Origin of the sequence: Gluconobacter cadivus, assembly GCF_015244745.1 — a bacterium.
GTDB classification, from domain to species: Bacteria; Pseudomonadota; Alphaproteobacteria; order Acetobacterales; family Acetobacteraceae; genus Gluconobacter; species Gluconobacter cadivus.
The window spans coordinates 1-56,773 of the sequence record NZ_JABCQI010000005.1 but is presented as its reverse complement, the minus strand read 5'-3'; the positions used below and the strand labels follow the sequence as shown (position 1 = coordinate 56,773).

Below are 56,773 nucleotides of genomic sequence, written 5' to 3'. Positions count from 1 at the left end.
CCGGCGGCAGTACAAACCCCATATCACTAGCAATTGTTCTGCGTAGCACTTTAATTTTTTCAGTCAGACGAGCAGCATCTCCATTTGCTACGGCCAACAAGTTAAATCCTAATTCTAGTCTCAACAAGTCAACCTTAAGACTATCCGAAATTGGCGCATCAGTGGGAATATTATTTTCAGGGACCGCGATTGAATCACCTTCATCATCTTTATTAGAAATTGGTGCATAATGCCTGAAACAAGCTGCCGCAGCAGATAAAACAGCTAGAAAAAAAAACGGGAAAGTTGGCAGTCCGGGCATCATACCTAAAACCAAAGAACAACCGGCCGCTAAAGCAAGTGGCTTAGGATTTCCTCCCAGTTGCCTCACTAACGCAACATCTGCCCCTCCTTCAGTTCCTCCTTTTGTAACAACAATACCCGAAGCTGTAGAGACTAAAAGGGCTGGTATCTGAGAGACAAGCCCATCACCTATCGTTAGTGTTGTAAACGCTGTCGCCGCATCTGAGATCGACATCCCATGACGAACAATACCTATTGTTAACCCGCCAATGATATTAATTGCTGTTATTATTAAGCTAGCGATCGCATCTCCACGTACGAACTTTGCTGCTCCATCCATTGCACCATAAAATCCACTTTCTTCTTCAAGTTCTTTTCGTTTTTTTCTAGCAATAACATCGTTAATTGTCCCAGAAGATAATTCTGCGTCAATAGCCATTTGTTTGCCGGGCATTGAATCCAAAGAAAACCTAGCCGCAACTTCAGCAATTCTCCCAGATCCTTTAGTAATAACCATAAAATTAACAACTAAAAGTATGGAAAATAATATAGCCCCGATAACTACATCGCCCCCCATAAGAAAGCCACCGAACGCTGCAACAACATGACCTGCAGCATAAGCCCCCAGATAACCGTGACTCAAGATTAAACGCGTTGTTGCGACTTCCAAAGAAAGGCGCAGCAGTGTTGTTAGCAATAATAAAGTTGGAAAAGATGTAAAATCTAAAGGCCTATTCAGAAACAAGGCTACCATCAAAATTAATATGGATAACGTAACGGAGAGAGATAGTCCGATATCCAGAATGAATGTAGGAAGTGGCAAGACAAGTATTGAAAGCAATGCCGCCACTAAGAGCGCAAGCCCCACATCAGATCCAGGGGAAAACCTCTTGATCGATGAACCATTCGAAGAAAAATTAAATGACTTCAGCATTCCTTCCATGGCAGAAGAAAAACTATTATAAATACCATTCATTTCTCTTCTTAGTCTCCCAACAATACAATAATATAAATACTATTTTTCAGACTTTACGATTTCAGTCATTGTAACTCCCAGGCGCGTTTCATCGACCATGACAACCTCTCCTCTTGCTATCAAACGATTATTAACCAGTATATCTATGGGATCGCCAATTTTGCGATCCAACTCAACAACAGCCCCACGTCCTAGCCTGAGTAGCTTATTTATAGGCATTGCAGCTCTACCCAAGACTACACTAACGGCAACCGGAACGTCGTAAATCGCTTCTAAATCATTAGGGAATTTAACCTCAAAACTATCGGAAGATAAAAAATCTTCTTTCTCGAGATCGAAATCGTCTTTATCTTTCTCTAGCATTTTCTTCCTTTCGCTCCTTATTAAAACATAATATCTCAGAAATTATTTTTTCTATATATTTACTGGAATTCCGAGATAATGATCCCGTATCCCAAACAATACTGAATTCCCCATTTTTCATTGCCTCGTCAATGTTAAGGTTTATTGTTTCTTTGAAAGATTCTGGTACCAATTCTTCTATTTTAAAGAAAAATTGTTTAGAACAGCTTAAATTTACATAAGAATTTTTATTTATAAATGGGTATATTTTTTGGAAAATTATTTCAGAATCTTTTTCTCCATATTTTTCATATAAGTTAGGAAATAAATTTGCAATACAAGATATTATCGCGAATGATATTTCTTTAGAAATTTGTTTTTTTTGTTCTAAAATTTCTTTTTCCATAGAATGGAAAACGTTCAATAATGATTCTATAAAATCTTTTTCTATGTTATTATTCTTTTTTTCTTCTTTTATTCCATTCCGGAAACCATCTTCATAGTATTTATCTAAACACGATTTTGAAAATAACTCTTCTTTTTCTATATTTGAAGAATCTTCAGGCATTTTTATTATTATCTTTTCAATAGAGGCTTTTTCAAAATCCTCAGAATACAAAATTCCTATTTTTTTTTGCTCTGCCAATGTTTTCCTAGTCATCAAACAATCATCTCATTTTCTGGTTTTTCTTGATCTATCAGATCAATTTCTCCGCGATCAACTAAGTCTTTAGCGATAATGAGAATTTCATTTTGAGCTATATCGACATCCTTTACCCGCACAGGCCCCAAATCTTCAATTTCATCCAATAGGATACGTCCTGCACGATCAGACATCGCCCCCAGAAACGCTTGGCGCAACCTATCACTTGCTCCTTTAAGTGCTAATGGCAGGCTCTCACGAGGAAGCTGGTTCAACAGGGTGATCAAACCTTCTCCAGAAAGATTCACCAACTCTTCGAAGGTAAACATAAGACTCTTAATTTGTTCGGCATCGATTTGACTCCTCTCTTCCAAAGCCGACATAAATCTATTTTCGAGTCTTCTATCAAAATTATTAAATATATCAGCTAAAACTTCATGGCTATTACGATTTATTCCTCTCGGAATATTAGAAATAAACTCTGATCGCAAAGTTTTTTCTATACTTTGAATTACGTTTTTTTGTACTGTTTCTGTTTTTAACATTCTCATCATAATATCTAATGAAAATTCTTCAGGAAAAAGTGCCAATACTTTAGCTGCATGAGAAGATTTAATCCGGCTTAGAATAACAGCCACTGTTTGTGGATATTCATTTTTTAAATAATTTGCGAGCACTGATTCTGATACATTCCCCAACTTATCCCACATCGTGCGCCCTGCAGGACCCCGAATTTCTTCCATGATTGCGGCAGCTCTGCTGGCGGGCAGTGCGTTTTTAAGAAGCTTTTCTGTGCTTTCAAGATCCCCAACCACTCCTTCAGCCGAGCCTAATCCTTGACTAAATTCATGGCATATTTTTTCTACGAGATTGGATGATACAATACCTAATTGAGCCATTGCAGAAGAAACTTCTCTGATTTCTTCCTCATGCATTTGTTCAAACAACTTAGAACAATTTTCTTCACCTAAGGCCATCATCAAGATGGCTGCTTTTTGTACACCTGAGATATTTTTTTCCATATCCATTATCTCGATGCTCCTTCCTGAGATGGAATCAACCATCCTCTTACCAAAGAAATACTTTCAGAAGGGTGAGTTTCTATAAGATCTATAACTTTTTGTACGGAAGAAGCCCTAATTTTTCCCTGCACACCGTTGACAAATACAGTATCTTCATCAATTAAATTCGCTCCCTTATTAGAAACTTCAAGCATTGGAATTTTTTGTATTTCAGATTGATTATCGGACAAATAAATTGAATTTTGAGACGATAAAGACATTGGTTGAATTGACTCAGAAGAATTTGATGAATTAAATAACTTATTAGAATTATTATTAGATACAGGCTTCAATAATGGGCGGACAACAAAAAACAAAACCATTGCAAGGCATATCGCAAACAATGAGAATCTTACAGCTTCCATTTGATTTGAACGGCTGAAAAATTTACTCCAATCCGAATTTACGGGCCGCATTTCAGCTTCTATATTACTAAATTTCATGGACATGACCGTTACCACATCCCCTCTAGCCTGGTCGAAACCAACGGCACTTTTAGTTAAAGCTGTTAAACGGTTCAATTCTTCTTCATTACGCGGCTGCCAAGAAGAATGACCCTTTCCATCCGACTGACTAATGCCGTCCACCATCACTGCCATGCTGATGCGTGCAATACGCGGTTGGTCCTGCACTAAAGTACGAACAGTCTTACTTATTTCATAGTTATTTGTTTGCTCTTGTCGATTGCTTTGACTTCCATTTTGCTGCTGACCCGCATTTGCGTTCGGAAGATTATTCGAAACCGTTGTATTACTAGAACCTTGAGTATTGATATTTTTTTCTGTTTTAGTTTGCTGAGAACGTAAAACCTGCTGATCAGGATCGTAATTTTCTTGCGTTTCACGAACATGATCATTGTTCATCGTAATATTTGCTTCTACACGCACATGTCCTGGACCCAAGGACGCTCCCAGTAAGTCCTCAACTTCATGTGCGATACGTTGCTCAATTATCTGGCGTTGTTCTTCCAAGGACTCGCCACCGTTCGCGCTTCCTTCTCCCTGTTTAAGAAGGACATGGCCACGGTTATCTATCAATGAAATATTATGAGCATCCAACCCCGGAACCGCTGCCGCGACAAGATTGACTACTGCGGCGATATTTTCCTCATCGAGTCTACGCCCCCCATCCATGGAGAGAAGCACGCTTGCTTGCGCGCTCTGCTCATCTGTTGAAAAAAGCTCTCTATGACGAAGCACAAGGTGCACTCTTGCATTCTGTACCCCGTGAATCAGGCGAATAGATCTCTCTAATTCTCCTTCTAGCGCCCGAGTTTCATTGATAGTTTGTTCAAATTGAGTTGCAGTGAAGCTGTTACCCTTATCAAAGATCTCGTATCCAACGGAACCTCCAGACGGCAAACCGCCTTTAGCCAAAAGTAATCTAGCACGGGCCACATCATCGTCAGGTACCATGATTGTACTACCCTGATCCTGAAGACGGTATTTAATGTGAGCTTTTGAAAGCTGATCTACAATTTCACCAGCTTCATGAGGTTCCAAATCTCGATACAAAAGGCCATTCGTGGCGTTGACACCGTGCAGGACTAAAACCCCCAGCAGGACAAGCATTGAGACGCCAACACCACCAAGAGCAGCCAGACGTGGGAGACCGAGCTGTTTGAGGTTTGCCAGAAGAGCTTTCACTGATTGCTCTCTTTCCGGTTTTTCAGAGAATCGAGACCGCTGCGATTCCCGTCAGAAAAACCTCTCTGTCCTGCCCACATACTCACTTATCCCTGAAAAACTTACTTTTGATGAACTCCATTGTGGAACAAAAAGCTTAATACATGACTAACAAGCGGCCTCACCGCCCCTCGAAATCAGGTGCTTGAAAATCCGGTCAGATCGCTCATGTTAATGGTCGCGCTTCCCATATCAATATTCACTCCCGAAGTTCCTTTTGAAACACCGGTAACAGTTCCTGTAACCGTTGTCGGAAGAGCAACAGTGGTTCCGTCCGTAGAATTTCCCTCTACAGCCACAGTATAAGCTCCATTGTTTAACTGCGTGCCACTGTTGTTTTTACCGTCCCATGTCCATGTATTCGTTCCAACCGAGGCATCGACTGTCTCTGATTTGACGACGGTTCCTGTACTGTCAGTTATCGCAATCGCCACATCACCAGCCTGAGGGGCTGTAAATGACAACGACGCGCTCCCGCTTTGTAATGGCAGGCTGGACGTGCTTGCCGTAGTTGTTTTTCCGATAAGGCTGACAGCTGAAGCCATCTGATTATCCTGGGTGGCCGAAATCAAGCTCGTCAGGTTTGTATTGGTTTCGACCTGCTGCTGCACCCCGGCGAATTGGGCTAATTCAGCTGTGAATGAGTCCGTACTTGTTGGATTACTGGGATCTTGATGCTGCAATTGTGTCGTAAGAAGCGTGAGAAACTGATTAAAGTTTCCGCCTAAAGAAGACAACGAAGAACTACTTGAGCTGCTTGTTGTGGTATTCGAAGCTGCTGCAGCATTTGTTGCCGCATTGCTTTTCGCAGCGCTTATTGCCTGGCTTAAAAGAGAAGTAGTTCCAGTTGTTGTTCCAACTGAAGTAACCATGGATTTAATCCTATTTTCAAACAGTGAGATCGACAACGCCTCGGAGAAAACGCCGTTCAGTGACAGATGTTGAGGATACGGGCGTACTACCCCGTGAATTACCAGACGAGCGGTTACGCCCCTCTTGACGCTCGTCACGCGACGACATGTCAAGAGAGGATGGTACCGAAAGGCTGATCTGGATATCTGCTTTCGCTATGGAGTGCGTTCCAGAAACAGGAATCGAATTATCAGTTAAAGCTGCAATCAGTTTACTATGATCGTCTTTGAGAGACTGATAGACTTCTGGATTATCTGTGTTGATATGAATTCGATGTTCTTTACCATCAGACCCATCAATTTCCACGTGTATTTTTTCACTCCCACCGACGTTCATTTCGATATGAGTGGTTGTTTTTCCATTATTTTCTTGTTGATAAAGCAGCGTATTTTGATTGTCTCGCCGAGAAATTTTTTCGTCTTCGTCAGCGGATGCAGTTTTGTTTTCTGCATTCATTTCGGATGGAGCTTCCTCCAATGCTTCAGAAACTACTTTTTCGGAAGATACATCCTTTGAATCAATGGAAGAAATATTTTTAGATATAAAATCTTCTTTTAATTCTGTAATTTTTTCCAAGTTTTTAACAGAAATATTTTCTTTTATATCATTTTTTTCAAATGAAGATTTCTCAATAATGAATTCTGAATCATAATTATTTGATGAATTTGTATTTTCTTTAGGAAAATCTGCTTCACCAACACTCACAGATGTCGCATCAGGATTGGATACTAGGTTATTATCAATAACCTCAGTTTGTTCAGATTTTACTGAATTTTTTTGCGTGATTTTCTGATTTTCATTAGGCGCGTACTTACTATCAACATCCCTCGAAACTGACTGAAGTGTTTTTCCTTGAATTTTATTGCCTTGTGTCTGTTCTTTACCACTTCCTGAAACTGCTTTTTGCCCGACAGGCAGAGCTGCTTTTTTGGGAGCAGTCATCTGCTTGGTGGGGAGAGTATGGTCTTCCGATTGTGGGACTACTTTTCTCGGCACCCTGGAATCCAGTGTAGGCAGACTTTTCGAAGGCTGCTTTGCAGTTTGACCTTGGGATTCAAAAGGTTCTGTTTTTGCAGGCTGCGGTTTAACAGTTGAAGCATTCTGTCGGGTCTCAGAATGCTTAGGCATTTCCGGATGCACGTAGCTTTCCAGAAAATCGTGAAACCGCTCATTGGAAGCCAGTTGCGCCTCAGGTGCAACGTCAACGCGCCTGAGGCCAGTGGTCGTCATAACTGCGGATGTCGTGACATGTGACAAGAACTTGTGCCTCCGGATCCGCCAGCATCGGTCAATCCGGAAAATCATTGCACAAGAAGCGTAAAGAAAGCGTTTAACAACTGCCCGACACTACATCCAAACGTGGGCGATCAGGGATGGATCGTGTCGTATCCTGGCGAGCCTGGAAAGGCTCCTCTTGGGATCGCCGGCGTGCTTGGGCAGATGGGTGGATTACCATCGAGGGCCAGAGCCTGAACGGTATGCGTTGCCTTTGCAACCAGTCCCCTAACGGCCAGTTTCTGGTTCAGGTGAATATGCGCCAGAAACTCTGAGGGCAGGATGACAGCCGTACCGTCGCTGAGCTGCACGCCGGTGGGCGTAATGTTGGCGACAGTCCCCTTGGTCACCGGAAGTGGCGTCATATCATAGACACAAGGGGCAGCTTCCGCTGCAGAAAAGGACAGAGCCAGAACCAGGCTGGCGCAAGCGAGCTTTTTCAATGTCTGAAATGCCTCATGCCGGTGAATACCATGGCGATCCCGGCTGCGTCTGCCGCATCGATCACCTCCTGATCGCGAATGGAGCCACCTGGCTGAATGACAGCCACGGCACCCGCCGCAACGACGCTCTCAAGACCATCCGCGAAGGGGAAGAACGCATCTGAAGCTGCAACCGATCCGATTGTCAGCGGAGCATGCTCTCCGGATTCCTTTGCCGCATCTTCGCTCTTTCGGGCGGCAATGCGCGCGCTGTCTACACGTGACATCTGCCCGGCACCGATGCCGACCGTGGCGCCATTGCGGACGTAAATGACGGCGTTTGATTTCACATGCTTTGCGACGCGGAACGCGAACAGCAGATCCTTCATTTCCTGATCCGTCGGCGCACGCTTGGTGACGACCTTGAGATCGGATTGCGTCACCCGGCCTGCATCACGGCTCTGGGCCAGAAAACCACCAGAGACGGAACGAAACGACAGCCCCTCGGCCGTCGGATCGGGCACACCCTGCGTGAGCAGCAGACGCAGATTCTTTTTCTTTGCAAGGACCTCAATGGCCTCCGCATCGGCATCGGGAGCCACGATCACTTCCGTGAAGATCTTGCTGATCCTCTGAGCCGTTGCGCCATCCAGCATCCGGTTGAGGGCGACGATACCGCCGAAAGCCGAAACGGGGTCGCAGCGCAGAGCCGCAATCCAGGCCTGCTCCAGCGTTGCGGCAGAGGCCACGCCGCACGGATTGGCATGTTTGACGATGACCACAGTCGGTTCGTCAAACTCGGCGACCGCCTCGAACGCTGCGTCCGTGTCGTTGATGTTGTTATAGCTCAGCGCCTTGCCCTGAAGCTGTCGTGCGCTCGCCACGCCGGGGCGCTGGCTACCGTCACGATAAAAGGCCGCATTCTGATGCGGGTTTTCGCCGTAACGCAACAGATCATCCCGTGTCCCGCTCAGAGTCAGAACAGGCGGTAGAATCTCGCCTGCCTGTTTGGCAAACCAGCGGGAGATCATGCTGTCATAGGCCGCTGTATGAGCATAAGCGGAGGCCGCGTAGCTGCGCCGTTCGACCAGCACCGTCCCGCCCTGCTCCAGCGATGCGATGACCGCTGCATATTGCTGCGGATCCGTCAGGATTGCGACGTGATCGAAGTTCTTGGCAGCCGCACGGATCATGGCGGGGCCACCGATATCGATATTTTCGATGCAGTCTTCGTCACCGGCCCCCGATGCGACGGTTGCAGCGAACGGATAGAGGTTCACACAGACCAGATCGATCGGAGCAATGTCATGCTTTGCCATCTGCGCGACATGATCGGCCAGATCGCGACGACCGAGAATACCGCCATGGACCTGAGGCACGAGGGTTTTGACCCGCCCGTCCAGAATTTCCGGAAAACCGGTATGGTCCGAGACATCCTTGACTCTCAGACCAGCGTCACGAAGAGCCTTGGCGGACCCCCCGGTCGAAAGCAGTTCCGCACCGTGGGCGGCGAGCGCACGCCCCAGTTCGATCAGTCCCGTTTTGTCAGAAACGGAGAGAAGGGCACGGCGGACGGGGAGTCGGGTCTGTGTCATGATGAGAATGAAATATCCTTCAAAACATGTCCGCGCAACCGCGAGTGATGTGCAGATGGAGGGACATGGCCCGGAACAGGGCCATTACCGAAAAATCCTGCCCAGCCCAGAAGGCAGAGGATGGGCACAAGAAGCATGATTTCCCCGATGCCGCCAGTCCGGACATAAGGCCAGAGCGAAAGTCGCGAACGGCTGAGAGGGGCGAAGACCTGGCACCCTCCTGTCGGAAGGTCGGCAGCAATATGCGTCGCGGCTCCCAACAGCAGGGCACCCCATGGTCCGCGAAGACTCTCAGAGCCCAGCAGGCCGTTCAGGACGGCCGCAGCCACGAGCAGCATCAGGCCCGAATGCGTCAGGCCACGATGGCCAAAGGCTTTTGCCAGAAAGCGGGAAAGGATCTTCACCCGACTCCCGAGCATGGAGCGCTCGGTATCAATGTCAGGCAGAAGACTACCCAGCAGGCCCGTGCAGACGGAAAGTGGCTCAGGGGACAGCACATGCCAGCGCATGGCACACAACACGGCAAAGCCGCCGATCAATAAATGGGAACGTCCAGTCACGCGCCCTTATGATCTGGTTCAGGCCGTCCCGCAAACCATTTGTTCATAAAACGTTCACGGGAAGCCGCAGCATAACACTGCCCCCGTGAACCGTTTATTGGCGCGCGTTCAGACCTTCAAGAGGGCCGCGGCCGTTGCGCGCTGACGGATGTTGTCCGCATCGAACGCGCCCGCCGTCACCCAGGAGCCACCGACGCAGGAAACGGTCGGAAGGGCCAGCCAGTCCGGGGCGCTCTCTTCCGTAATGCCGCCCGTCGGGCAGAAACGGACATTGCTGCCGAAAACACTGGCAAGGCTCTTCAGCGCGGGAATGCCGCCATTCGTCACAGCCGGGAAGAACTTGAAGCGCGACAGGCCCAGATCGAGACCGCGCATAATGTCACCCGCATTGGCGACACCCGGCAGGAACGGAACATCGTGCTCGACGGAAGCCTTGACGAGCGCCTCGGTCAGGCCGGGGCTAACGATGAAACGCGCGCCCGCTTTCACGGCACGGTCCATATCGGACGGGTTCAGAACGGTGCCCGCACCGACGAGGGCACCCGGCACCTTAGACATTTCTTCGATGACTTCGAGCGCACAGGGCGTCCGCAGCGTGACTTCCAGCGTGGACAGGCCACCCGCCACCAGAGCCTCGGCCATCGGACGGGCCTGCGCCACATCATTGACCACCAGCACCGGCATGACCGGACAGCGGCTCATGACGGCATCAAGTTTGGCAGTATCGATCATGAGAAATCTTCCTTAGTGAATATCGTCGCCGACGGCTTCGATCACGCGATCCATCTGGGCCAACATCGCGGACCCGCCCGCTTCGGCCGGATCATGCACCGAACGCAGCAGCGCGAACAGCTCCCGGCCCGTTCCCAATGCCGGGAGCGGCGGGGCGACCGGCGTGCGGCTGTCCCATTCGGCAGCGTCAACCAATACCTCGATCTGGCCGCTCACGGCGCAGACGCGGATCATGTCACCGTCCTGAACGCGGGCGATCGGACCACCGACCTGCGCTTCAGGGCCGACATGAATGGCTGCCGGCACCTTGCCGCTGGCGCCCGACATACGACCATCCGTCAGAAGCGCGACCTTGAAGCCTCGATCCTGAAGAACGCCCAGCGTCGGGGTCAGCTTGTGCAGCTCCGGCATGCCATTTGCTTCCGGCCCCTGAAAACGGACCACCACGACAACGTCGCGTTCAAGTTCGCCGTTCTGATAGGCCGTGATGACGTCATGCTGATCATTGAAAACTCGGGCAGGCGCTTCGACCGTCAGGTGTTCCGCCGCAATGGCGCTGCTCTTGTAAATCGCGCGTCCCAGATTGCCCGTCATCAGGCGCATGCCGCCATCTGGACGGAACGGCGTTGCCACATCACGCAGGATATCGGTGTCGGTGGACGGCTTTGCGCGGCTGTAAACCAGTTCGTCGCCTTCAAGCGAAGCACGACGCGCATAGTCGGAAAAACCGCCTCGCGAGACTGTAAGAATGTCTTTGTGCAGCATTCCGGCGTGCGTCAGCTCGGCGATGACCGTTGGCATACCCCCCACGCGATTGAACGCATTCACGTCTTCCGAGCCGCTCGGATAGACGCGGGTGATCAGCGGAACAGCGGAAGACAGGCGGCTGATGTCCTCCCAATCGATCAGAATACCGGCAGCGCGGGCGATGGCGGGAAGATGGATGGCGTGATTAGTCGACCCACCCGTCGCCAGCAATCCGACGGCAGCGTTCACGATCGCTTTTTCATCCACACAATGCGCCAGAGGACGCGCGTCTTCACCATTCAGTCCGATTTCCGCTAGCCGGTGAATGCCCGAACGGGTCATGGCCTGACGCAACTTCGTGTTGGGATTAATGAACGCCGAATCCGGCATCATCAGGCCCATGATTTCGACCATCATCTGGTTCGTATTGGCCGTTCCATAGAATGTGCAGGTTCCGGCGCTATGATAGGAGGCGTTTTCCGCTTCCATCAGTTCGGCCTGTCCGACCTTGCCCTGAACGTAGAGCTGGCGGATGCGCTGCTTTTCCTTGTTCGGAAGGCCGGATGGCATCGGACCGGCCGGGATCAGCATGGTCGGCAGGTGACCAAAACGCAGGGCGCCCATCAGAAGCCCCGGCACGATCTTGTCGCAGATCCCGAGCAGCGCCACGCTTTCGAACATGCCGTGGCTCAGACCGACCGCCGTGGACATGGCGATCACGTCGCGGGAGAACAGGGAGAGTTCCATCCCCTCCTGCCCCTGTGTCACACCATCGCACATGGCCGGTGCGCCACCCGCGACCTGAGCCGTCGCCCCGACTTCACGGGCAAACAGCTTGATCTGCTCAGGGTAGCGACCATAAGGCTGATGCGCCGAGAGCATGTCGTTATAGGTCGTGATGATGCCGATATTGGTCCCGGTGGGACGCATCAGCTCCGGCTTGTCGGGGCTGGAAGCCGCGATCGCATGAGCCAGATTTCCGCAGGCGAGTCTGGGCCGGAGCACACCTTTGGCCCGGTTGCGCTCCATCAGAGCAAGATACCGGCGCCGGGAGATTTTCGAACGCTCGATGATACGGGCAGTCACACTCTCGACGACGGGATTCAGAGACATCTGGAAATACTCGCTACTCGGCTGATGCCTGCGATGCGCTCCGGAAAGGCCGACTTTACGGTGCAAGGCACGGTATCGTGATTGAGGCCCCGTTCATACGGAAAGCCCTCCTTCAGGGCAAGCCATTCCCCAAATGAAAACCCCAATATTCTCATTTTTATTTCAATAAATCATTTCATGGTGTCGATAAGTTCTAAAAATTGAACTCCTTGCGCAATAAAAAGAATTGCATCTGTTAGTCACAATTCCCGAAACCCCACGCCCTTCCATAAGCGGCTTCCCTACCCCATCAGAGGGCATCCTGAAAAATATCAAAATGGACCGACAGTCATTAAATGATCGGTAATTTGTCTGATCTATCCTGATGAAATACCGCTAAGGGTCAGAACAGAATATTCACGGAGATAATATCATGAAATTCATTCCCGCCGTCGCCGCGATTTCATCCATCCTTTGCGCAACACCTTTTGCCAGCGCTGATTCACTTCATACCCATTGGGAAAAATTCAAGGCCCACCGCGCTTTCCATCATCTTTCTGCTGACGGACAGCGCGCCTTTCAGGATATTCTGAAGGCTCGTGACATTCTCCAGACGACCGGCAAGACCGAAGCCGCCATTCCGGCACTTTATGATGCCCAGAAACGTCTTGCCGCCGCGGAAAAGGCTGACAAAAAGTTTCAGGCTGCCGAAAACGATCTCCATCCTGCTCCGCAGCATCCCGTTATCGCCAACCATCAGCCTGTCGTCGGACAGACGGACTGGCTTCCGGTCGGCGGTGAGTTCGTCGTGAGCGAGACACTGGCTCCTGAAAAGAAAGCTGCGGTCGCCACCGCAAATGCGCAATTGAAGTCTGGCAATACGGATCAGGCTGCCCAGACCATGCAGGTCGTCGGGGCCGATGCAGATTTCATTATGGCGCTGGCTCCGCTTACACCGGTGCAGGGTGCGGTTTATCGGGCAACCGTTTTCACTGAGGGGCATAACCCTCAGGAGGCTGTCGCTGCGCTGACACAGGCTTTGGAGTCGGTTGTATTCGTTTCCGAAAGCACGATCGAAACACTGGCTCCTGCTGCTCCGACAGCCGCCAAGAAGTAATTTTTCGAAGCAGGGCCTAAGGCATAAAAAAAGCGGTGCAGGCTCAAGCCTCACCGCTTTTTTCTATGTTGTTCGTACCGTCTTAGCGCCAAGCGGAATCTTTGGCCGGAAGCAGAATTGCATTTTCCATAATGTTCAGATGGATTGCGACCTTAGGCGGCCAGATCCCGCTCGCAACAGCCTGAGCCCTGATCTCCATACGCGCATTCATGTCTGCGTAGGGCCAGATATGAGCCAGCCGTGGTGTCCCTTCGAGAGATACCATCCCGCAGACCAGCCCGGAAAGCTCCAGCCGTGGCGGGAGGGACGCCACAAAGGCTTCCTCCACATCCCCAACCTGCCCCAGCTTCATCTCGTAGCAGCGCCATTCATAAACGCCACCGTGCGCCCCGGCAGGAAGCAGGGGCGAAATGAGGCGCCAGCTTGTGATATCAACGCTCTGAATAGCGTCTTTGGGGATCGCAGCAAGAAGCTCGGGTCGCCCATCCAGAAGACCGGCATAGGTGTCGGCGGTCCGGAACAGGACAACCCGGTTGAGCACACCGATCTCGCTCACCCAGACGCCAAGTCCATCACGCCCCGTGAGCGCAGAAACCACCACAGGCAGCTGCCCGATCCGGATATCAAGGATAATGGTTTCCGCGTAACTCATAGGTGACTCCGGTTTACTTTCCTGCCTGCTGGGCAGCGACGAAATTTTCCAGCCAGTGGATGGTGTAATCCCCTTTCTGGAAAGAAGGATCAGCCAGAATTTTCTGATGGAGCGGAATGACCGTTTTCACGCCATCCACTACACATTCGTCCAGAGCACGCTGCATGCGGGCAATGGCTTCGGCGCGCGTGGGGGCATGCACGATCAGCTTGGCGATCATGCTGTCGTAGTAAGGCGGGATGCGATAGCCAGCGTAAATGGCGCTGTCCATCCGCACACCCAACCCACCCGGAGCATGGAACACCTTGATCGTGCCGGGGCTCGGCATGAAGGTCTCAGGATCTTCCGCATTGATGCGGCACTCAATCGCATGCCCGGACATCTTGATGTCCAACTGCGTGTACCCAAGCGGTTCACCAGAGGCGATCCGGATTTGCTCACGCACGAGATCCACGTTGCAGACCATCTCCGTCACCGGATGTTCGACCTGAAGACGCGTGTTCATCTCGATGAAGCAGAACTGACCGTCCTGATACAGGAACTCCAGCGTGCCCGCATTGCGATAGCCCATGCGCGAAAGAGCCTCGGTCGCGGTACGACCAATTTCCTCACGTTCGGCGTCTGTCAGGGCCGGTGAACCGGCTTCTTCCAGCAGCTTCTGATGACGGCGCTGGAGCGAACAGTCACGCTCGCCGAAATGCACGACATTGCCATGCGCGTCGCCAAGGATCTGAAGCTCGATATGACGCGGACGGTTGAGATACTTCTCGAGATAGACCTCGTCATTGCCAAAAGCCGCGCGGGCTTCAGCACGGGCGACCGACCAGGCTTCCTCAATGTCGTCCGCCGTCATCGCGACCTTCATCCCGCGCCCGCCACCACCGGCAGCAGCCTTGATGAGGACCGGATAGCCGACTTTGTCCGCAACTTCACGCGCGGCCTGCAAGTCAGCCAGACCGCCATCGGACCCCGGCACCAGCGGCACGCCGAGCGCGCGCATGGTCGTCTTGGCAGCGATCTTGTCGCCCATCGTGCGGATATGCTCGGCGGTCGGACCAATGAACGCGAGGCCGTGTTCTTCCACGGTCTCGGCAAACTCGGCATTTTCCGACAGAAAGCCATAACCGGGATGAATGGCGTCTGCTCCCGTGATCATCGCAGCCGAAAGGATGGCGGCAACATTCAGATAGGAGTCGCGCGCGCTCGGCGGACCGATGCAGACGGCTTCGTCCGCAAGGCGCACATGCATCGCATCGGCGTCTGCCGTCGAATGCACGGCAACGGTTTTGATGCCCATCTCGCGGCAGGCGCGCTGGATCCGCAGCGCGATCTCACCACGATTGGCAATGAGGACCTTGGAAATCATTACTCGATGATCGCCAGTGCTTCGCCGAACTCGACCGGCTGACCGGATTCGACAAGGAACTTCGTCAGCGTGCCGGCGCGGGGGGCCTTGATCTGGTTGAAGGTCTTCATGGCTTCGATGAGCATGATCGTCTGACCCGCAGTCACCGTCTGGCCTTCGACGGCGAACGGCGGAGAGGCCGGATCGGGCGTCAGATAGGCAACGCCGACCATCGGGCTCGGCACCATGCCCGGGTGTTTGGCCGGATCGGCCGGAGCCGCAACAGCTGCGGCGACAGCCGGGGCCGCGGGTGCCGCAGCGGCCTGCACAGGAGCAGCAGCCTGAACCACGTTCACGTTGCGCGCCACGCGGATACGGCTGTCCGCTTCGGAAATCTCGATTTCGGTCAGGCCGGTCTGTGTCAGAATATCGGCCAATGCCCGGATGGCATCCTTGTCCACGAGCATACGGCTCATCCTTCGTCTTCGATCATGTCGGTTATTGCCTGAAGCGCGTGCGCATATCCCCTGACGCCGAGGCCACAGATCACGCCGATGGCGGCCTGCGAGACGTAGGTGTGATGACGGAACGGCTCCCTGCGATGAATATTGGAAATATGAACCTCAACCACCGGCAGCTCGACCGCCAGAAGCGCATCGAGCAGGGCAATCGAGGTGTGTCCGTAAGCTGCGGGATTGATCACGATTCCGTCTGCACGGCCGCGACATTCCTGAACCCAGGACACAAGCTCACCCTCTCCGTTCGTCTGGCGGAAATCAATGGCAACATCAAGCCGTTCGGCAGCCTGAATGCACACCTGCTCGACATCGTCGAGCGTGGCGTGACCATAGATTCCGGGCTGGCGAAGACCCAGCATATTGAGATTCGGACCGTTGAGAACGGTAATCAGAGGGCGTTTCATCTGGCCGCGCGATAGCACTTTCGAAGCTGTCATGAAAGCGTCATTGCCCTATTGCTGCCGTCTTCAGGGTGTCCAAAAGGCGACAGGGCAGCATTTTTGTGCTATCAGGACCAATCTGAGCCCGTCCCGTCCACTGGAGAAGAACCTGATATAGTGCGCTTCAACCTGTCTGCCCTTCGCAATCCCCTAGGCTTCATCCCCCTGCGCAGCATGACATTTGCCGTAGCGCTTGCAGGTCTGGCCGGTCATCACACCGCACATGCGAGTGACGAGTCCACCGTTGATGGAACGCCGAGAACAAGCTGGGCAGACTCCGTTCGGGCCGCACTCTCCAACCGGGCTCATCAGGCCGCACATGCGTGGTCCCAGCATGGTATGGCAAGCTGGTACGGACGACATTTCCACGGACGACGCACCGCAAGCGGCGCGACATTCAACACCAATGATCTGACCGCCGCACACCCTTCCCTTCCCATCGGGACGAAGCTGCTCGTGACGTCACAGGACACGGGGCGGTCGGTCGTGGTGACGGTCAATGACCGTGGCCCTTTCAACAGCCGCATCATTGATCTGTCCCACGCTGCGGCCGCGAAAATCGGCATGCTGGGCGCAGGAACGGCGCATGTGACGATCGCGAAAATGACGGAAGCGGTTCCCTCCCCGCAGTCCAGCTCCGAGCCTGAAGTGGCGGAAGCCGATCCGTCAGATACCAGCGCACAGGCGATCGAAGCCTCAGGTACCAATACAGCCCCTACCTCTCCGCGGGGCAGCGCATCACAGCGTATCCCGCACCATCACCACTGACGCTGAACGTCTGGTCTGATCTTCAGGCCAGACTTGTTTCTTCCGGGGGCACGGCCTGACTTTTACCGGCCCGGGCCTCAAGGCTGGCGTTCAGCTCTGCTCCGAACAGCACAACATACGCGCTTACGAAAAGCCACATCATGATGGCTGCGACAGCGCCGAGGGGCCCATAGGTCGCGCCATAGCTGGCGAAATGCGCGACATACCATGAAAAGCCGAGAGACGTTGCGACCCACAGGATCGTCGCAAGGATCGAGCCCGGAAAAATCCAGCGCCATTCTGTATGCACGCGGCACGGCGCAAAGCGGTACAGCAGCGTCACAGCAATAAAGACGAACAGCAGCATCAGAACCGGCGCAAGCGTATGCACGATCATCGGCGCGCCGTAGGACAGCAGAAAATTCACTGGGAATGGCGGATCGCTGAGGAAACTGACGTGGCGTGGCAGGTAATCCACGAGTGCGGGGGCCGCCACCATGAGCGCCAGAGTGAGTGCCGCGCCCACGATAGCCGTCAGCGTAGTTGACAGCGCGACAGCCTGAAACTTCAGAAAACTCCGCGTTTCCTGCGCATTATAGGCCATATTCAACGCGGAGAGGATTGACTTCGTACTGGCCGAAGCGGACCACAGGGCCACAGCTAGCGAGAAGATCAGCCCGATTGTCAGCGACGAGTGGGGCTGGGAAATCAGTTCGTGGATCCGGTCACCGATCAGGGCATAGGCCGATGGCGGCAGGAGATGCCTCAGCACTTCGAGCTGGGGTTCGACCGACTGAAGATCAAAGGCCAGACCATAAAGGGAAATCAGGCTGGAGATGGCCGGGAAAAGCGACAGCGTGGCGTAAAACGCACATCCCGCCGCAGAGAGCGAAGTCTGGCTGGAGCCGACTTCGGCGAAGAGATGCTTGGCAACGACCCGCCAAGCAGCATGATGCAATCTGTTCTGGGATGATACCACATTCGGATCAGCGGCATCCGTAGCAGCAGGTGGTTGTCCCGACTCCGAAGATACGGCTTGTTCCGGCATGACCCGGGAGCCGGAAAGGGTCGCAGATTCGGATGTCAAACTCACGCAGGGTTTCCTCGGCAGTGTCCTGTTGGGGCAGCGGTCGCGCTCATGACAGTCCGGATCGGACGACATGAGCATGTACCTACGCGGAAGATGCCTTCAGCGTTCCGAATTCGCCCTGATTCAGCTCACCAATATTGGCAAAAGCATCACAATGCAAAATTAGCGGTTGCACGACGGGGCATTTGGTCCCATATGCCCGCCTCACGCAGCAACGCACGTGCCACTGGCCCACTCGAGGTTACGCAACGACGTCAAGCGTTCTGGCCTTCAGGAATCCACCCGTTACGGATTCCCGCTATTCGCCGGTCCGTTCGACCGTTTCGCAACACACTCGCAGGGCGATATCGTTCCCTGACGAGTCCGGTTCTGGGAATTGAGTGTCATGACTCCCAAAATCTCACGCTTCCTTGCCGAGCAGCAGCCGGCAACCCCTTGCCTCGTCGTCGATCTCGACGTCGTGGGCGCGCATTACCGTGCCCTGCACGATGCGCTCGGGGAAGCGAAAATCTATTACGCCATCAAGGCCAACCCGGCCCCGGCCATTCTCGAACGCCTCGTCCGGCTGGGCTCTTCCTTCGACGCCGCCTCCATTGCGGAAATCCGCATGTGTCTCGATGCCGGTGCAACACCGGACCGGATCTCTTACGGCAATACGCTGAAGAAGCCGGAATGGATCCGTGAAGCGCATGATCTGGGTATCAGCTTGTTCGTGTTCGACAGCATTGAAGAGCTGGAAAAGCTCGGCAAACATGCGCCCGGTGCCCGCGTTTTCTGTCGCCTGGCCGTGGAAAACGAAGGTGCCGACTGGCCCCTGTCCCGCAAGTTCGGCACCACGCTGAACAATGCCCGCACGCTCATGCTGCGCGCACGCGAACTCGGCCTGAAGCCTTATGGCCTGTCCTTCCATGTCGGCAGCCAGCAAACTGGCGTTGCGGCTTATGATCACGCCATCGCCAAGGCGGCTGGCCTGTATCATGATCTGCGCGCGCTGGGCGTGGACCTTCAGATGCTCAATCTGGGTGGCGGCTTCCCGACGCATTACCGCGAGAACGTCCCTTCCGTTCAGGATTTCGCAGACACGATCCATACGTCCCTCAAGACGCATTTCCCGGATGGTGCGCCGGAAATTCTGCTGGAGCCGGGCCGCTATATGGTCGGACAGTCGGGGGTCGTATCGAGCGAGGTCATTCTCGTCAGCCGACGTGGCGGTGCTGTCACCGATCCGCGCTGGGTTTATCTCGATATCGGGCGTTTTGGTGGACTGGCGGAGACGGAAGGCGAGGCCATCCGCTACACGTTCCGCACCTCCCGCGATTCAGAAGACAGCAGCCGTTCGCCATGTGTCGTGGCCGGTCCGAGTTGCGATGGTGTGGATATCATGTACGAGAAAAACCGCATCCCGATGCCGGATTCGCTCGAATGTGGCGATCGCGTCGAGATTCTTGCTACCGGCGCGTATGTCTCGACGTACTGCTCTGTCGGTTTCAACGGCTTTCCGCCGCTGACCGAATACTACATCTGAAAACAACGTCTCCGGTCCATCCATGGGCTGGAGACGGGTTTATCCCCTGAACGTCTCTTCCAGACCGGACTGGTACCCCAGTGCGGACAGGAGGTCGTCGGCGGAAATTTCAAGATTGACGCAGGCCAGCCAGCAGAAACCAACCACGCCTGCGAGCAGCAGCAACAGACAGACCGTCATATGTTCCAGCTCCTCAAAGCCCGGAATGCGTGACACGACGCCATTCCGGGCAGTACGCCTGCCCAGCGACATCATCAGTGCATCACCCGGTTCGCTTCGGGCGCTCTCTCACGCTGGAGAGGGCCGCTATCCTGCGGCCATAGAACGCGCATCCGCGACGGGCTGACGGAGCGCCAGCGGCTGATCGACGACAATGCTCCGCCGCCTGAAATCGTCGTCTCGTCTTTCAGCAATGTCTTGGGGAGCCAATGCCCTGCTCCGGCGAGGCAATCCGCCAGGAGCGTCAGGGCCGTGGCAAGACAGCCCTGTACGAAACGATCGGGAAAGACTTCCGCCAGCAGCACGAAAACGTCACGCTGGCCTTCATTCTGGGCCGCGACGATCCCGCGCAGGAAACGCTCCTCCAGCACCGTCAGGGACTGCATGCCCGGCGCATTCACCGCGAGCCCCGGCTGTCCCGCAACATTCAGAAGATGAACGGCGTCCGAGAAGGCCCCTTCCGCAGCATCGAGCGCCGGGCGGAAGCAGACCGGGAACAGGCCATCGGTCGTTTTTGTCTCAGGGCAGTTTGGCAAACGGTAATGGCTGATGAGGCAGCGGATGCTCCACAGCGCCAGCCGTTCACAGCAGCAGAGATCGGACAGGGAAAGCGACAGCCGTGTCATGGGGATAACTCCGAATCAGCAGGACCGGACTCATCCTAATTGAGAATGATTTGCAATTACAACTCAAAAAAGACACTGCGGAACAGAAAGCTTCTGCTCCGCAGTCAGGCCCACTCAGTGGTGGTGATGGCCACACTGTCCATGATCGTGGTCATGAGCATCCGTTTCGGAGGCACGGGGCGCCGTCTGGCAATGATGGCACGCCACCCATTCGGCGTCCCCATCCAGATAATGTTCCTTCTTCCAGACAGGAACCCGGTGCTTGATCTCGTCGATGATGTAGCGGCAGGCCCGGAACGCCGCATCGCGATGCGGAGCTGAAACACCGATCCAGACGGCGACCTCCCCGACCTTCAGACTACCCGTCCGGTGCATAGCCACGGCCTCGCTGATCTCAAAGCGTTCCAGCGCTTCTGCGACGATGCGTTCGCCTTCAAGCTGCGCCAGCGCTTCGTAGGACTCATATTCCAGACCATCCACGGGGCGGCCGTCATTCCTGTTACGGACCCAGCCTTCAAAGGTGCAGAAGCCACCCGCCTCGGCCAGATGCAGATCTTCACGCAGCAGGTTCAGATCCACGGGCGCAGACGCCATCCGAAAGCGGCTCATCCTCCCGTCACCGGCGGAATGAACACGATATGGTCCCCGTCCTTGAGGGGCTGTGTCCAGGGCGCGAAATCACCGTTGATCGCCACACGGAGCTTCGAGGCTTCGAAAGGAAAGGCGTATGTCGCACGCAGTTCCTCGTAAAGCGGCCCGACGGTTGCGAATGTGGTCTCAAGCGTCTGCTCGCGCGTTCCGGCCAACTCCCGGAGCTGTGCGAAATATTCCAGTGTCAGGCGAATCATCGGCCCTCCCGTCGTGTGTTCCAGACGCCGGGTCGCATCCTCGCGTTCCTCGGGCGTGTTGATATTGTCGAGCGCGCCACGAGCATAGGGCTCCAGCAGCTTGGTCGGACTGTTGATCAGCAGCTTGCGCGGGCAGGTCCGGCCATCCAGAACCTGCTGTTCCAGACGATCGAGCGCTTCGGGTTCCCAGATGGCACAGAGCGGTTCCGGCAGACCGTCATGTTCGCTGCGATAGGCAACTGCGACATCTGTGGCCTCCCACCTTGCGATCAGATTCTCCAACGTGCCCCGATCCAGCATCGGCAGATCGCAGGCCAGCACCAGCCAGGCGACATCCGGATGAGCCAGATGCGCGGACAGCAGACCGGCCGCCGGGCCGTCGATTTCTACTGAATCGACGATCTGGGGAAAATCCGCCCGAAGAGGATTTTCCGTCTGGTCCGGACGCACCGAGACGAAACAGTTTTCCACCAGAGGCGACAGGACATCGAATGCGGCCTGAAGCTGCGGCTTGCCGTGATAGGCGAGCGCGGCCTTGTCCGTCCCCATGCGTTTGCTGGCCCCACCCGCAAGGATCAGGCCGTAAAGTGGCTTCACGATTCGATCCTCTGGAAGTCGCGCTTGCCGCCTGCCTTGCCCATCAGCCGGACCTCGCGGATGACCATGTCGTGGGACATGGCCTTGCACATGTCGTAGATCGTGAGTGCCGCTACGGACGCGCCGGTCAGGGCTTCCATTTCCACACCTGTCCGCCCCTTGCACGACACCCGACAGTCAATCACCGCCTCGTCGCCCTCAATCGTGATGTCCACCCGGCAGCCGCTGAGAGACAGCGGGTGACACAGTGGAATGAGCTGCGAGGTCGATTTCACACCCATCACGCCCGCAATCTGCGCCACGGTCAGAACAGCGCCCTTGGCCGTCATGAACCCGGCGTCAGACAGCGTCTGCGCCATGTCGGACGGGAAAACCAGACGGGCCTGCGCATGGGCGCTGCGCTCAGTCACGTCCTTGCCGCTGATATCGACCATGCGCGGATCTTCGCCGTGCTCGTTGACATGGGTGAGCGTTTTCATCGTGTTCGATCTCCCGATCCGACTACCGTTTCTAACCGCCGATATAGTTCATCTCGATGCGGCGACGTGCTGGTGCATCCGCAGACGCAGCCCGTTCCTCACTATACCTGTCCGTCCGCTGGCGCCACACCCCGGCCAGCAGCGCACGCAGGGCCGTATCGTCTTCGTCGCTCCGCAAAAGTGTTCGCAGATCCGTCCCTTCCGACGCGAACAGGCAGGTATAAATCTGCCCCTCCGACGAGAGACGTGCGCGGGAACAGTCTCCGCAGAACGGCGCTGTGACGGAAGAAATAAACCCGACTTCTCCGCCCCCGTCGCAGTAGCGGTATCGTTGTGCCACTTCCCCGCGATAATGCGCGTCGACCGGTTCGAGCGGCCAACGGGCGTCAAGCCGTTCCAGCAGTTCACGCGACGGAACCACTTCCGCCCGCTCCCAGTGATTGCGCGTTCCGACATCCATGTATTCGATGAACCGCAGCACGACGCCGCTGTGGCGGAAGCGTTCGGCCAGTGCTTCGACGCCTGTATCGTTCAGGCCGCGCTGGATGACGGTGTTCAGTTTCACGCCGCCTGAAAAACCTGCCTGCGCAGCACTATCGATGGCCTCCAGAACCGGTTCAAGCTGCGCGCGGCCACCGCTCATTCGCGCAAAAACCGCCGGGTCCAGACTGTCGAGACTGACCGTCACACGATTCAGCCCCGCCGCTTTCAATTCCCGAACATGCCGCTCCAGCAGAACGCCGTTCGTAGTCAGTGCAACATCTTCCACGCCCGGGATGGACGCCAGACGCGCTATGAGGTCCGGCAGCTTCGGACGCAGAAGCGGCTCCCCACCTGTCAGGCGCAGTTTGCGCACCCCGAGCGATACGGCCACACGCGCCACACGTTCGATTTCGTCGAAGCTCAGACGCTCTTTGGGTTCCAGAAAGCGGAAATGTTCGTGATAGGTCGCTTCCGGCATGCAGTACGGGCAACGGAAATTGCACCGATCCATCACGGAGATCCGCAGATCATGCAGCGGACGACTGAAGCGGTCGGTCAGGGCGTTACCAGCCATGAAACAACACGGCCGTTCCACGGGATGACACACCATCCCCGCGTGACAGTTCCACAAACCCGTCCGTTGAAGCCAGAAAGCTGAAATCCCCTGATGTTGGCATCGGACACGGCGTTGCGCGCGCCTGCCCCGTCGCATCATGATGGAGCTTTACAGGCAGAAAGCGCGTCAGGGTCGGGATCAGTTCGGCATCCGCATCCAGCATGACCATGTAGGGCTCAGGACGGCTCAGCCCCTGCCCGGCCAGGAGCATCGGCATGACGTAACGCACCCCGCAGGTCGTGGCGGAGACCGGGTTGCCCGGCAGCCCGAAAACGCGCTGCCCTTCCGGCCCGACCCCAAACCATAACGGCTTACCCGGACGCTGCGCCACCTTGTGGAACACCCGCTCGACCCCGATTTTCGACAGCGCTTTGGGAACGTGATCGAAGGCCCCCATCGAAACGCCCCCGCTCAGGATCAGAACATCATGCCGTGAAAGCTGTTCGCGCAGTGCCACAATCGTCTCCGCGAGATCGTCCGGGACGACGGAGCGTTCAATGCAGTTGAATCCGCGTGACAGGAGCGCGCCGGTCAGGGCGAATTCATTGGACCGGCGGATTTCCCAGTCCCGCACAGGAGCGCCCACATCCACGAGTTCGTCGCCCGTCGCCACGATCCCGATGGAAGGAATCCGCGACACGCTGACCTGCGCGTGGCCATTCCCCGCCAGAACCGCCAGCGCCGGACCGTCCAGACGGCGCCCGGGAGACAGAAGTTCTGTCCCGGCCGTACAATCGGAACCCCGGCGATGGATAAACTGGCCCTTGCGCGGCTCATAGCCCTCTTCAAAGCGGATCAGTCGTCCTTCGCGAACAAGACGTTCGACCGGAACGACGGTATCCGCCCCTTCCGGCAGGACCGCGCCCGTCATCACTTCCAGACAGACAGGACCGTCCGGCAAGACCTGCCCCGGTGCACCGGCGCGCTGAATCCCGTGCGAGACCAGCGTCTGGCCGCTGCCGTGACGATAGGCAATGCCGTCCATCATCACACGATCATAAGGCGGCTGGGCGCGCTCGGCATGGATCGTCTGCTGAAGGACGCGACCGGCTGCCATCGTCAGATCCACGGCCTCGGTCCCGAAGCTTCCGGCATAATCCAGCACCAGTTCCATGGCCCGTGTAACGCTCAGGAGATCACTCATTTCCGCTCCGGTCTCTGGTGCGTCTGTTGCGCTGGCTGAAATGCCGACGCCGCGTTCCCTGCCGATATAGACCTCATGGCCCACGGATCAACAGTCTGTGGGTGAAAGGGTATGTCATAATCGTCTTTGGCGTTACCCTGACGCCTTCAAAGCGCATCAGGGACCCCCATGACGGACGCGGCACAGCTCTCTCCCCTTCCCCAGTGGCCGGACTATGGCCAGACAGACGATCTGCTTCCCACACTGGAACGCTGGGTCGCAGACGGGAAAAGAGCGGCTCTGGCAACACTGGTCAGCATCACAGGCTCTTCGCCCCGCCCGCTGGGAAGTGAAATGGCGATCTGCGAAGACGGAGAGGTTCAGGGCTATGTGTCGGGCGGCTGTGTAGAAGCAGCCGTGCGCGTCGAGGCGCTGGAATGTCTGAAGGATGGACAGCCCCGAACTTTGGATTATGGCGCGGGCAGTCCGGTTCTGGACATCCAGCTTACCTGCGGCGGGCGGATCGGTATTTTCGTACGCCCAATCCCTGATCTCGCAGCCCATGTTGCTGTCCGCAAAACCGCACGGGACAACCGCCGCCCCATCACCCTTGTCACGGATCTCGACAGCGGAAGCATGACGTTCCGGGACGAAGGGCGCCCTACCGGACAGGAAGCAGGCCGTTTCTTCCGTTCCTACCTGCCGCCCATAAAACTGGTTCTGGCAGGGGGAGATCCGGTCACGCTCGCGATCCTGAGCCTGTCCACCATCATGGGACTCGAAACCATTCTGATCCGGCCCTACGGACCGCCCGAACCTCCTCCGGGACTGCCCCCGACCCGTTATTTGCGGGGAAATCTGGAGGCTGCCCTCCCTACGCTGCCACTGGACCGATGGACGGCGGTTTACAGCCTCACCCATGACGCCCATTCCGATCTGATGCTGACGGCACATGCGCTGAAATCAGACGCTTTTTGCGTCAGTATTCTCGGCAGCCGCCGCAAAATTCCCGGACGTCTGGAAGCTCTCAGGGCAGCGGGCGTCCCTGCCGAAGCCTTTGACCGACTACACCTGCCCGCCGGGTTGGAAATCGGCGCACAAGCTCCCATGGAAATCGCCCTTTCCATTCTGGCCCAGATGATCGCAAAGCAGCCTCAATGAACCGCCACTCCGCTCTTCTTCTGGCTGCGGGGGGCAGTACGCGCCTCGGACGGCCAAAGCAGCTTCTGACTCTCCATGGCGTGCCATTGGTGCGCCATATCGCAGAACTCCTGCTGACGACGGGGCCGGAGCGTCTTGTTGTCGTGACGGGTGGCGCGGCCACAGAGACAGGTCAGGCTCTAGCAGGTCTCGACAGTGTTCTGGTGCAGAATGACGACTGGAAAACCGGTATGGCGTCTTCGCTCCAATGCGGGTACCGAGCACTTGGAACAGATCCGGGCCTCTTGCTGATTGCCGGAACGGATCAGCCATGTCTGACATGCGAGCATCTCCGTGCCCTTCTAAGACAGGGCAACAACCATACGGATGTCGTCACAGCTTATGGAGAGGAAGGCCGAGGCATCCCAGTCCTGCTCAGCCCTGCAACGCAACTGCGCCTTGCCGATCTGCGCGGTGATACCGGCCTGCGCCAGCTCTGGAAAAACGGCGCCAGCACACCGGCTTTCCTCCACGCTCCCGAACTCGGCTTCGACATCGACACGCCCGAGCAGCTTGATGCTGCGATCCGGGCGGGATGGATTGATCGGGACTGAAAAGCCGGGCTCGTTATGAACCCGGCTGGCAGACTTCAGGAAATACGGTGAATCCAGCCATGGACGTCATTCGTCCGGCCGCCCTGCACATCCGTCAGGGTTTTCTTGAGCGTCTGGGAGACCGGGCCTGGCGTTGTTCCATCCCCAAACACGGCCTCGCCCGACGGACGGACGAACCTGCCGATCGGCGAGAGAACCGCCGCCGTGCCGCAGGCAAACGCTTCCGTATATTTGCCCGAAGCCGCACCCTCAAAAAGCTCGTCGATCTCGACAGGCTCTTCAATCACCTCAATCCCCTGATCCGCAGCAAGCTGGATCAGGCTGTTGCGGGTGATGCCGCGCAGGATGGTCCCGCCCAGCGGCGGCGTGACGATCTTGCCGTCCTTGCGAACGAACATCACGTTCATGCCGCCCATTTCCTCAACGAAGCGACACTCACGCGCATCAAGGAACAGGACCTGATCGCAACCCTTCTCCTTGGCTTCAGCCTGGGCAATCAGGCTGCCAGCATAGTTGCCGCCGCACTTGGCTTCACCCGTGCCGCCGATCGCAGCGCGCGTATAGTTTTCAGACACCCAGACGGACACACAACCGGAGCTGAAATAGGCTCCGACCGGACAGGCGATGACGATGAACAGATACTCGTTCGCCGGCTTCACGCCGAGGAAGACTTCATTGGAAATCATGAACGGACGCAGATAGAGGCTCTGCCCCTCTCCAGACGGCACCCAGTCCTGGTCCACGCGCACCAGTTCATCAACGGCCTGCACAAACAGGTCTTCTGGCAGTTCCGCCATTCCCATACGACGTGCGGATTCGGCAAAGCGCGCTGCGTTGGCTTCCGGGCGGAACGTGGCGACATGGCCGTCCTTTTCCCGATAGGCCTTCATGCCCTCGAAGATCTCCTGCCCGTAATGCAGAACCGTCGAGGCCGGATCAATGCTCAGGGGGCGGCGCGGCGTGATTTTCGCATCATGCCAACCCTTGTCTGCGGAATAGCGGATGATGGCCATGTGGTCGGTAAAGACACGCCCAAAGGACGGATTGGCCAGCAGTTCCGTCCGCTTCACGGGATCGGTCGGGGTTTCGGTTTTTTCGATGATGAAAGGCGTCATGGGAAAACACTTCCGAAGATTATGGTCTTTTAAAACAGCGGACGCACTCTGCCATACATGGCTCACGCTGGCGATACGGAAGATTATTTCTTTTTTAGATTTTTTTACGAAATTAAAATATCTACCACCCCTAAATCAGAGCACAAAAAAAAACCCAGCCATTTCTGGCCGGGCTTTTCGTCGTCCGGGAAGGCTGAAAAATCAGCGCTTCGAGAACTGGAAGGAACGACGTGCCTTCGCACGGCCGTACTTCTTACGCTCGACGATACGGCTGTCACGCGTCAGGAAGCCAGCAGCCTTCAGGATGCCGCGCAGGCTCGGCTCGTAATACGTCAGCGCACGGGAGATACCGTGACGGACGGCGCCAGCCTGACCGGACAGACCGCCACCAGCGACCGTGCAATACACGTCGAACTGGTTGTAGCGATCGGAAATCAGGAACGGCTGCGTGAGAAGCATACGCAGGACCGGGCGGGCGAAATACGTCGTGACCGGACGGCCGTTGACGATGATGTCACCCTTGCCAGGCTTGATCCATACGCGGGCCACGGCGTCCTTACGACGGCCGGTTGCGTAGGAACGGCCCTGGGCGTCACGCTTGACTTCGTGAACCGGGGCAGCGTTGGAGGTAACGGCAGGAGCAACGCTCGCAAGGTCCTGCAGCGTGCCGGTGCGCTCTTGGGTCTCGGACATGATACAGGCCTTACGACTCGTGGGTTACGGTGTTTTTGCGGTTCATCGCAGCAACGTCCAGCTTTACGGGCTTCTGGCCGTCATGCGGGTGCTCGGAACCGGCATAGACATACAGGTGCTTCATCTGGGCGCGCTGCAGAGGACCACGGGTGATCATGCGCTCGACAGCCTTCTCGACAACTTCACCCGGGTGCTTGCCCGTGAGACGCTGCGTGATGGTGCGCTCCTTGATTCCACCCGGATGACCCGTGTGGTAGTGGAACAGCTTCTGTCCGACCTTGTTGCCCGTGAGGACAACCTTCTCGGCGTTGATGACGACGATGTTGTCGCCGCAGTCAACGTGCGGGGTGAACTGCGGCTTGTGCTTTCCGCGCAGGCGGGTGGCGATGATGGTGGCGAGACGGCCGAGAACGAGCCCTTCGGCGTCGATCAGCACCCAGTTCTTCGTCACCTCCGCTGGCTTCAGCGAACGTGTGGTCTTCATTAGTGACATTCCAGCTTGGGGTGCGCCCACAAAGGCCGCACCGTGGATGGCGCCTGCGGTCAAAACGATGTCCGAAGACATCCTCCTTCCCACGAGGCGGATCAGGTGGGGCCTTATTGCCGCCTGCGGCGCGCGCGTCAAGCCCCGTTCACACATTGAATTATGTGATTCGCAGCAGTTTTCAGCCATTTTTGGCAATATGGTACCCCATTACCGCAACAAAAACGAGGTCCGCATTGCTCCATGTCACGACAATGCTATCCTGCGAGCACACAGAACGTTCGCGCCCGACGCCTGTGCGGGGCCGTTTAGACAGGAACATCAACGTGAAAAAACCCTGGCTCGCGGCGAGCCTGATTTCAGTAACGGCTGTGATCGGCCTGGCCGGTGTTCATCACGAAGCCCATATGGAGCTGGTCCGCGGTCTGTCGAGCTTCCGGGCGGCCCTTCCGCCCGGAACCACATTCACTTATGGAACCGCCACACCGTCCATCCTCGCTCTCGGCGCCACCCTGACGGATATCACTCTGCGCGACGGCTCCATCACCCTGCGCGCCTCCCGGATGCGGCTGGGGCACCCCCGCCCGATGCCAGATGGCAGGCTTTCCATCCGCGGCGTAGAAGTCCGTGAACCCTTTCTTCAGACACCGACCCAGATCATTCACGGCAGCACGCTCAGCCTGCGGAAACTGATCCTGCCAAAAGCACGAGAGGCGGCAGAAGGACATTCCCGCATCGATCTGGCGCATGTCACCCTTGCCCACGGGCAGATTGAGCAGCTTTCGATCCAGAATCTCGCGCAGTCCTCGCCCCCCGCCCCCGTGAACGTTCACAGTCTCTTCACCCGACGCCTGATAGTGGACAATTACGGACCGGCCCTGCTCACAACCCTGCGGGCCGATGCTGCAACAGTGGCTTATGAACGCACGCTTCAGGCTCCCGGTCATGATCCGCAGCTTGTCAGCGGTCAGGCCAGCCTGGAACGGCTCGATCTGAAACAGGTCGATCTCGCAGCGCAGGTCGCAGCGCTCTGGGATCATCTCCCGCTCCCGTCGCAAATGGCGCCCCCCCAGAGCTTTGCGGCCCATAATTTCAGACTGAACATGACTTCTGGCCTGTTCCGGCTGGAAGATCTGCACGGAACGGGCACTCTGGAAAACCAGATCGCGACCGTTACACAGGATCTGAAAGGCTTTCACTTCCAAAGCGACGAAAAACTACCCTTTCATATCAACGGTGCGGGCTCGACCGCGCATTATGTGCAGGTCTCAAACCTCGCGGATCACACGTCACGAACCAATGCCACCCTGGCAGTTCCGGGTTTCATGACCCTCACCGCCGATGCGCGCACCATTCAGACGGACTTCACAGAAAGACATCCGTCGCAACAGCAGTTGCTTCAGTCCACAGCTCTGCAGAACATCACCATCTCCTTGCAGGGCGATCGGCTTCTTGATGCCGGTTTCCTTCTTGCAGCGCGACAGATCGGAAACGGCACCACCGCAGAGCAGATCCGCGAACAAACCGCACAGGTCCTGCAGGCGGGCCTTTCCGCCAACCCCGCTCTCGCGGCGATTCCGGATTATGTGGAACATCCCGCAGGCCGTACTCTGACGGTCACTTATGCTTCCGCAACACCGATGTCCCTGACGGCGCTCAATGCGGCGATGTCCTCGCCCGCTGCAATGCTGACGTTCCTCGCCTCCCCCGATCTGAAGGCTTTTGCACAATGACGCCCGAAGACATCACACATCACACGCCACTGAGTAACGGCCCGGTCTGCATCATCGGCGCCAGCGGACGCTCAGGAGCGGCCCTGTGCCGTACTCTTCTGGCGCAAGGGCAGAAGATCATTGCCGTCGTCCGCAGTCAGGGCAATCTGGCGCCGGACATCGCACAGGCCTGTCAGGCCGTCCGGATTGCCGATCTGACGGACCCCGCCACGCTGCCGCTGGCCTTCGAAGATGCCGCAATTGTCGTGAATACGGCCCATGCGCGCCACCTGCCCGCCATCCTCGCAGCCACGACAGCGCCCATCGTCGCTCTGGGTAGCACGCGCAAGTTCACGAACTGGCCGGACAATCACGGACGTGGCGTTCTGGCCGGTGAGGCCGCACTTCAGGCAGATGGTCGCCCTTCAATTCTGCTGCATCCGACCATGATTTACGGCGCTCAGGGCGAAGACAACGTGCAGCGGCTGGCCAAGCTGCTGGAACGTCTGCCGCTCATTCCGCTGCCCGGCGGAGGGCGCGCCCTTGTGCAGCCCATCGACCAGCGCGACGTAACACGGTGCGTCGTCGCAGCTATCCGCCTCATTCAGAGCGGAGATGTCTCAGGCCCCGAGAGTATCGTCATCGCAGGCCCGACCGCTGTGGCATACCGGACATTCGTTCGTATGGTGCTGTATTTTGCGGAGCTTGGCGGCCGTCCCATCATGTCCCTACCGGGATGGATGCTCATGGCGCTGTCTCATGTCACGCGCCATATCCGCGGGCTGCCCCAGATCGCGCCGGAAGAAATCCGCAGACTTCTGGAAGACAAGAACTTCGATATTGGCCCGATGGAACATCGTTTGGGGGTGACGCCCATTCCGCTTGCCAACGGGCTTCACCATCTGTTCGGGCGCCGCACTCCGGAGAAGCGTAAACCCTGATCCTCAACGGATCAGGGTTTACGGCCTGCCTCAGTTGCGGGCGTAAACGTCTTCGATACGCACGATATCGTCTTCGCCCAGATAGGGGCCGGACTGGACTTCGATGAGCGTCAGCGGAATGCGGCCCGGATTCTCAAGACGGTGTACACAGCCCAGCGGCAGATAGACGCTCTCGTTCTCGCGAACCATGATCTGGTCCGTATCGCGCGTCACAAGCGCCGTCCCGCCAACGACGACCCAGTGCTCGGCACGATGGAAGTGCTTCTGCAGCGAGAGCTTCTGTCCCGGCTCGACCACGATCCGCTTGACCTGGAAACGGTCCGCCTGAATCAGGCTCTCATAGAAGCCCCACGGGCGATACATGCGGTTATGCGCCACCGCTTCCTTACGGCCCGCCTTCTTCAGACGGTTGACCATGTGCTTGACGTCCTGCGCACGGTCACGATGCGACACCATGACGGCATCCTGCGTCACGACGACGACCAGATCTTCAACGCCAGTGACCGTGGCAACGATTCCGTCCGACCGGACGTAACAGTTCTTGGCGCCATCAAGGAAAACGTCCCCGAACGTGGCATTGCCCGCATCGTCCTTGGGAGACAGATCCCAGAGCGCATCCCAGCTTCCGATATCAGACCATCCGAACGTGCCCGGCACCACAGCCGCACGCTTGGTGCGCTCGGCAACGGCGTAATCCACGGAGATATCCGGAGCCTGACGGAAGCTCGCATCATCCAGCCGGTCAAAATCCAGATCGCTGTGACGGGCCTGAACGGCCTGTCCGACATGCTCATAGATGTCCGGCTCGAACGTCTTGATTTCAGAGAGGAAAACGCTGGCCTGCGTCACGAACATGCCGGAATTCCACAGATACCGGCCATCGCGGAAGAAAGCCTCTGCGGTTGCGGCATCAGGCTTCTCGACAAAGCGCGACACTTCAAACACACCATCCAGGCCCGGAAGAGGCGCGCCGCTCTCAATATAGCCATAGCCGGTTTCAACGCGTGTCGGCTTCATGCCGAATGTCACGATCCGCCCTTCGGCTGCCGCAGAGACTGCCTGTCCCAGAGACGCATAAAGCGCAGCTTCATCGGTAATCGCGGCATCCGCGGCCATGATCCACAGAATGGCATCCGGATCGGTTTCGGCCACAAGGAAAGCTGCTGCCGCAATAGCGGGCGCGGAGTTACGTCCGACGGGTTCGAGCATGATCCGGGCATTATCGACACCGACATCCCGCAGTTGTTCTGCCACGATAAAGCGATGCTCGGAATTACAGATCACGATCGGTGCCGAGAGTTCCGCACGGACACCGCGCAGAGCGGTTTCCTGAATCAGAGTCCGTTCCGTCAGGAGGGGCCAGAACTGTTTGGGATAGCTGCTGCGCGACACTGGCCAGAGGCGGCTGCCTGATCCACCGGAGAGAATGACTGGAACAATCTTCTGAGACATAAGGGGGCTCACGCTTTTTCATCCAGGAGATGGGGGCCATACAGCCTACCCGAATGACCGGCACCATACATGAAGGTGAGAGCTATTCCAATTTTGCTTTACAGATACTTTCGCCAAATCCAATATTGATTTAATATTAATGATTACAACGCACAAAAACGAGTCCGGAAAGCGGTAGAGATTGACTACCGACAGTAGCAGGTCTTCTTGTCTCCGCACGGGAAACAGCCTCGCCTGCGGAGAAACAGATCCATGAGACAGAACATTTTCTCCTCAGGCATCCTGCTGGCACTTCTCGGATACGCCGCCTTTGCCATCAGCGATGCCTGCTCAAAAGGGCTTGCGGGGCACCTCGATCCTTTCGAAGTCGCCTTTTCAGGCGGCGTTTTTGGCTTTCTGCTGCTGCCCTTCATCCGCCGGCCAGACGAACCCTATTCTGATATTTTCGCGACGAACCGGCCGGGCATGTGGATTCTGCGCGCTGTTTCAACATTCGTCTCAACAGCCGCCAGCGTCATGGCTTTCATGCTGCTTCCCATGCCAGAAGCGCTGTCGCTGATGTTTCTGATGCCGTTCTTCGTCACCATCATTTCCGTCACGATCCTGAAGGAAAAGGTTTCGTTCTGGACGTGGCTTTCGGTTGGAATCGGTTTTCTGGGCGTGTTGATCGTCCTACGTCCCGGCGCCCGGGCATTCCATCTCGGGCATGTCTGCGCCATCGTCGCCGCGCTCGCCAATGCCAGCAGCGTTGTGTCTTACCGACTGGCCGGAGACAAAAGCGCACGGCTTTCCCTGTTCGGATCAAGCCTGTTCGGACCGCTGATCGGCGACGGCCTTCTCATGATCACCCATGCCTCATGGCCCCATGGGCTGCGGGCCTGGGCCCTTCTGTTCGGATACGGTTTTCTGGCCGCTCTGGGGCAACTGTTCATGATGATGGCCACAGCCGTTGCCCCCGCGAACCGGGTCGCGCTGCCGCAATACAGCCAGATGGTCTGGGCCGTCGCGTTCAGCTACCTGCTGTTTCATCAGCCGTTGGACAACTGGACATTCATGGGAATCATCGTCGTGACGCTGTCGGGCATGCTGAACTGGATCCGGCAGAAACTACGCTTCGAGCGCATGGCGCTGGAAGAACGCTGGGAGCACAGACACAACCATCAGGCTGATACTGCCAAGCCCAGATGAATGTTCATTCAGATTTTCAGGAGAAGTGCTGGGGCGAATGACGGGGATCGAACCCGCGACAACCGGTACCACAAACCGGCGCTCTACCGACTGAGCTACATCCGCCACACAGCGACGCACTCTCTAGAGGAAGGTTGGGGCACTCGTCCAGTCTTTTGACGCATTTTTTTTCACTCTCCTGATTTTTTTGGCCGCTTCCACCCGCGCTCATGTCGATTCTCCCGGCAATTCCGTCTCTTCAATCCTGAAGCCTGCCGGGTTACACTGCAGGCATCATTGCCGCGCCGGGCCTGAATACGTCGCACCCCGTTCACGCCCTGCCCTCAAGGATTTTCATGACTCCCGCTCTCTATCGTCGCCAGTGGGCACAGAACCCTCTGCGCGAAGTGCTGGCCGGAATGGTCGGAACCTTTGCCCTCATTCCCGAGGTCATTGCATTCTCCTATATCGCCGGTGTTTCGCCAGCGGTCTCGCTGTTCGCGTCTTTCGTCATTTCCGTTTCAATCGCCATTTTCGGCGGGCGTCCGGGGATGATCTCGGGTGCCGCGGGATCTGTCGCTCTGGTGGCCGCACCGCTGGTTCATGCCCATGGTGTTCAGGCCATGCTGCTCGCCACACTGGTTGCCGGTGGGCTTCAGGTTCTGTTTGGTCTGCTGCGGCTTCAGGCCGTCATGCGGTTCGTTCCCGCCGAGGTCCGGACCGGCTTTGTCAACGCACTGGCCATCATGATCTTTGCCGCACAGGTGCCGCAGATGCTGGGGGTGAGTTGGCACACCTATGCGCTGATAGCGCTTGGTCTTGTCATTATCTATCTGCTCCCCCGCCTGTCAGATGCCATTCCCTCTCCACTGATTTGCATCGTGGTTCTCACTGCCATCACGATGTTTTATCCGATGCCGGTTCATACCGTCTCCGATCTCGGCGACCTCCCGACCGGTTTTCCCAGCCTGACCTTCCCCCATATCGCGCTGGACTGGGCCACATGGTCCGTTGTGCTGCCTTATGCGCTGGCTATGGCTGCTGTGGGCCTGCTGGAATCCATGATGACGGCCTCCGTCGTGGATGACATCACCGATACCCACGGCGACCAGCGCATGGAATGCACGGGTCTTGGGATTTCCAACATTCTCGTCGGTGCGTTCGGGGGCATCGCGGGCTGCGGCATGATCGGCCAGACCGTTGGCAATCTGCGCTATGGCGGACGCGGGCGTCTGTCCACTTTCACAGCAGGCGCGTTCCTGCTGGCCCTCATGGTACTGCTGCACCGCTGGGTCGGGCAGGTTCCGATGGCCGCTCTTGTCGCCATCATGATCATGGTTTCCGCCAGCACGTTCTCCTGGGGAAGTCTGCGCGACCTCACACGCCATCCGCGTCTGTCCAGCCTGACCATGCTCGTCACCGTAGCTGTAGTCGTGATGACTCACGATTTGGCCGCCGGCGTTGCGGTTGGCGTCATGCTTTCAGGCGTGTTCTTCGCCTGGCACGCCGCAAGCCTGCTGCGGGTCACGGAAAAGCGTTCCGGCGATGTGCTGACATATAGCGCGTCCGGTCAGGTTTTCTTCGCGTCCGCTGACAGCCTCTCCGATGCAATCGATTACCATACCGATGCCTCTCGTGTTGTGCTGGATCTGAGCGAGGCCCGCCTGTGGGACATCACATCCGTTCAGGTTCTAGAAAAAATTATCGGCAAACTGCGCGCGCGCGGCCGTACCGTCGAAGTTATGGGACTGCATCCCGAACGACATGGCATTCTGGCAAGCCAGTCGAACGAAGCCCTGCTCGCACTGTAAAAAACAGTCCGGGCGGGGCAGATTGGGCCTGAATTCCGTCCAATCTTTAATCTGGCCGTAATCTGGCCCCATACCCCTGCCCACGCTCTGACGATAAGAAGAGATTATGGAGCCGTCCCCAGCATCCCCATCAGCTTTAACGCGAAAGATTCTCCGCGATCATCGTGTGGATGCCCTGCGCGGTCTCGCACTGCTGATGATGCTGGTGGACCATGTTCCGGATGATCTGCTCAATCGCATCACGATCCGCAATTTCGGATTTGCCGATGCCGCCGAGATTTTCGTCATGCTGGCAGGTTACGCCTCCTATCTGGCTTATGGGCGCCTGATCGACCGCGAAGGCTGGAAAACCGGTATTCACCGTATTCTGGCCCGCTGCCTGAAGCTGTACCTGTACCAGACCGGCATGACGCTGGTGTTCGTCTGGACGGTTCGGCAGTGGCGGCACTATCAGCCGTTGCCCGAATATACGATCGAGCCGCAGCTCGCGCACGGCTATAGCTGGCTGTGGCGTATCCTGACATTCGATGCGCTCCCCAGCTACCTGAACATCCTGCCGCTTTATGTGGTGCTTCTGGCGCTGTTTCCGCTGATTTACTGGATTCTCAAGCGCAGCCTGTGGCTGCTTGTTGCGCTCAGTGTCGGCATCTGGGGCATCGCCAATCTGGATCCGCACCTCACCATTCCCAACTGGCTCGATCCCAGTGGATGGTATCTCAATCCGTTCGGCTGGCAGTTTCTCTATATTCTCGGGATTCTGGGGGCTGTCTGGGCCTCGAAAAACAACGGCGATCTACCGTATCGCCTCTGGGTCAAGGCCCTGTGTCTGGCCTATCTCGCAGGCGCGTTCGTGCTGTGCTTCCCCTACGAATACTGGCACGTCCCATCTCTGCGGATTTTTCCAGCCCCGCCCAATATGGGCAAATCCACGCTGGCCATCTGGCGGCTGCTGGACATCATGGCGATCTTCTATCTGGTGCAGTCTTCGGCTGCGCTGCGCCGCATTTCCGCAGACCGCATCGGCCAGAGCCTTGCCCTGCTTGGACGGAACTCACTGGAAGTCTTCGCCTGCAGCACGGTGCTCGACCTGCTGGGACGGCTGATGTTCGCCAGCTTCGGCATCAATCTGTGGGAACAGCTTGTGATGAATGTGGTCGGCCTCGGTCTGACCTATGCGCTGGCCATACCGCTGGACCGTGTCCGCCAGCGCGCCAGAGCCGCCCGCGCCTCTTCGCGCAGCGCGGCTCCGGCGACACCGGCGTCCGAGTAGAAAAACTCAGGCGTCCGGCTGCACGATCCGGTCTGGATGAAGCAGTTCGAAACGCTCCAGATCCGCCGAGAACAGGCGGACCTGCACATCGATTCCGTCTTCCCGGTCTGTCCGGCCAACCACTTCGCCATGCTGGTAGAGCCATGCCAATGCCGCGCCATCCGTAATGGGCAGACGCACATCGACGGATTTCATTGAGCGCGTCAGGTATTGGTCCAGAACCTCGAACAGGTCCGGCAGACCTTCGCCTGTGATGGCGGAAATCGCAACGGCATTCTCACGCTTCGGAACAGCCTCGACGCCGCCAACCAGATCGGCCTTGTTCAGAACCTCGATCGTGCGGTCCGACCAGTGTGAATCCAGCACGCCGTCCCGCACCATGCCATCCAGCACATTAAGAACGTCTGCCCGCTGGGCCAAGCTGTCGGGATGCGAAATATCGCGGACATGCAGGATCACATCCGCCTGCGCTACTTCCTCAAGCGTTGCGCGGAAGGCAGCGATCAGTTCGGTTGGGAGTTCACTGATGAATCCCACAGTGTCGGACAGGATCACATTGCGCCCGGACGGCAGACGCATGCCGCGCATGGTCGGGTCCAGCGTCGCGAAAAGCTGGTCCTGCGCATGAACGGACGCCCCGGTCAGGGCATTGAACAGCGTGGACTTGCCCGCATTGGTGTAGCCGACGAGGGCCACGACCGGAAACGGTACGCGCTTGCGGGATTCACGGTGCAGGCCGCGCGTCCGGCGCACCTGTTCCAGCTCTTTGCGGATCTTGCCGATCCGCTCGGCCAGCATCCGGCGGTCGGCTTCCATCTGCGTCTCACCCGGACCGCCAAGGAAGCCGAAACCACCCCGCTGACGCTCAAGATGGGTCCACAGCCGGACGAGGCGCGAACGCTGATATTCCAGATGGGCCAGCTCGACCTGCAACACACCTTCACGGGTGGCGGCACGCGCGCCGAAAATATCAAGGATCAACCCCGTCCGGTCCACAACCTTGCAGGCCAGCGCCTTTTCAAGATTGCGCTGCTGACCGGGCGACAGCCGCGCATCAATCACGACCACATCCACATCGTCGAGCTTGACCGCCTCGGCGAGCTGTTCGACCTGACCGCTTCCCAGAAGGGTCGCAGGGCGACGGGCGCGCAGCAGGATTGCGGCCTGACGCACCACGACAAGTCCGATAGACGCTGTCAGACCGACAGCTTCCTCAAGCCGCGCATCGGCCGCACGGATTTCTTCCTGCGGCCCCGACTTTTCCCACGGCAGAATAACAGCCGCCCGTGTTGCGGGTTTTTTGGTGTCGAAACCGCTCAAAGTTCTTCTTCCACAAAATTCATCGCCGTGACCGGCATGATCGTGCTGACGGCATGTTTGTAAACAAGCTGCACATGGCCATCCCGCCGCAGCAACAGGGTCTGCGCATCCGACTGGGCCAGGATTCCCTGAAGCTTCACGCCATTGACCAGAAAAACCGTCACGGAGGCTTCCGTCCGGCGCAGATGATCGAGAAAGGCCTCCTGAACGGCACGAGGGCCGACAGGAGAGGAATGTTCTGAAGTCACGCTGTTATCAGTCGACAGAGGAAAGAGAAGGAAAACCGGCGCTTCATTTCAGCCACTCACCGGGGTGGATGAGGCGGGCGCGCGGTCTTCATTGGTTGTCACGCCAAGCTGCTTGAGTTTGCGATGCAGCGCACTGCGTTCCATGCAGACGAAGCTGGCCGTCCGGCTGATGTTGCCACCAAAGCGCATGAGCTGCACCTGAAGATACTGCGTCTCAAACAGGTCCCGCGCCTCACGCAACGGCAGACTCATGACATCCGCACCAGAGTTGAGGCGGGTCATGGACGGCGCACCCTGACTGATGGTGGAGGGCAGCATGTCTGCGCGGATCGGATCATTGCCCGTTCCCGGCATCATGATCAGCAGCCGCTCCATCAGGTTGCGCAACTCCCGCACATTGCCCGGCCATTCATAGGATTGCAGCGCCGCAAGTGCATCCACCGACAGTTCCCGCACCGGCAGGCCCGAAGACTCGGCGCAGCGGTCAAGGAAGTGCCGCGCCAGACCCGGAATGTCTTCGCGCCGTTCCCGCAGAGAGGGGATCCGCAGCGGCACGACCGCAAGCCGGTAATACAGGTCCTCCCGGAACCGATGCGCAGCGATCTCGGACTGAAGATCGCGGTTGGTGGTGGCGATGACGCGAATATCCACCTTTACCCGTGTATTGCCGCCCAGACGCTCGAAGGTCTGATCCTGAAGCGCGCGGACGATCTTGCCCTGCGTTTCAGGCGGCATGTCCGCGACTTCGTCGAGCAGAAGCGTGCCACGATGGGCACGCTCCAGCACGCCGCGACGCATCGGCTGGCCGTCTTCGCCCTCAAGACCGAACAGCTCCTCTTCGAAGCGGTTGGGCGCGAGCGTCGCACAGTTCAGGGCAATGAACGGGCCCTCCGCGCGGCGGGAGCGCGCATGGATCATCCGCGCTGCCACTTCCTTGCCTGCCCCGGCCGGACCGCTGATCAGCACACGAGAATTGGTGGGCGCGACACGTTCGATCTGGGCACGGATAGCCGAAATGACAGCGCCCTCTCCCGAAAGGGTCGTTTCCGGCCCTGCCCGCAGACGCAGCTCTGCATTTTCCCGCCGCAGACGCGCGGCTTCCAGTGCGCGACGCACCACAACCAGAAGCCGGTCCGACTGGAAGGGTTTCTCGATGAAGTCATAGGCGCCCAGCTTGAGGCTGGACACTGCCGTCTCGATCGTGCCGTGGCCCGAGATCATGAGCGTCGGCAGGCCGGGTTCCTCGGTCTGGAAAATCTTGAGCAGTTCGATTCCATCCAGTCGGGAGCCCTGAAGCCAGATGTCCAGAATTGCCAGCGACGGACGATGCGCGCGAAAGAGTTCGAGCGCCTGATCCGAGTTACCGGCTGTCCGGGTTCTGTAGCCCTCATCGTTCAGAATACCCTCGATGAGGAACCGGATGTCCGGTTCGTCATCGACGATCAGGATCTCATGTTCCATCTGCTGTCCTCATAGTCTGAAGGTCCGTTTCCCCGGGGACATGGCTCTCCTGCTCCCATAACGGCAGGGACAGGGTGACGCGCGTTCCCCGCTGCCCGGATGTCGGGCCACGGGAAAGGTCTGGTTCCCGATCAGTGAGCTGAAGCATCCCGGAATGGTCCTCCATGATCTTCTTGACGATCGCAAGGCCGAGGCCGGTGCCTTTCGCCTTGTGGGTTACATAAGGCTCGGTCAGCCGGTGGCGTTCCACCGTCGGCAGGCCGATCCCGTCATCTTCTATGTCTAGCAGGACATGCCCGCCGCGAATGTGCAAGCCCACCACAATGTGTCCTATTGGCTGCACTGCCTGCCCTGCGGGCTGTCCGGAAGCATTTTCTCCCGGTTTTCCGCGGCCTGTCATGCTGATAGCATCGGCTGCATTCTGTAAAAGGTTTGTCAGTGCCTGACCGATGAGTCGCCGGTCACACCGCACAATTGGCCCTGAGGGAGGCAGTCCAGTGGTCTCGAACACAATTTCGGGATGGGCATTACGCTGGAGCACCAGCGCCTCCCGACACAGCCGCGAGAAGTCCTCCGGCTGCATGACGGGCTGTGGCATCCGCGCAAAGGCGGAGAACTCGTCAACCATCCGTCCGATATCACCGACCTGCCGCACGATCGTATCGACAAGCTGCGTATAGGTCTCGGGGTCAGAGTGGATTTCCTTGAGGAAGCGCCGTTTCAGACGCTCTGCCGCCAGCTGGATCGGGGTCAGCGGATTTTTGATCTCGTGCGCCACACGACGTGCCACATCGGCCCACGCGGCCTTGCGCTGAGCGGACTGGAGATCCGTGATGTCATCGAAGGTCACGACATAACCCGCGACGTCCTGACCGCGTAGTTCCGCCACGACCCGCACAAGCAGCGTCCGTCCCGCCCCCGCACCGGCGCCCTCGCCCGGCCCACCCGGACGCTGCGCACCTTCGGTATCCACCTGGATTTCGGCCGTATGGACGCGCTCTGGCGCCATGCGTGCCGCCTCCAGCAGGGCGGAGAACTCCGGCACACGCTCCGTCAGTTTCCGGCCGATGGTGGGCTGGAGGTCGCGCTGGAGCACACTGGAGGCTGCGCGGTTCGGCAGTTCGATCACCTGCGCCCGGTCCAGTCCGATCACGCCCGCCGAGACACCGGCAAGCACGGTTTCGGTAAAGCGGCGGCGCTCGTTGATCTGGTCATAGGCCTGCATCAGTTCGGACCGCTGGCTTTCGAGCTGGTCTGTCATGCTGTTGAACGCACGCGACAGCCCCGTCACCTCGTCGTCCTTTTCCTGCCCCGCGTCTTCCGGAACCGGAACCCGAACGCCCAGATCCCCTTTGGAAATCCGCTGGGCGGCCAGAATGAGAAGACCTAGCGGATTGGCGATCCGGTTGGCCAGCGCCAGACCCGTCAGCATTCCCACCGCCAGAACCAGCAGGCCCATCAGTGCGAAAATGACCGCGAACAGGACCTGCGTCTTGCCACGATTGGCAATCAGCCGCTGATAATCGGCAACCAGAGTATCCGTCCGACGCATGTGTTCCACCACATCCGGATCGACCGGCCGGGTAATGACCAGCATGAGCCCCGAATTGCCGCCCAGCGCCACCACGGCCCGCACCTTGCGCTGATCCGGGCGATCAAGAATCACGGCCTCGCCATGTCGGGCCAGTTCCACAACCGATTTCGGCGGGAGTGGCGGGGCCGTGGACATATCCGCATCGCTGCCCAGAAGGCCACCGACGGCCAGAACTTTGGACGTCAGGGGATCGAAGACCTCCGCATCCGTCAGGCCCCGTTCCGTGACTTCGTCGTCCAGAAATTCCTGAAGACGCGCCGGGTCATGGAAAAGATCAGTCCCGCGAGAGAAAAGCTCGTCGTTCTGGACCGTAATCAGCGTGTTCGCGAGCGCGAAAGCTTCGGTTCGGGCGTTGTCGTTATGCTCCTGCAGATAACCGACTGCGACCGATCGTGCCTCCGTCAGGGCATCATTCACACGGTTGGAGAACCAGATTTCCACACCATAATGGAAAAAGAGCGTCGCGACTGCCCCCACGACAATAGTCGGGGCGACCGCCACGATGCCGAACAGTGTAATAAGCCGCACATGCAGACGTGCGCCCGCCAGACCAAGCCTGCGTTCGGCCACCATCCGCCCGATCTGCACCACGGCCGCTGCCGCAATCAGCATAAGCGTGATGAAATCGAGCAGGAAGACGATTGCCTGAACCTGCGGCCGGTGCGCCAGAGACATGCCACCTGACAGCACGACGAACGTCGCAAAGGCCAGTACGAGCGCCAGAACTGTCAGAAGAACCGCCCCGTTGGCACTCGTCAGCCTTGCAAACAGGCGCCTCAGGGAACGCAATTTCACTCGTCGATGCCTTTCGGGATCGTGATATCCAGTTCGCGAATACGTTTGCGCAGGGTGTTGCGGTTCACTCCCAGAATGGAAGCGGCCCGCAACTGGTTGCCGCAGGTCCGGCGCAGGACCATTGTAATCAACGGCCGCTCGACTTCTCCCACCACACAGGCATGCAGATCACCCGCGCCGTTTTCCAGATCACCTTCAAGATATTCAGACAAAGGCCGTTCCAGCGCACGCTCCAATCCGCGAGGACGTGCCGTGCCCGTACCGGCCGCCAGACGACAGACCGCGCCGATGCGTTCAGGCCCCATCCGCTGCGCCGACGGCAGCGCCGACAACCACTGGTGCAGCCCTGCCGCCAGCCCCCCCTGTCGCAGAAGCAAGAGCGGATCGTGACGGCTTCCGGCGATGACGCGCAGATCCGTCTGCGCAAGACAGTCCACAAACCGGTCCTGCATCGCGGGACACAGACAGTCGATTTCATCCAGCAGAAGAGTTCCGCCCTGTGCCTGCTGCATCCAGCCCGCCTCGGCGCTTCCAAACAGTGCCGCCTCGCGCAAGGCGCGCGGGGTGGCAGTCAGGGCCGCAACCACGAAAGGGTGCCGAGCGCGCGGGCTGTGGCCGTGCAGCCTGCGGGCCACGTCCTGCCGGTCCAGCCGGGAGGCTCCGTAGAGGAAAACCGGATGACAGCCCTGCTCGACCAGACCGGATACGGACACTTCCGTCATGAACAGCGCATGACCTCAGGCCGCCTCACGCGTGCCATCGCGGCTCAGACTGCCTGCCGGTCCGGCTTCGCGGTTGCGGACGACACCGGCTTCGATATGACGGTCATAGAAGCCTTCGAGCAGCGCAATGGCTTCAGCGGCATTATCCACATTATTGATCGTAGAGCGGAACGTCGCAGACCCCGGCAGCCCAGCGGAATACCAGGAGACATGTTTGCGCGCGAGGCGCAGTCCCGGACGTTCGCCGAAATGGTCGAGCATCATGCGATAATGACGCAGGGCAATCTCTTTTTCGGTCGCCAGATCCGGGTCCGGCACATCCTCGCCCGTCCGTAGGGACTGCGCCACCTGCGCCGTGAACCACGGACGACCATAACAACCCCGCCCGATCATCACACCATCGGCCTGAGACTGGTGCAGCGCCTCACGCGCATCGCGGATGGTGTTGATGTCACCATTAACGATGACCGGCAGCGACACCGCGTCCTTCACCGTTTTGACGAAACGCCAGTCCGCGGTGCCGTTATAGAACATCTGCCGGGTGCGACCGTGAACCGTCACAAGCCGGATTCCGCTCTCTTCCGCGATTTTCGCCAGACGCGGCGCATTGAGAGAGTTGTGGTCCCAGCCCATGCGCATCTTAAGCGTCACCGGCACATTCACGGCCCGCGCCGTGGCTTCCAGCAGCTTCCCGGCCAAAACCTCGTCGCGCATCAGTGCGGAGCCAGCCATCTGCCCGATCGCCACTTTCTTCACCGGACAGCCAAAATTGATGTCGATGAGGTTTGCCCCTCCATCGACCGAAATCTTCGCCGCCTGCGCCATGGCTTCGGGATCACACCCGGCAAGCTGGACCGCATTGGGCCCGCGCTCGGCCATCCGCGCCATGCGCATGGTGTTTTCGTTCTCACGGATCATCGCCCAGGAGGCGATCATTTCCGATACGACAAGCCCTGCTCCCAGATCGCGCGCGAGCTGGCGGAACGGCAGATCCGTCACCCCTGAGAGCGGGGCGAGGATCACCGGGTCCTCGATCACCACCCCCTGCCCCAGATCAATGGGTTTCAGAACACGGTTCGGAGGAGCGGTTTCAGGCGCGTCAGGCGTGACGGAAGGTGAGGAAACAGTCATGGCCCTTCCAATTTACCGCCCTGCCCCCGCAAGCGCAAACGCTCCTTTGAACGCAACCCGCCTTACGGTCCGCGCGCTATGGCCTGCGACAATGTCCACGCCCCATCCGGCCAGTGTTTTTACGGAGAAGACCATGCCGCATATCACGACCAGTGACGGAATCCGCATCCATTACGAGGAACAGGGACACGGACGGCCCATCGTCATGATTCATGGCTGGACGTTTTCGGGACGCTTCTTTCACCGCAATATCGGCCCGATCTCAGAACAGGCCCGCGTCATCACTGTGGACCTGCGCGGCCATGGGCGTTCGGAAAAACCGTCACACGGTTACAGGATCGCGCGTCTGGCCGCCGATCTACGGGACCTGCTGGTGGCGCTGAACCTGCGGGACGTCACGGTTCTGGGCTGGTCGATCGGCTGTCCGGTCATCTGGTCGTATCTGGAACTGTTCGGATCAGAGCGCATCCGTAATGCCATATTCGTCCAGCAGACCCCGAAACAGTATTATTCTGCTGACTGGAAGCTCGGCCATGCCGACTGTTACGATCAGGCGGGCCTGACGGCCGTACAGCAGCAACTAACCCTCACCCCGGAAGACTTCGACCGGGCCAATCTGGAAAACTGCATCTGCCATCCCCTTCCAGACGAAGAAAAAGCCTTCCTGCTTCGCGAGATGGCACATAGTCCCGCACATGCCCGCAGCGCCATGATGGCCGATCACACCACGCAGGACTGGCGCGATGTCCTGCCGCATCTCACGCTTCCGGCCCTGATGATGGTGGCCCGAAAAGATACGATACTGAACCCCGAAGGTCCCGCCTGGGTCGCACAGCACATGCCCAACTGTACCGGCATGGACTTCGAAGACAGTGCTCACATGGTTTTTCTGGACGAAACTGAAAAGTTCAACCGTGCAGTTCTGGAGTTTCTGAAAACCTGACCTCAGCCTGTTGGGCCGATTTCTTCACTATGCCGCTTCAAACCGTCCTGCGTAATCACGAAGCGCCCGTCATCACGCAGTTCGGACAAGCCCAGCCGCTCCAGCCGCTCCAGACAGGGCTGGTCTTTCAATCCGGTCGGGCGGCCCGTCGCGCCACAGAGCAGAAGCCGGTGCAGCGTCGAGCGGCAACACGTCTCAAGGTAAGGCTCGTCATAGGATTCAGAAGTAGGGGCATCGGACATGCATTCGCGTCTATCGTGTCCCTGCGTTACCGCCAAGATAAAACGCCACCAGACATCGCCCAAAGCTGTGAGGTGGATGCTTCACAGCACGGATTAGGGTATGGAAACGATTCATGATCGATCTCGGAACGCTCGTCACTCCTCTCCTGCACCGCTTCGACACCGAAACGGCGCATGAACTTGCCATTCACTCTCTCGCTCTTGGCCTCGGCGGTCAGGCGCCGAAAGACGTCCCGGCCCTCTCGACCCGTGTGCTCGGCCTGCGCTTTCCCAATCCGATCGGCCTGGCCGCCGGGTTCGACAAGGATGCCCGCGCCATTCGCCCGCTTGCAAAGCTGGGCTTCGGGCATATCGAGGCCGGAACCGTGACGCCCCGCCCCCAGCCCGGCAATCCGGGCCCACGGTTGTTCCGGCTGGTCGAGGATGGCGCGATCATCAACCGTATGGGATTCAATGGCTGCGGCGTGAACCGCTTCTGCCGACGTCTCGCCCGTCTGCACCGCCCGATGCCCAATGGCCGGACGCGCGGCCCGATCGTTCCATTGGGCGTGAATATCGGCATCAACAAGACCGGCTCCGACCCGCTTCGGGATTATCCGGAACTCGTTGCCCGTGTGCGGCCGTATGCCGACTACATCACGATGAATCTGTCCTCGCCCAATACGCCGGGCCTGCGGGATCTTCAGTCGGCGGCGATGCTGAAAGAGCTTCTGGCAGCGATCAACACGCGCAACCCCGAACGGCCGCCACTTCTGGTCAAGCTCGCGCCGGATCTGGATGACAGCTCCTACGAACCGATCCTTGAAGCAGCCATCGAAGGTGGTGCGCAGGGCCTGATCCTGACCAACACGACCATCGCCCGTCCCGGCAGCCTGCGCGATCCGGCAGCCCGCGAAACCGGCGGCCTGTCCGGGCGCCCTCTGGCGGCCCGTTCGCGGGATGTGCTGCGGATCGTCTCCGGACTGAACAAGGGCCGGCTGGAGCTGATTTCCTGCGGCGGCATTGAAACAGGCGAGGATATTCTTGCCCGCATCCGCATGGGCGCGGACATGGTGCAGATCTATTCCTCTTTCGTGCTTCAGGGGCCCGGTATCCTGAGCCGCATGAAACAGGAACTTCTGGACGCCATGCGTCGCGACGGCTTCGAGTCGATTGCGGACGCGCATGGAGTGGACTGGAAGGACTGATCCTCCGCAGCACTTTACGCCTCCCGGGCATCTTTTCTCTTTGGGAAAAGATGCCTTTTTCATATCCGTGTTCTCCGCCGCAATCGAACCCCTGTCCCTGCAAACCGTTGAAAACCCATCAAGACACTGAACGGAACACCCGACGCATGACCACACGGCCTGCCGCGCGCGCCTCTTCATCTCTTAAACAACAGCGGTCTGGAGCCGTTTGCGGACGTGTTCTGAGTGTTCTGTCCGTCGCTTTCACACTGGTTTTTGCAGGACTGGTTCCTCCCGCTGCACGTGCTGCGCCTCAGGCTACAGCCCAAACGAACACGGCCCCTTCAAAGCCCATGCTGAAAGGCATCGGAAACGACGCGCAGTCCGATCCCACCACATCCGGCCTTGGCTGGGCTGCGGTTTCCAGCACCATCGCTCACCAGCTCGACGACAGCGCCACCACCTTGCGCCAGGTCTTCGCCGTTCTGAACCGCAAGGATGAAAATACGGGCAACAGCGAACTCGACAGCCTGTCGTCCCGGATCCAGAAGGTCCAGCAGAACACGCAGGACGCCGTCACGCAGATCCAGTCCTACGACAACATCACCGAATCTTTTCTGAAGATCCTCGGCACCAGCGCGGCGGAAAACGAAGATCCCTCCGTCACGGCACAGCGGCAGCGGATGCAACAGAATGCGCAGTCTGTAAAATCGGCCCTGATCCGTGCCAGACTCTATAATCTTCAGGCCCAGCAACTCAACACGGCCATCAACGCGCGTCGCACACAGCTTCAGCACGCAGCTCTGTCCGAACATACGGTTTCACCGCTGGCTCCGCGCTTCTGGAACACACTCCTGACCGAGCGCGCCGAAAACCACTCTTCGTTTCATGAAGGCGGCGTTCTGGCGAACTGGCTCCACCTTCTGATCGGCTGCGCGATCACGTTCGCGGTCATCGGCCTCAGCTCTCCTTTGATCCTGCGTCTGCTCAAGCGCTGTGGCGCCCATTTCCGGCCCGCCACTGAAGACAGCGTGAAAGAGGCGCTCTCCGCCAGCGTCATTGCCATTACGCTGAACGGTGCGCTGGAAGCCCTGATCGCTACACTGACATGGTTCATCTGGGCTGCGGCAGCCCTGCCTGATGGCGGCGGCCCGATTGGTGCGATCATCGGGGAGACCGTTCCTGTCTGTGGCTTTATTATCGGCGCCGGACTGCCTGTTTTTGGACGGAGCGGCGTTCTGGCGCAGGGTAATCCCGGTGAGCGCAAGGCGCTTCGGGGTGTGGACTGGATTCTGGCGATCAGCATTCTTCTTCTGGATCTGCTGCGCGCCTTTCAGGCTCAGGATGCTTTCGGCCAGACGCTTCAGATCCTGCTGGAAATCGCGTTCTCCATCGCCATTGGCCTATGTGCCGTGGATACGTTCCGCCGACTGGGCAACCAGAACGATACGCGCGGCTTTGCGCCATCCGCGCTAGGCGTGTCCAGCCTGCTTCTGACGGTCACGGTCATTTCCATCCTGCTGGGCTATGTGGCCTTCGCCTTCACGCTCAATGGCTGGCTGCTCTCGCTGGGTACCGGTGTGGCCATCGTGGCCCTTCTGGGTTTGTGCTGGCGCGATGTTCTGGAGCGGCTGTTTTCGGAAGGCAGTTTCTTCAGCCTCCGCCTGATGCAGCTTGGCCTTCCCCAGCCGCGCCTGTCGCAGATCGGAGTGATCCTCTCCGGGCTTGGAAATATCCTGCTGCTTCTGCTGCTGTTTTCCATTGCACAAACAGATGGCAGCTTCAGTGTTACGGATATCACGACCCGCCTCTGGCTGCTGTTCGTCGGCAACACCATTCACGGCGTGAAGATTTCTCTCGATACGGTCGTGCTGGTCATCGTGCTGGCTGTGGTCGCCTATTACGCCATCCGCCAGACCCGAGGCTGGATCAGGGACCGGTTTTTCCCAACCACGCGCCTTGATATCGGCAGTCGCACGTCGATCCTCAGCATTTTCACCTATTGTTCGTGGATCCTCGTCGGCCTTGGCATTCTCTCCATCGCCGGGGTGTCTGTGCAGAACCTGACCTGGGTGGTCAGTGCTCTCTCGGTCGGTATCGGTTTTGGCCTGCAATCCATCGTGCAGAACTTCGTCTCTGGCGTTATTCTTATGGCCGAACGGCCAGTGCGCGTTGGAGACATGGTCGAAATCGCCGGTACACGGGGCGATATCAAGCGCATCAGCATCCGCGCGACCGATATTGGGTTGAGCGACGGTTCGACCATGATCGTTCCGAACTCACAGTTCATCACCACAAGCGTCAAAAACGCCACGCTGAGCGGTGCGACGGGCACCCTGACCCTAACATTTCAGGTTCCGGTGGCGACCCATCCGGAAAAAGCAAAATCCATGCTGCTGGAAGTTGCCGCACATCGCGACGACGTCCTCGCAACACCCGCCCCCAAAGTCAGGGTCAGTGCCATTACCGCAGACAGCCTGACTGTGACCCTGAGTGTCGCCCTTACTTCCGCGCGCGACGCCAGCAGCGTGCAGGACGCCATTCTCTTTGACGTCTTCCGCCGGTTCCGTTCCGAAGGCATCGCCATCACAACAGCCTGATCAAAAATAAGGAGTGGGACTCCGGGAAATACTCGATTTCCGAACGGACTGACCATAATGTCAGTCCGTCCAGAGAAATCAGGATTTAGACCAATGCCGTCTCCGACACATATTCCCGGTGAAAAGTCAGGCGGACAGGTCTTTCATCTGCCTGTGCGCTCAAAAACGCTCTCAAGAGCGGAAGCAGCCGCCCATCTCGCACTACCGGAACGCAGAATGAAGCTGCTGTCCCTCCTCGGCACGGGGCCTGCACACACGCAGGGCCCGGATGGCAAAATCGCGTATCGCCGCGAAGATCTGGAACTCTATCTTACGGCCCTGCACGAAAAAGCCGATATTTCCGGGACGGAAATGACGCGACGCCGGGCACAGGCGGCACCCAGCCGTCAGCGAGCATTGGAACTCGTGCAGATCAACAGCAAAACCGGCTTTCCTGATCCAGACCCGTTCATGATGCTGGCAACCGGCGCGGACGCCCGCCACCATGCCTGTTTTTTTATCATCAAGGTCATGGCGCTGTTCGGGCTGATCATGCTCTGCATTTCATCAACACCGCTGCTGCGAGCACATTTCAACTGATGGATCGTCGAGGCCTCAGCCCTGACGATCCATCAGCATATTTGTCACGGCTGCCTTGAAGGGCAGAAGCCGGTTGGCCACTGCCAGCCCGGCCCGACGCGCCATCAGGAACGGGGCTTCGTCACGGGTATAAACGGTCGCAATGGCATTGGTGGCCGCAAAGAGCGGCGCCGTCGCCAGACGGTGCGTCCGCTCGAAACGCGACAGAACGGACGGATCACCCGCATCACCGGGACCATCTGCAATCGCCTTGGCCAGAACTTCCTGTCCCTTAAGGCCAAGATTGAACCCGTGCGCCGTAATCGGATGCATTCCCACCGCGGCATCCCCGATCAGGGCCAGACGCGGCGCCTGAAAGCGATGGGCGTAAACGGCCTTGAGCGGATACACGCAACGCGCGCTCTCCAGCGTCATCGGCCCCATACGCCCCTGCGTACGGGCGGTGATATCCTCGCTGAACGCCTTCCCATCGAGCGCCTTGAGACGCGCGATCTCGTCTGGCTCCAGCGTCAGAACCAGCGATGAACAGGACCCCGGACGATCATCCGCTGCGACCGGAAGCAGAGCAATCGTCTGCCCTTCATCGAACCATTGAAGCGCCGTATTGGCATGCGGCTCGGGATGCCGCATCCGGCAGACCATGATGTTCCGCTGGAAATCGTGAACGATCGCCCCGATCCCGGCTTCGGTCCGCAGGCGTGAAAAACGCCCATCCGCCGCCACGAGCAGATCGGCCTCAAGACGTTCGCCATTGGCCAGAATGACGCCTGCCGACCGCGTATCGTGCCACGAACTGGCAATGCCTTCCCCGGCTTTGAGGTCTATACCCGGCGTTCTCGAAACCACGCGATAAAGCGCCCGGCGGATCAGATGATTCGCCACCATATGCCCCAGCGCATCAGGGCCATCGGCGGGTGCATCAAAGAGAAGTGGCGGATTTCCAGTCTTCCCGGTCTCAATCCGGGCTGTATACATCGGGCAGATGCTACCAGCCGGGATCTCGTCCCACGCACCGACAGCTTTTAGCCATTCCGAGGCATGATGCGTCAGCGCGATTTCCCGCCCGTCAAAAGGCGGATCGGCCAGCACATCCGCAGAAGACCGCTCGACAAGGCAGACCTTGCGTCCGTCCCGCGCAAACGAAATGGCCGCAGCCAGCCCGACCGGACCACCACCCGCGATGATAACGTCGTAACGCATCTGTTCAGCCGGCATCCGCGGCGAACTTGATGGCATCGCCCTTCCAGACCGCCATGTAATCGTCGATTTCGGGACGCTTGCGCTCATCGGAATGCTTCGCGGGCGTTCCGACGAACAGGAAACCCGCGAGACGATGTGGCTCGGGTAGCCCCAGAGCTGTTAACAGAATACGGTCTTCACAGAACGGACCCGTTACCCACATACCGCCGAAACCGGATGCGTGAAGCGCATTCAGAACATTCATCGCTCCTGCGGCCACAGCCATTTCCTGTTCGATGACCGGGATTTTTCCTTCAGGTTTAAGATGCATCCCGAGTGCGATAATCATCGGCATATTGGAAAAGCGATGATGACGCTTGGTCTTCTTGGCTTCAGGCGCATCGGGCTCCTGCCGCCCCATCGCTTCCACCACGAGATCGGCGAAAGCCTCGCGATGCTTGCCCTTGATCACAGTATAGCGCCAAGGCCGCATTTTCCCGTGATCTGGCGCCCGCAGACCAGCGGAGAGAATGGTGCGCAGGTCATCCCCCTTCGGCGGAGGCTCGACGAGATGGTCCGTCGAGGCGCGGGAGAGAAGGACGTCGAGGGGGGAATGATGATGTGCCATAATCAGGAAATATGGTCCGATCTTTCTTCCTCGCCAAGGGCAATTTCCTGACACGGCCCACTTCAAGGAAACGTGACGTGCTTTCGCACGGTTTCCTCCGGGAACACGCTTTCCCCGCTCCGGCTTTTTCTTTCTGCAAACGGACGGATTTTGCACGCATCTTAGCCAGATAGCGTGGAAATCCGCGCCATGCTGGTGTAGCAGAGAGGTCATGAACGACATCCGCCACGCCAGCCTGCATCGCGCCACCAGCGAAACCGACATCACCCTTGCCCTCACGCTCGACGGCGAAGGCCGTTCCGACGTAGACAGCGGCATCGGCTTTTTCGATCACATGCTGACGGCGCTGGCCAAACATGGTGGCTTCAACCTTGACCTGAAAGCCAAAGGAGACCTGCATATCGACGGGCATCATACTGTCGAGGATGTTGGCATCGTTTTCGGACAGGCCTTTCGTCAGGCCATTGGCGACAAGCGCGGCATCGAGCGTTTCGGCCATGCGCTTGTCCCGCTGGACGAAGCCCTGTGCGAAGCCGTGGTGGATATTTCCGGCCGCCCCTATCTTGCCTGGAATGTCGTCTTTCCGCGGGAGAAGATCGGCACGATGGACACGGAACTGTTCGAAGAGTTTTTCCGCGCCTTCGCCATGTCCGCCCATATCGCCCTGCATCTGACCTGCAAGGCTGGCACCAATGCGCATCACATCGCCGAAAGCGGCTTCAAGGCCGTTGCCCGCGCGCTGAAAGTTGCCGTTTCGCATGATCCGCGCTCGGCGGGCGCTATCCCTTCCACCAAAGGCGTGCTGTGAAGCTCTATATTCCCTGCACGAAGCCTGATGCTCCTGGCCCGCAGATGCCCGTGATGGTGCAGGACGGTTTTTCATGGCGCGTCCTGTTTTGCGGCTGGTTTGGCCTGCTGACCTATGGCGCATGGATTTCCGCCCTTCTGGCTGCTGCCGTCACCATGATCGTTCTGCATGTCCTGAAAGGGTTCTGGCCCCGGCTTGATCTGGTCGTAGCCATTCATGCCGTCCTCGCCAGCTTTACGGCTGAGATCCGGCTGTGGGAACAGCGCCTGAACGGCCGCATTCCCGGCACGCCCATCGCCGCACCCAGCCGGGACATCGCGCTCCTGCGCTGGATGGACCAGCAGCAATACACCCCTTCCTACGGCACATCTCCGGAGTTTCCATGCGCGTCGTCGTAATTGACTACAATGGCGGAAATCTCGCCTCGGCCGCACAGGCAGCCCGCAAGGCCGCGACACGCAAGGGGATCGAAGCCGACGTCGTCATTTCCCGCGACGCAGACGACATCCTCACCGCAGACCGACTGATCCTCCCCGGTCAGGGTGCATTCGCGGACTGCGCGCAGGGCCTTGGTCCCGAACTGCGCAACATGCTTGAAACCGCAACTTCTAATGGCACGCCGTTTCTCGGCATCTGCGTCGGCATGCAGCTCATGAGCGAATACGGCCTCGAACATGGCCGGACCGAGGGGCTGGGCTGGATCTCTGGCAATATCCGGCGCATGGATGAAGCCGCCAGTGCCGGTCTGCGTCTGCCCCATATGGGCTGGAACACGTTGGATTTCATACCCGGCGCACATCTGCTGACGGACGGCCTCACACCCGGCAATCACGGCTATTTTGTTCATTCCTATGCTCTGCATGACGGCGCGGACAGCGATCTGGTCGCCACCGCGCAGTACGGCACGCAGGTTCCGGCCATCGTCGCCCGCGGAAACCGCTGCGGCACGCAGTTCCACGTCGAAAAAAGCCAGGATGTCGGCCTGACCATCCTCGGCAACTTCCTGCGGTGGACTTCATGACGATCAGTTGTGAACGGGTTGTCTCGTCACTGTCGCCCGAAGATCTGGACGCCCTGATCGAGGCCACATCGGCGGGTATTCTGGACGGTGGCGGCTTCGGCTGGCTCCAACCTCCCGGCCATCAGGCACTGGCGCGCTATTTCGAGGGCCTGCTGCTTGTGCCGGAGCGCAGCCTGTATGTCGTGCGTGACAATGGCACGATCTGCGGGGCGGGCCAGCTTGTCCGCCCGCCTGCAAGCTATGAAGCCCACGCGGCAACCGCCAACCTGACCGGTTTTTTCGTGGCGCCCTATGCCCGCGGGCGCGGTCTGGGACGCGCGCTTCTGGAAACCATGCTCAAGGGCGCAAAGGCCATTGGCTGCAAGGTTGTAAACTGCGACATCCGCGAAACGCATGTCGCCGCTATCGGGCTGTTCCGGTCATTCGAGTTCGAACACTGGGGCACGCATCCTTATTATGCACGGATCGGAGGGCAGACGGTGCGCGGACTTTTTCTCTCAAAACTTCTGGCAAACGAGAACGAGGCCGCCCGCTGGCAGTCCAGCATCGCCATGCCTGACGCCAGCAGTTCCGCCTCCAGTTCGGCATCCGAACCGGAAACTCCGACTGCGACACACGGTCTGACGCTTTACCCCGCCATCGACCTCAAGGACGGTGCCTGCGTCCGACTGCGACGCGGCGAAATGGAAGATGCAACCCATTATTCCGACGATCCTGGTGCTCAGGCTCGCATGTTCGCCGAAGCCGGATGCCGTCACATCCATGTCGTGGACCTGAACGGTGCTTTTGCAGGCCGTTCGACCAATATTCCGGCGATCGAATCCATCGTGAAGGCCACCAGCCTTCCCGTACAGCTCGGCGGCGGAATCCGAGACATGGCGGCCATTGAACGCTGGCTCGAAGCGGGCGTCTCACGCGTCATTCTGGGTTCCGTGGCCGTCAAGGACCCTGAACTTGTGCGTCAGGCCGCCCGTGCCTTCCCGGGCCGTATCGTTGCTGGCATCGACGCCAGACAAGGCCGCGTCGCCACCGAAGGCTGGGCAGAAGTGTCGGAACTGGAAGCCAACGATCTGGCCCTGCGCATGGAAGATGCCGGCGTCGCCGCCGTGATTTTCACCGAAATCACCCGGGACGGAATGCTGGCCGGGCTCGACCTCGAACAGACCGCAGACATGGCGCGCCGCCTGTCTATTCCCGTCATCGCCAGCGGCGGTGTCGGAACTCTGGAGCATCTCAAGGCTCTGCGCGACGTCGCCCGCGACGTTCCGGGCATTTCCGGCGCGATCGTCGGACGCGCGCTCTATGACGGCCGTATCGCACTCAAAGACGCACTGGACGTCCTCGGGTCATGCTGAAACTCCGCGTTATCCCCTGCCTGGACGTCAAGGACGGTCGCGTCGTCAAAGGGGTGAACTTCGTCTCCCTGCGCGACGCAGGCGATCCGGTCGAACAGGCCAAACTTTACGACGCCGCCGGTGCCGACGAACTTACCTTTCTGGACATCACTGCCAGCGTTGAAAACCGGGACACCATTCTCGACGTCGTTCGCCGCACGGCCGAAGCCATCTGTCTGCCCCTGACCGTGGGCGGTGGTGTCCGCACCTGCGAAGACATGCGCCGTCTCCTGCTCGCCGGTGCCGACAAATGCGCCGTCAACTCGGCTGCCATCAAAAACCCGGACCTGATTCGTGAGGCCTCTGAACGTTTCGGCAGTCAGTGCATCGTCGTTGCCATCGATGCGCGCTCCAATGGCCAGGGTGGCTGGGAAGTCTATGCCAAGGGCGGCCGCGAACCCACAGGTCTGGATGTCGTGGAATGGGCGCGGAAAATGCAGGATCTCGGCGCAGGTGAAATCCTGCTGACCAGCATGGACCGCGACGGCACCCGCGCAGGTTTTGACCTCGATCTGCTGCGCGCGGTCTGCAACGCCGTGACTGTTCCGGTTGTTGCCTCGGGCGGCGTGGGCGAATTACAGCATTTTGTGGAGGGCGCGGAAGTTGGCGCAAGTGGCCTTCTGGCGGCAAGTGTGTTCCACTTCGGCCAGTTCCGCATCGATGAAGTCAAGAACGCGCTGAACAAGGCCGGTCTGCCGGTCAGGCTTGGAGAGTAAGATCATGGGTAAACCCGCCACCAAACCGGCTCCGAAGCCCTCAAAACAGCAGGATGACAAGAAATCCGACCTCCTGCAGGAACAGATCCTCCAGCGCCTGTATGACACGGTTCAGTCCCGTCGCGGCACCGACCCGTCCCTCAGCCATTCCGCACGCCTGATGTCTCGCGGCCGCAATAAAATCGCCCAGAAATTCGGTGAGGAAGCGGTCGAATGCCTGATTGAAGCCGTCAACGGCAACCGCAAGGAGCTGATCGGCGAAAGCGCGGATGTTCTGTACCACTTGATCGTTATGTGGGTGGACGCAGGCGTCTCCCCTGAAGACGTCTGGACGGAACTCAAGCGCCGCGAAGGCACCAGCGGCATCGCAGAAAAAGCTGCCCGCCCCAAGGAAAAGATCGGCTAAACAGGAGCCTGCCCATGGCATACGACCCCAACAACATCTTCGCCCGCATCCTGCGTCAGGAAATCCCCTCACGCACGGTCTATGAAGATGATTTCGTGCTCGCCTTTCACGATATCGCCCCTCAGGCGCCGATCCATGTTCTGGTCATCCCCAAAGGTCCTTACGTCTCCATCGCAGATTTTGGCGCAACAGCCTCTCCAGAGGAAATCACAGGCTTCTGGCGTGCGGTCTCAAAAGTCGCCGAAGACGAAGGCCTGACCCAAGAAGGCTTCCGCCTCATCAGCAATTCCGGCCCCAATTCCGGGCAGGAAGTCCCCCATTTCCACGTTCATCTGTTCGGCGGGAAAAGCCTCGGCCCTCTGCTGACACAAAAAACCTCCTAAATAACGCTTGCAAAGATCCGAAGGGCACCCTATTAACCCCTTCGCCTCGTCCCATTCGTCTAGAGGCCTAGGACACTGCCCTCTCACGGCGGCAACAGGGGTTCGAATCCCCTATGGGACACCAGATTTATTTGGCAATGCTATCAAGCACTTACCGCCAAACTAGGCCCTCCATTACAAAAATTAAGTAGCGATTTTGGACCAATTCTGGACCAATGACGATTCCGTCCCCTTTCGGAGTTCGTCTCATGGCCCGTATAAAGTCCGCCGAAAATGCTAAAGATCCCGC

General features: G+C 57.9%; 58 protein-coding genes and 2 tRNA genes (1 of these 60 cut by a window edge). 22 read left to right on the top strand and 38 right to left on the bottom strand.

The window, feature by feature from the left end; translation table 11 throughout:
* From flhA to edd, 12 genes are all read right to left on the bottom strand, one after another.
* Positions 1–1,216, bottom strand: partial view of a flagellar biosynthesis protein FlhA gene (flhA, locus tag HKD28_RS08445; protein ID WP_235993391.1) — the 5' portion only. Its footprint begins 878 nt before the window's first position; 1,216 of the gene's 2,094 nt are visible here — the first part of the coding sequence; its start codon is at positions 1,214–1,216; its stop codon lies beyond the left edge, outside the window.
* 81 nt (positions 1,217–1,297) lie between these two features.
* Complete coding sequence (gene fliN, locus HKD28_RS08440) at positions 1,298–1,621, bottom strand: flagellar motor switch protein FliN (protein WP_194262279.1); 324 nt, start codon at positions 1,619–1,621, stop codon at positions 1,298–1,300.
* Complete coding sequence (locus HKD28_RS08435; protein WP_194267920.1) at positions 1,605–2,261, bottom strand: hypothetical protein; 657 nt, start codon at positions 2,259–2,261, stop codon at positions 1,605–1,607. Before HKD28_RS08435 ends, fliN begins: the two co-directional genes overlap by 17 nt.
* The gene (locus HKD28_RS08430) at positions 2,261–3,274 is read right to left on the bottom strand and encodes a flagellar motor switch protein FliG (RefSeq protein WP_456305524.1); all 1,014 of its coding nucleotides are present in this window, start codon (positions 3,272–3,274) and stop codon (positions 2,261–2,263) included. Before HKD28_RS08430 ends, HKD28_RS08435 begins: the two co-directional genes overlap by 1 nt.
* A complete protein-coding gene (gene fliF / locus HKD28_RS08425; RefSeq protein WP_194267919.1) occupies positions 3,271–4,950 on the bottom strand; it encodes a flagellar basal-body MS-ring/collar protein FliF in 1,680 nt (559 codons plus the stop codon). The genes HKD28_RS08430 and fliF overlap by 4 nt, the downstream gene beginning before the upstream one ends.
* A 176-nt stretch (positions 4,951–5,126) precedes the next feature.
* Positions 5,127–5,861 (bottom strand): flagellar hook assembly protein FlgD, encoded by a 735-nt coding sequence (locus HKD28_RS08420; RefSeq protein WP_194267918.1) that lies wholly within the window; start codon positions 5,859–5,861, stop codon positions 5,127–5,129.
* 16 nt (positions 5,862–5,877) lie between these two features.
* Complete coding sequence (locus HKD28_RS08415) at positions 5,878–7,131, bottom strand: flagellar hook-length control protein FliK (protein WP_194267917.1); 1,254 nt, start codon at positions 7,129–7,131, stop codon at positions 5,878–5,880.
* 137 nt (positions 7,132–7,268) lie between these two features.
* On the bottom strand, positions 7,269–7,619 hold the full coding sequence (locus tag HKD28_RS08410; protein ID WP_194267916.1) for a hypothetical protein: 351 nt from the start codon (positions 7,617–7,619) through the stop codon (positions 7,269–7,271).
* Positions 7,616–9,193 carry a bifunctional phosphoribosylaminoimidazolecarboxamide formyltransferase/IMP cyclohydrolase gene (purH, locus tag HKD28_RS08405; protein ID WP_194267915.1) on the bottom strand — a complete coding sequence of 526 codons (1,578 nt, stop codon included), beginning with the start codon at positions 9,191–9,193 and terminating at the stop codon, positions 7,616–7,618. Before purH ends, HKD28_RS08410 begins: the two co-directional genes overlap by 4 nt.
* Positions 9,190–9,753, bottom strand: a complete 564-nt coding sequence (locus HKD28_RS08400) for a metal-dependent hydrolase (protein ID WP_194267914.1) — start codon at positions 9,751–9,753, stop codon at positions 9,190–9,192. The genes purH and HKD28_RS08400 overlap by 4 nt, the downstream gene beginning before the upstream one ends.
* Before the next feature lie 108 nt (positions 9,754–9,861).
* Positions 9,862–10,485, bottom strand: a complete 624-nt coding sequence (eda, locus tag HKD28_RS08395; protein WP_194267913.1) for a bifunctional 4-hydroxy-2-oxoglutarate aldolase/2-dehydro-3-deoxy-phosphogluconate aldolase — start codon at positions 10,483–10,485, stop codon at positions 9,862–9,864.
* Positions 10,486–10,497: 12 nt separating this feature from the next.
* Complete coding sequence (gene edd, locus HKD28_RS08390) at positions 10,498–12,345, bottom strand: phosphogluconate dehydratase (RefSeq protein WP_194267912.1); 1,848 nt, start codon at positions 12,343–12,345, stop codon at positions 10,498–10,500.
* A gap of 412 nt (positions 12,346–12,757) precedes the next feature.
* Here edd and HKD28_RS08385 point away from each other — a divergent pair, with 412 nt between their 5' ends.
* Positions 12,758–13,441, top strand: a complete 684-nt coding sequence (locus HKD28_RS08385) for a YfdX family protein (protein ID WP_194262269.1) — start codon at positions 12,758–12,760, stop codon at positions 13,439–13,441.
* 82 nt (positions 13,442–13,523) lie between these two features.
* On the opposite strand, the gene HKD28_RS08380 is transcribed toward HKD28_RS08385, so the two are convergent.
* The 4 genes from HKD28_RS08380 to aroQ are packed head-to-tail and all read right to left on the bottom strand — an operon-like array spanning position 13,524 to position 16,360.
* A complete protein-coding gene (locus tag HKD28_RS08380; RefSeq protein ID WP_194267911.1) occupies positions 13,524–14,093 on the bottom strand; it encodes an NIPSNAP family protein in 570 nt (189 codons plus the stop codon).
* 13 nt (positions 14,094–14,106) lie between these two features.
* Positions 14,107–15,459: an acetyl-CoA carboxylase biotin carboxylase subunit gene (gene accC / locus HKD28_RS08375; RefSeq protein WP_194267910.1), complete on the bottom strand. Its 1,353-nt coding sequence runs from the start codon at positions 15,457–15,459 to the stop codon at positions 14,107–14,109.
* Positions 15,459–15,914, bottom strand: a complete 456-nt coding sequence (locus HKD28_RS08370; protein WP_194267909.1) for an acetyl-CoA carboxylase biotin carboxyl carrier protein — start codon at positions 15,912–15,914, stop codon at positions 15,459–15,461. The genes accC and HKD28_RS08370 overlap by 1 nt, the downstream gene beginning before the upstream one ends.
* The gene (gene aroQ / locus HKD28_RS08365; RefSeq protein ID WP_041112562.1) at positions 15,911–16,360 is read right to left on the bottom strand and encodes a type II 3-dehydroquinate dehydratase; all 450 of its coding nucleotides are present in this window, start codon (positions 16,358–16,360) and stop codon (positions 15,911–15,913) included. The genes HKD28_RS08370 and aroQ overlap by 4 nt, the downstream gene beginning before the upstream one ends.
* A 153-nt stretch (positions 16,361–16,513) precedes the next feature.
* On the opposite strand from aroQ, the gene HKD28_RS08360 reads away from it, so the two are divergent.
* Complete coding sequence (locus HKD28_RS08360) at positions 16,514–17,164, top strand: septal ring lytic transglycosylase RlpA family protein (protein WP_194267908.1); 651 nt, start codon at positions 16,514–16,516, stop codon at positions 17,162–17,164.
* 22 nt (positions 17,165–17,186) lie between these two features.
* Here the strand turns inward: HKD28_RS08360 and HKD28_RS08355 are convergent, their stop codons facing one another.
* On the bottom strand, positions 17,187–18,236 hold the full coding sequence (locus HKD28_RS08355; RefSeq protein ID WP_244901419.1) for a YihY/virulence factor BrkB family protein: 1,050 nt from the start codon (positions 18,234–18,236) through the stop codon (positions 17,187–17,189).
* A 382-nt stretch (positions 18,237–18,618) separates the two neighbouring features.
* Here HKD28_RS08355 and HKD28_RS08350 point away from each other — a divergent pair, with 382 nt between their 5' ends.
* Entirely contained in the window at positions 18,619–19,758 is a 1,140-nt protein-coding gene (locus tag HKD28_RS08350; RefSeq protein ID WP_194267907.1) for a type III PLP-dependent enzyme, read from the top strand.
* Between the two features lie 39 nt (positions 19,759–19,797).
* On the opposite strand, the gene HKD28_RS08345 is transcribed toward HKD28_RS08350, so the two are convergent.
* The 7 genes from HKD28_RS08345 to HKD28_RS08315 form a co-directional block, all read right to left on the bottom strand.
* On the bottom strand, positions 19,798–19,974 hold the full coding sequence (locus HKD28_RS08345; RefSeq protein ID WP_194267906.1) for a hypothetical protein: 177 nt from the start codon (positions 19,972–19,974) through the stop codon (positions 19,798–19,800).
* A 38-nt stretch (positions 19,975–20,012) separates the two neighbouring features.
* Entirely contained in the window at positions 20,013–20,603 is a 591-nt protein-coding gene (locus HKD28_RS08340; protein ID WP_206034827.1) for a hypothetical protein, read from the bottom strand.
* 114 nt (positions 20,604–20,717) lie between these two features.
* Complete coding sequence (locus HKD28_RS08335) at positions 20,718–21,212, bottom strand: molybdenum cofactor biosynthesis protein MoaE (protein WP_099287070.1); 495 nt, start codon at positions 21,210–21,212, stop codon at positions 20,718–20,720.
* On the bottom strand, positions 21,209–22,048 hold the full coding sequence (locus HKD28_RS08330) for an NTP transferase domain-containing protein (RefSeq protein WP_194267905.1): 840 nt from the start codon (positions 22,046–22,048) through the stop codon (positions 21,209–21,211). The genes HKD28_RS08335 and HKD28_RS08330 overlap by 4 nt, the downstream gene beginning before the upstream one ends.
* The gene (moaC, locus tag HKD28_RS08325) at positions 22,045–22,527 is read right to left on the bottom strand and encodes a cyclic pyranopterin monophosphate synthase MoaC (RefSeq protein WP_194267904.1); all 483 of its coding nucleotides are present in this window, start codon (positions 22,525–22,527) and stop codon (positions 22,045–22,047) included. The genes HKD28_RS08330 and moaC overlap by 4 nt, the downstream gene beginning before the upstream one ends.
* 31 nt (positions 22,528–22,558) lie before the next feature.
* Positions 22,559–23,584 carry a GTP 3',8-cyclase MoaA gene (moaA, locus tag HKD28_RS08320; protein ID WP_194267903.1) on the bottom strand — a complete coding sequence of 342 codons (1,026 nt, stop codon included), beginning with the start codon at positions 23,582–23,584 and terminating at the stop codon, positions 22,559–22,561.
* Positions 23,574–24,770, bottom strand: a complete 1,197-nt coding sequence (locus HKD28_RS08315) for a molybdopterin molybdotransferase MoeA (RefSeq protein ID WP_194267902.1) — start codon at positions 24,768–24,770, stop codon at positions 23,574–23,576. Before HKD28_RS08315 ends, moaA begins: the two co-directional genes overlap by 11 nt.
* A gap of 168 nt (positions 24,771–24,938) precedes the next feature.
* Here HKD28_RS08315 and HKD28_RS08310 point away from each other — a divergent pair, with 168 nt between their 5' ends.
* Complete coding sequence (locus HKD28_RS08310; protein WP_194267901.1) at positions 24,939–25,910, top strand: XdhC family protein; 972 nt, start codon at positions 24,939–24,941, stop codon at positions 25,908–25,910.
* Positions 25,907–26,503: a nucleotidyltransferase family protein gene (locus tag HKD28_RS08305; protein ID WP_194267900.1), complete on the top strand. Its 597-nt coding sequence runs from the start codon at positions 25,907–25,909 to the stop codon at positions 26,501–26,503. The genes HKD28_RS08310 and HKD28_RS08305 overlap by 4 nt, the downstream gene beginning before the upstream one ends.
* A gap of 35 nt (positions 26,504–26,538) precedes the next feature.
* On the opposite strand, the gene HKD28_RS08300 is transcribed toward HKD28_RS08305, so the two are convergent.
* From HKD28_RS08300 to rplM, 3 genes are all read right to left on the bottom strand, one after another.
* Entirely contained in the window at positions 26,539–27,618 is a 1,080-nt protein-coding gene (locus HKD28_RS08300; protein WP_194267899.1) for a branched-chain amino acid aminotransferase, read from the bottom strand.
* A gap of 201 nt (positions 27,619–27,819) precedes the next feature.
* On the bottom strand, positions 27,820–28,311 hold the full coding sequence (gene rpsI / locus HKD28_RS08295; RefSeq protein ID WP_062028979.1) for a 30S ribosomal protein S9: 492 nt from the start codon (positions 28,309–28,311) through the stop codon (positions 27,820–27,822).
* Between the two features lie 10 nt (positions 28,312–28,321).
* Positions 28,322–28,795, bottom strand: coding sequence for a 50S ribosomal protein L13 (gene rplM, locus HKD28_RS08290; RefSeq protein ID WP_062028977.1), 474 nt, complete (start codon positions 28,793–28,795; stop codon positions 28,322–28,324).
* 326 nt (positions 28,796–29,121) lie between these two features.
* Between rplM and HKD28_RS08285 the strand changes: the two genes are divergently transcribed.
* Entirely contained in the window at positions 29,122–30,528 is a 1,407-nt protein-coding gene (locus HKD28_RS08285; protein ID WP_194267898.1) for a hypothetical protein, read from the top strand.
* A complete protein-coding gene (locus HKD28_RS08280) occupies positions 30,525–31,448 on the top strand; it encodes an SDR family oxidoreductase (RefSeq protein ID WP_194267897.1) in 924 nt (307 codons plus the stop codon). The genes HKD28_RS08285 and HKD28_RS08280 overlap by 4 nt, the downstream gene beginning before the upstream one ends.
* Positions 31,449–31,478: 30 nt before the next feature.
* On the opposite strand, the gene HKD28_RS08275 is transcribed toward HKD28_RS08280, so the two are convergent.
* Positions 31,479–32,900: a mannose-1-phosphate guanylyltransferase/mannose-6-phosphate isomerase gene (locus HKD28_RS08275; RefSeq protein WP_194267896.1), complete on the bottom strand. Its 1,422-nt coding sequence runs from the start codon at positions 32,898–32,900 to the stop codon at positions 31,479–31,481.
* A 252-nt stretch (positions 32,901–33,152) separates the two neighbouring features.
* Between HKD28_RS08275 and HKD28_RS08270 the strand changes: the two genes are divergently transcribed.
* Positions 33,153–34,088, top strand: a complete 936-nt coding sequence (locus HKD28_RS08270; protein ID WP_194267895.1) for a DMT family transporter — start codon at positions 33,153–33,155, stop codon at positions 34,086–34,088.
* A gap of 29 nt (positions 34,089–34,117) precedes the next feature.
* Here the strand turns inward: HKD28_RS08270 and HKD28_RS08265 are convergent.
* Positions 34,118–34,193, bottom strand: a tRNA-His gene (locus tag HKD28_RS08265).
* Between the two features lie 230 nt (positions 34,194–34,423).
* On the opposite strand from HKD28_RS08265, the gene HKD28_RS08260 reads away from it, so the two are divergent.
* Both HKD28_RS08260 and HKD28_RS08255 read left to right on the top strand, forming a co-directional pair.
* Entirely contained in the window at positions 34,424–35,878 is a 1,455-nt protein-coding gene (locus HKD28_RS08260) for a SulP family inorganic anion transporter (RefSeq protein WP_194267894.1), read from the top strand.
* Positions 35,879–35,984: 106 nt separating this feature from the next.
* Positions 35,985–37,148: an OpgC family protein gene (locus HKD28_RS08255; RefSeq protein ID WP_194267893.1), complete on the top strand. Its 1,164-nt coding sequence runs from the start codon at positions 35,985–35,987 to the stop codon at positions 37,146–37,148.
* A 6-nt stretch (positions 37,149–37,154) separates the two neighbouring features.
* On the opposite strand, the gene hflX is transcribed toward HKD28_RS08255, so the two are convergent.
* Genes hflX through dusB form a run of 6 tightly spaced genes read right to left on the bottom strand, consistent with a single transcriptional unit; the run spans position 37,155 to position 44,419 of the window.
* A complete protein-coding gene (hflX, locus tag HKD28_RS08250) occupies positions 37,155–38,468 on the bottom strand; it encodes a GTPase HflX (RefSeq protein ID WP_194267892.1) in 1,314 nt (437 codons plus the stop codon).
* Entirely contained in the window at positions 38,465–38,716 is a 252-nt protein-coding gene (gene hfq, locus HKD28_RS08245) for an RNA chaperone Hfq (protein WP_194262250.1), read from the bottom strand. The genes hflX and hfq overlap by 4 nt, the downstream gene beginning before the upstream one ends.
* Positions 38,717–38,764: 48 nt before the next feature.
* Positions 38,765–40,177 carry a nitrogen assimilation response regulator NtrX gene (gene ntrX / locus HKD28_RS08240; RefSeq protein WP_194267891.1) on the bottom strand — a complete coding sequence of 471 codons (1,413 nt, stop codon included), beginning with the start codon at positions 40,175–40,177 and terminating at the stop codon, positions 38,765–38,767.
* The gene (locus HKD28_RS08235) at positions 40,167–42,566 is read right to left on the bottom strand and encodes a sensor histidine kinase NtrY-like (RefSeq protein WP_194267890.1); all 2,400 of its coding nucleotides are present in this window, start codon (positions 42,564–42,566) and stop codon (positions 40,167–40,169) included. Before HKD28_RS08235 ends, ntrX begins: the two co-directional genes overlap by 11 nt.
* Positions 42,563–43,288 (bottom strand): sigma 54-interacting transcriptional regulator, encoded by a 726-nt coding sequence (locus HKD28_RS08230; protein ID WP_194267889.1) that lies wholly within the window; start codon positions 43,286–43,288, stop codon positions 42,563–42,565. Before HKD28_RS08230 ends, HKD28_RS08235 begins: the two co-directional genes overlap by 4 nt.
* A gap of 15 nt (positions 43,289–43,303) precedes the next feature.
* The gene (gene dusB, locus HKD28_RS08225) at positions 43,304–44,419 is read right to left on the bottom strand and encodes a tRNA dihydrouridine synthase DusB (protein ID WP_062028953.1); all 1,116 of its coding nucleotides are present in this window, start codon (positions 44,417–44,419) and stop codon (positions 43,304–43,306) included.
* Here dusB and HKD28_RS08220 point away from each other — a divergent pair.
* A complete protein-coding gene (locus tag HKD28_RS08220) occupies positions 44,418–45,362 on the top strand; it encodes an alpha/beta fold hydrolase (RefSeq protein WP_235993377.1) in 945 nt (314 codons plus the stop codon). The genes dusB and HKD28_RS08220 overlap by 2 nt on opposite strands.
* Positions 45,363–45,364: 2 nt before the next feature.
* Here the strand turns inward: HKD28_RS08220 and HKD28_RS08215 are convergent, their stop codons facing one another.
* Positions 45,365–45,604 (bottom strand): hypothetical protein, encoded by a 240-nt coding sequence (locus tag HKD28_RS08215; RefSeq protein ID WP_194267888.1) that lies wholly within the window; start codon positions 45,602–45,604, stop codon positions 45,365–45,367.
* A 113-nt stretch (positions 45,605–45,717) separates the two neighbouring features.
* On the opposite strand from HKD28_RS08215, the gene HKD28_RS08210 reads away from it, so the two are divergent.
* From HKD28_RS08210 to HKD28_RS08200, 3 genes are all read left to right on the top strand, one after another.
* A complete protein-coding gene (locus HKD28_RS08210) occupies positions 45,718–46,791 on the top strand; it encodes a quinone-dependent dihydroorotate dehydrogenase (RefSeq protein WP_194267887.1) in 1,074 nt (357 codons plus the stop codon).
* Positions 46,792–46,937: 146 nt separating this feature from the next.
* Entirely contained in the window at positions 46,938–49,370 is a 2,433-nt protein-coding gene (locus tag HKD28_RS08205) for a DUF3772 domain-containing protein (RefSeq protein ID WP_194267886.1), read from the top strand.
* Between the two features lie 93 nt (positions 49,371–49,463).
* Complete coding sequence (locus HKD28_RS08200) at positions 49,464–49,949, top strand: hypothetical protein (RefSeq protein WP_194267885.1); 486 nt, start codon at positions 49,464–49,466, stop codon at positions 49,947–49,949.
* A 15-nt stretch (positions 49,950–49,964) separates the two neighbouring features.
* Here the strand turns inward: HKD28_RS08200 and ubiM are convergent, their stop codons facing one another.
* Both ubiM and HKD28_RS08190 read right to left on the bottom strand, forming a co-directional pair.
* A complete protein-coding gene (gene ubiM, locus HKD28_RS08195; protein WP_194262241.1) occupies positions 49,965–51,149 on the bottom strand; it encodes a 5-demethoxyubiquinol-8 5-hydroxylase UbiM in 1,185 nt (394 codons plus the stop codon).
* A gap of 4 nt (positions 51,150–51,153) precedes the next feature.
* Positions 51,154–51,756: a nitroreductase family protein gene (locus HKD28_RS08190; RefSeq protein ID WP_194267884.1), complete on the bottom strand. Its 603-nt coding sequence runs from the start codon at positions 51,754–51,756 to the stop codon at positions 51,154–51,156.
* Positions 51,757–51,967: 211 nt separating this feature from the next.
* On the opposite strand from HKD28_RS08190, the gene hisB reads away from it, so the two are divergent.
* The 8 genes from hisB to HKD28_RS08150 all read left to right on the top strand — a co-directional run bounded on the left by hisB (position 51,968) and on the right by HKD28_RS08150 (position 56,608).
* Positions 51,968–52,564, top strand: coding sequence for an imidazoleglycerol-phosphate dehydratase HisB (gene hisB / locus HKD28_RS08185; RefSeq protein WP_086648118.1), 597 nt, complete (start codon positions 51,968–51,970; stop codon positions 52,562–52,564).
* Complete coding sequence (locus HKD28_RS08180; RefSeq protein ID WP_194267883.1) at positions 52,561–52,962, top strand: hypothetical protein; 402 nt, start codon at positions 52,561–52,563, stop codon at positions 52,960–52,962. Before hisB ends, HKD28_RS08180 begins: the two co-directional genes overlap by 4 nt.
* A complete protein-coding gene (gene hisH / locus HKD28_RS08175) occupies positions 52,947–53,585 on the top strand; it encodes an imidazole glycerol phosphate synthase subunit HisH (protein ID WP_194267882.1) in 639 nt (212 codons plus the stop codon). Before HKD28_RS08180 ends, hisH begins: the two co-directional genes overlap by 16 nt.
* Entirely contained in the window at positions 53,582–54,940 is a 1,359-nt protein-coding gene (hisA, locus tag HKD28_RS08170; RefSeq protein WP_194267881.1) for a 1-(5-phosphoribosyl)-5-[(5-phosphoribosylamino)methylideneamino]imidazole-4-carboxamide isomerase, read from the top strand. The genes hisH and hisA overlap by 4 nt, the downstream gene beginning before the upstream one ends.
* The gene (hisF, locus tag HKD28_RS08165) at positions 54,934–55,695 is read left to right on the top strand and encodes an imidazole glycerol phosphate synthase subunit HisF (protein WP_194262236.1); all 762 of its coding nucleotides are present in this window, start codon (positions 54,934–54,936) and stop codon (positions 55,693–55,695) included. Before hisA ends, hisF begins: the two co-directional genes overlap by 7 nt.
* 4 nt (positions 55,696–55,699) lie before the next feature.
* The gene (locus HKD28_RS08160; RefSeq protein WP_194262235.1) at positions 55,700–56,101 is read left to right on the top strand and encodes a phosphoribosyl-ATP diphosphatase; all 402 of its coding nucleotides are present in this window, start codon (positions 55,700–55,702) and stop codon (positions 56,099–56,101) included.
* 14 nt (positions 56,102–56,115) lie between these two features.
* Positions 56,116–56,484 carry a histidine triad nucleotide-binding protein gene (locus tag HKD28_RS08155; protein ID WP_194267880.1) on the top strand — a complete coding sequence of 123 codons (369 nt, stop codon included), beginning with the start codon at positions 56,116–56,118 and terminating at the stop codon, positions 56,482–56,484.
* A 48-nt stretch (positions 56,485–56,532) separates the two neighbouring features.
* A tRNA-Glu gene (locus HKD28_RS08150) sits at positions 56,533–56,608 on the top strand.
* Positions 56,609–56,773 lie beyond the last annotated feature (165 nt).

Excerpts from the sequence above, each read along its gene's own strand:
- hisH (WP_194267882.1), top strand. The coding sequence starts at position 52,947 with ATGCGCGTCGTCGTAATTGACTACAATGGCGGAAATCTCGCCTCGGCC.
- HKD28_RS08275 (WP_194267896.1), bottom strand. The coding sequence starts at position 32,900 with ATGTCTCAGAAGATTGTTCCAGTCATTCTCTCCGGTGGATCAGGCAGC.
- HKD28_RS08160 (WP_194262235.1), top strand. The coding sequence starts at position 55,700 with ATGGGTAAACCCGCCACCAAACCGGCTCCGAAGCCCTCAAAACAGCAG.
- hisF (WP_194262236.1), top strand. The coding sequence starts at position 54,934 with ATGCTGAAACTCCGCGTTATCCCCTGCCTGGACGTCAAGGACGGTCGC.
- HKD28_RS08200 (WP_194267885.1), top strand. The coding sequence starts at position 49,464 with ATGCCGTCTCCGACACATATTCCCGGTGAAAAGTCAGGCGGACAGGTC.
- HKD28_RS08420 (WP_194267918.1), bottom strand. The coding sequence starts at position 5,861 with ATGGTTACTTCAGTTGGAACAACAACTGGAACTACTTCTCTTTTAAGC.
- HKD28_RS08300 (WP_194267899.1), bottom strand. The coding sequence starts at position 27,618 with ATGACGCCTTTCATCATCGAAAAAACCGAAACCCCGACCGATCCCGTG.
- hisB (WP_086648118.1), top strand. The coding sequence starts at position 51,968 with ATGAACGACATCCGCCACGCCAGCCTGCATCGCGCCACCAGCGAAACC.
- HKD28_RS08155 (WP_194267880.1), top strand. The coding sequence starts at position 56,116 with ATGGCATACGACCCCAACAACATCTTCGCCCGCATCCTGCGTCAGGAA.
- purH (WP_194267915.1), bottom strand. The coding sequence starts at position 9,193 with ATGACACAGACCCGACTCCCCGTCCGCCGTGCCCTTCTCTCCGTTTCT.
- rpsI (WP_062028979.1), bottom strand. The coding sequence starts at position 28,311 with ATGTCCGAGACCCAAGAGCGCACCGGCACGCTGCAGGACCTTGCGAGC.
- HKD28_RS08230 (WP_194267889.1), bottom strand. The coding sequence starts at position 43,288 with ATGACGGAAGTGTCCGTATCCGGTCTGGTCGAGCAGGGCTGTCATCCG.
- eda (WP_194267913.1), bottom strand. The coding sequence starts at position 10,485 with ATGATCGATACTGCCAAACTTGATGCCGTCATGAGCCGCTGTCCGGTC.
- HKD28_RS08190 (WP_194267884.1), bottom strand. The coding sequence starts at position 51,756 with ATGGCACATCATCATTCCCCCCTCGACGTCCTTCTCTCCCGCGCCTCG.
- HKD28_RS08385 (WP_194262269.1), top strand. The coding sequence starts at position 12,758 with ATGAAATTCATTCCCGCCGTCGCCGCGATTTCATCCATCCTTTGCGCA.
- edd (WP_194267912.1), bottom strand. The coding sequence starts at position 12,345 with ATGTCTCTGAATCCCGTCGTCGAGAGTGTGACTGCCCGTATCATCGAG.
- HKD28_RS08370 (WP_194267909.1), bottom strand. The coding sequence starts at position 15,914 with ATGAGCCGTATGCTCGTGGACAAGGATGCCATCCGGGCATTGGCCGAT.
- HKD28_RS08305 (WP_194267900.1), top strand. The coding sequence starts at position 25,907 with ATGAACCGCCACTCCGCTCTTCTTCTGGCTGCGGGGGGCAGTACGCGC.
- HKD28_RS08350 (WP_194267907.1), top strand. The coding sequence starts at position 18,619 with ATGACTCCCAAAATCTCACGCTTCCTTGCCGAGCAGCAGCCGGCAACC.
- HKD28_RS08310 (WP_194267901.1), top strand. The coding sequence starts at position 24,939 with ATGACGGACGCGGCACAGCTCTCTCCCCTTCCCCAGTGGCCGGACTAT.
- HKD28_RS08315 (WP_194267902.1), bottom strand. The coding sequence starts at position 24,770 with ATGAGTGATCTCCTGAGCGTTACACGGGCCATGGAACTGGTGCTGGAT.
- moaA (WP_194267903.1), bottom strand. The coding sequence starts at position 23,584 with ATGGCTGGTAACGCCCTGACCGACCGCTTCAGTCGTCCGCTGCATGAT.
- HKD28_RS08340 (WP_206034827.1), bottom strand. The coding sequence starts at position 20,603 with ATGACACGGCTGTCGCTTTCCCTGTCCGATCTCTGCTGCTGTGAACGG.
- ubiM (WP_194262241.1), bottom strand. The coding sequence starts at position 51,149 with ATGCGTTACGACGTTATCATCGCGGGTGGTGGTCCGGTCGGGCTGGCT.
- dusB (WP_062028953.1), bottom strand. The coding sequence starts at position 44,419 with ATGACTGTTTCCTCACCTTCCGTCACGCCTGACGCGCCTGAAACCGCT.
- HKD28_RS08335 (WP_099287070.1), bottom strand. The coding sequence starts at position 21,212 with ATGAGCCGCTTTCGGATGGCGTCTGCGCCCGTGGATCTGAACCTGCTG.
- ntrX (WP_194267891.1), bottom strand. The coding sequence starts at position 40,177 with ATGGAACATGAGATCCTGATCGTCGATGACGAACCGGACATCCGGTTC.
- accC (WP_194267910.1), bottom strand. The coding sequence starts at position 15,459 with ATGATTTCCAAGGTCCTCATTGCCAATCGTGGTGAGATCGCGCTGCGG.
- hisA (WP_194267881.1), top strand. The coding sequence starts at position 53,582 with ATGACGATCAGTTGTGAACGGGTTGTCTCGTCACTGTCGCCCGAAGAT.
- HKD28_RS08215 (WP_194267888.1), bottom strand. The coding sequence starts at position 45,604 with ATGTCCGATGCCCCTACTTCTGAATCCTATGACGAGCCTTACCTTGAG.
- rplM (WP_062028977.1), bottom strand. The coding sequence starts at position 28,795 with ATGAAGACCACACGTTCGCTGAAGCCAGCGGAGGTGACGAAGAACTGG.
- HKD28_RS08280 (WP_194267897.1), top strand. The coding sequence starts at position 30,525 with ATGACGCCCGAAGACATCACACATCACACGCCACTGAGTAACGGCCCG.
- moaC (WP_194267904.1), bottom strand. The coding sequence starts at position 22,527 with ATGAAAACGCTCACCCATGTCAACGAGCACGGCGAAGATCCGCGCATG.
- aroQ (WP_041112562.1), bottom strand. The coding sequence starts at position 16,360 with ATGAAACGCCCTCTGATTACCGTTCTCAACGGTCCGAATCTCAATATG.
- HKD28_RS08380 (WP_194267911.1), bottom strand. The coding sequence starts at position 14,093 with ATGAGTTACGCGGAAACCATTATCCTTGATATCCGGATCGGGCAGCTG.
- HKD28_RS08260 (WP_194267894.1), top strand. The coding sequence starts at position 34,424 with ATGACTCCCGCTCTCTATCGTCGCCAGTGGGCACAGAACCCTCTGCGC.
- HKD28_RS08270 (WP_194267895.1), top strand. The coding sequence starts at position 33,153 with ATGAGACAGAACATTTTCTCCTCAGGCATCCTGCTGGCACTTCTCGGA.
- HKD28_RS08205 (WP_194267886.1), top strand. The coding sequence starts at position 46,938 with ATGACCACACGGCCTGCCGCGCGCGCCTCTTCATCTCTTAAACAACAG.
- fliN (WP_194262279.1), bottom strand. The coding sequence starts at position 1,621 with ATGCTAGAGAAAGATAAAGACGATTTCGATCTCGAGAAAGAAGATTTT.
- HKD28_RS08435 (WP_194267920.1), bottom strand. The coding sequence starts at position 2,261 with ATGACTAGGAAAACATTGGCAGAGCAAAAAAAAATAGGAATTTTGTAT.
- HKD28_RS08415 (WP_194267917.1), bottom strand. The coding sequence starts at position 7,131 with ATGACGACCACTGGCCTCAGGCGCGTTGACGTTGCACCTGAGGCGCAA.
- HKD28_RS08210 (WP_194267887.1), top strand. The coding sequence starts at position 45,718 with ATGATCGATCTCGGAACGCTCGTCACTCCTCTCCTGCACCGCTTCGAC.
- HKD28_RS08255 (WP_194267893.1), top strand. The coding sequence starts at position 35,985 with ATGGAGCCGTCCCCAGCATCCCCATCAGCTTTAACGCGAAAGATTCTC.
- HKD28_RS08220 (WP_235993377.1), top strand. The coding sequence starts at position 44,418 with ATGGCCCTTCCAATTTACCGCCCTGCCCCCGCAAGCGCAAACGCTCCT.